48 protein-coding genes and 1 tRNA gene are annotated in these 53,617 nt (G+C 65.9%); 26 read left to right on the forward strand and 23 right to left on the reverse strand.

Annotated features, from left to right (window positions below):
* The 6 genes from ON44_RS27780 to ON44_RS27805 all read left to right on the forward strand — a co-directional run.
* Positions 1-638 (forward strand): TauD/TfdA family dioxygenase (locus ON44_RS27780; protein ID WP_040695295.1); only part of this gene is annotated, 638 nt, incomplete at its 5' end.
* Positions 610-1,620, forward strand: coding sequence for an ornithine cyclodeaminase family protein (locus ON44_RS27785; protein WP_174415146.1), 1,011 nt, complete (start codon positions 610-612; stop codon positions 1,618-1,620). The genes ON44_RS27780 and ON44_RS27785, both read left to right, overlap by 29 nt.
* A 149-nt stretch (positions 1,621-1,769) precedes the next feature.
* Complete coding sequence (locus ON44_RS27790; protein ID WP_051182533.1) at positions 1,770-3,131, forward strand: type III PLP-dependent enzyme domain-containing protein; 1,362 nt, start codon at positions 1,770-1,772, stop codon at positions 3,129-3,131.
* A gap of 53 nt (positions 3,132-3,184) precedes the next feature.
* Positions 3,185-4,216 carry a PLP-dependent cysteine synthase family protein gene (locus ON44_RS27795; RefSeq protein ID WP_040695299.1) on the forward strand — a complete coding sequence of 344 codons (1,032 nt, stop codon included), beginning with the start codon at positions 3,185-3,187 and terminating at the stop codon, positions 4,214-4,216.
* Positions 4,217-4,367: 151 nt separating this feature from the next.
* Positions 4,368-5,774 carry an MATE family efflux transporter gene (locus ON44_RS27800; RefSeq protein WP_040695300.1) on the forward strand — a complete coding sequence of 469 codons (1,407 nt, stop codon included), beginning with the start codon at positions 4,368-4,370 and terminating at the stop codon, positions 5,772-5,774.
* A 66-nt stretch (positions 5,775-5,840) separates the two neighbouring features.
* On the forward strand, positions 5,841-6,755 hold the full coding sequence (locus ON44_RS27805; protein ID WP_083898188.1) for a putative PEP-binding protein: 915 nt from the start codon (positions 5,841-5,843) through the stop codon (positions 6,753-6,755).
* Here the strand turns inward: ON44_RS27805 and ON44_RS27810 are convergent.
* Positions 6,737-7,312, reverse strand: a complete 576-nt coding sequence (locus tag ON44_RS27810) for a TerD family protein (protein ID WP_040695304.1) — start codon at positions 7,310-7,312, stop codon at positions 6,737-6,739. The two genes, ON44_RS27805 and ON44_RS27810, sit on opposite strands and share 19 nt — an antisense overlap.
* A 189-nt stretch (positions 7,313-7,501) precedes the next feature.
* The gene (locus ON44_RS27815; protein WP_040695306.1) at positions 7,502-7,978 is read right to left on the reverse strand and encodes a hypothetical protein; all 477 of its coding nucleotides are present in this window, start codon (positions 7,976-7,978) and stop codon (positions 7,502-7,504) included.
* Between the two features lie 676 nt (positions 7,979-8,654).
* Here ON44_RS27815 and ON44_RS27820 point away from each other — a divergent pair.
* Positions 8,655-10,106, forward strand: a complete 1,452-nt coding sequence (locus ON44_RS27820) for a stealth family protein (RefSeq protein WP_373283216.1) — start codon at positions 8,655-8,657, stop codon at positions 10,104-10,106.
* Here ON44_RS27820 and ON44_RS27825 read toward each other — a convergent pair.
* From ON44_RS27825 to ON44_RS27850, 6 genes are all read right to left on the reverse strand, one after another.
* A complete protein-coding gene (locus ON44_RS27825; RefSeq protein ID WP_040695310.1) occupies positions 10,057-11,007 on the reverse strand; it encodes a phosphodiesterase in 951 nt (316 codons plus the stop codon). The two genes, ON44_RS27820 and ON44_RS27825, sit on opposite strands and share 50 nt — an antisense overlap.
* A gap of 251 nt (positions 11,008-11,258) precedes the next feature.
* Positions 11,259-12,350 carry a glycerol dehydrogenase gene (locus ON44_RS27830; RefSeq protein ID WP_040695312.1) on the reverse strand — a complete coding sequence of 364 codons (1,092 nt, stop codon included), beginning with the start codon at positions 12,348-12,350 and terminating at the stop codon, positions 11,259-11,261.
* 131 nt (positions 12,351-12,481) lie between these two features.
* Positions 12,482-13,114 carry a nucleoside triphosphate pyrophosphohydrolase gene (locus ON44_RS27835; RefSeq protein ID WP_169338105.1) on the reverse strand — a complete coding sequence of 211 codons (633 nt, stop codon included), beginning with the start codon at positions 13,112-13,114 and terminating at the stop codon, positions 12,482-12,484.
* 188 nt (positions 13,115-13,302) lie between these two features.
* Positions 13,303-16,968, reverse strand: a complete 3,666-nt coding sequence (gene mfd, locus ON44_RS27840) for a transcription-repair coupling factor (protein WP_040695314.1) — start codon at positions 16,966-16,968, stop codon at positions 13,303-13,305.
* 205 nt (positions 16,969-17,173) lie between these two features.
* The gene (locus ON44_RS27845; protein WP_040695316.1) at positions 17,174-17,821 is read right to left on the reverse strand and encodes a TetR family transcriptional regulator; all 648 of its coding nucleotides are present in this window, start codon (positions 17,819-17,821) and stop codon (positions 17,174-17,176) included.
* Between the two features lie 181 nt (positions 17,822-18,002).
* On the reverse strand, positions 18,003-18,617 hold the full coding sequence (locus ON44_RS27850) for a TetR/AcrR family transcriptional regulator (protein WP_040695318.1): 615 nt from the start codon (positions 18,615-18,617) through the stop codon (positions 18,003-18,005).
* Between the two features lie 305 nt (positions 18,618-18,922).
* On the opposite strand from ON44_RS27850, the gene ON44_RS27855 reads away from it, so the two are divergent.
* The 7 genes from ON44_RS27855 to ON44_RS27885 all read left to right on the forward strand — a co-directional run bounded on the left by ON44_RS27855 (position 18,923) and on the right by ON44_RS27885 (position 23,937).
* Positions 18,923-18,993, forward strand: a tRNA-Gln gene (locus tag ON44_RS27855).
* Between the two features lie 94 nt (positions 18,994-19,087).
* The gene (gene glmU, locus ON44_RS27860; protein WP_040695320.1) at positions 19,088-20,578 is read left to right on the forward strand and encodes a bifunctional UDP-N-acetylglucosamine diphosphorylase/glucosamine-1-phosphate N-acetyltransferase GlmU; all 1,491 of its coding nucleotides are present in this window, start codon (positions 19,088-19,090) and stop codon (positions 20,576-20,578) included.
* Complete coding sequence (locus tag ON44_RS27865; protein ID WP_040695322.1) at positions 20,575-21,555, forward strand: ribose-phosphate diphosphokinase; 981 nt, start codon at positions 20,575-20,577, stop codon at positions 21,553-21,555. The genes glmU and ON44_RS27865 overlap by 4 nt, the downstream gene beginning before the upstream one ends.
* Positions 21,556-21,669: 114 nt before the next feature.
* Positions 21,670-22,245 (forward strand): hypothetical protein, encoded by a 576-nt coding sequence (locus ON44_RS47125; RefSeq protein WP_051182529.1) that lies wholly within the window; start codon positions 21,670-21,672, stop codon positions 22,243-22,245.
* Between the two features lie 57 nt (positions 22,246-22,302).
* A complete protein-coding gene (locus tag ON44_RS27875; protein WP_040695325.1) occupies positions 22,303-22,563 on the forward strand; it encodes a hypothetical protein in 261 nt (86 codons plus the stop codon).
* Between the two features lie 27 nt (positions 22,564-22,590).
* Complete coding sequence (locus ON44_RS48650; protein ID WP_051182530.1) at positions 22,591-23,193, forward strand: hypothetical protein; 603 nt, start codon at positions 22,591-22,593, stop codon at positions 23,191-23,193.
* Between the two features lie 93 nt (positions 23,194-23,286).
* Positions 23,287-23,937, forward strand: coding sequence for a DUF2461 domain-containing protein (locus tag ON44_RS27885; RefSeq protein ID WP_040695326.1), 651 nt, complete (start codon positions 23,287-23,289; stop codon positions 23,935-23,937).
* Here the strand turns inward: ON44_RS27885 and egtD are convergent.
* The 4 genes from egtD to egtA are packed head-to-tail and all read right to left on the reverse strand — an operon-like array spanning position 23,934 to position 28,491.
* Positions 23,934-24,905 (reverse strand): L-histidine N(alpha)-methyltransferase, encoded by a 972-nt coding sequence (egtD, locus tag ON44_RS27890; RefSeq protein WP_040695327.1) that lies wholly within the window; start codon positions 24,903-24,905, stop codon positions 23,934-23,936. The two genes, ON44_RS27885 and egtD, sit on opposite strands and share 4 nt — an antisense overlap.
* Entirely contained in the window at positions 24,902-25,735 is an 834-nt protein-coding gene (gene egtC, locus ON44_RS27895) for an ergothioneine biosynthesis protein EgtC (protein ID WP_040695329.1), read from the reverse strand. Before egtC ends, egtD begins: the two co-directional genes overlap by 4 nt.
* A gap of 28 nt (positions 25,736-25,763) precedes the next feature.
* Positions 25,764-27,104, reverse strand: coding sequence for an ergothioneine biosynthesis protein EgtB (gene egtB, locus ON44_RS27900; RefSeq protein WP_040695331.1), 1,341 nt, complete (start codon positions 27,102-27,104; stop codon positions 25,764-25,766).
* Positions 27,105-27,159: 55 nt separating this feature from the next.
* Positions 27,160-28,491, reverse strand: a complete 1,332-nt coding sequence (egtA, locus tag ON44_RS27905) for an ergothioneine biosynthesis glutamate--cysteine ligase EgtA (protein ID WP_051182531.1) — start codon at positions 28,489-28,491, stop codon at positions 27,160-27,162.
* Between the two features lie 268 nt (positions 28,492-28,759).
* Here egtA and ON44_RS27910 point away from each other — a divergent pair, with 268 nt between their 5' ends.
* Positions 28,760-29,938: an aminotransferase class V-fold PLP-dependent enzyme gene (locus tag ON44_RS27910; protein WP_040695334.1), complete on the forward strand. Its 1,179-nt coding sequence runs from the start codon at positions 28,760-28,762 to the stop codon at positions 29,936-29,938.
* The gene (locus ON44_RS27915) at positions 29,938-30,855 is read left to right on the forward strand and encodes a ribonuclease Z (protein WP_040695335.1); all 918 of its coding nucleotides are present in this window, start codon (positions 29,938-29,940) and stop codon (positions 30,853-30,855) included. The genes ON44_RS27910 and ON44_RS27915 overlap by 1 nt, the downstream gene beginning before the upstream one ends.
* Positions 30,856-30,876: 21 nt before the next feature.
* Here the strand turns inward: ON44_RS27915 and ON44_RS27920 are convergent, their stop codons facing one another.
* The gene (locus tag ON44_RS27920; RefSeq protein ID WP_245567359.1) at positions 30,877-31,464 is read right to left on the reverse strand and encodes a TetR/AcrR family transcriptional regulator; all 588 of its coding nucleotides are present in this window, start codon (positions 31,462-31,464) and stop codon (positions 30,877-30,879) included.
* A gap of 113 nt (positions 31,465-31,577) precedes the next feature.
* Between ON44_RS27920 and ON44_RS27925 the strand changes: the two genes are divergently transcribed.
* Both ON44_RS27925 and ON44_RS27930 read left to right on the forward strand, forming a co-directional pair.
* On the forward strand, positions 31,578-32,258 hold the full coding sequence (locus tag ON44_RS27925) for a lysophospholipid acyltransferase family protein (protein WP_040695339.1): 681 nt from the start codon (positions 31,578-31,580) through the stop codon (positions 32,256-32,258).
* Positions 32,259-32,381: 123 nt separating this feature from the next.
* A complete protein-coding gene (locus tag ON44_RS27930; protein WP_040695340.1) occupies positions 32,382-34,019 on the forward strand; it encodes a fatty acyl-AMP ligase in 1,638 nt (545 codons plus the stop codon).
* Positions 34,020-34,037: 18 nt separating this feature from the next.
* Here ON44_RS27930 and pth read toward each other — a convergent pair whose 3' ends face one another.
* A complete protein-coding gene (pth, locus tag ON44_RS27935) occupies positions 34,038-34,619 on the reverse strand; it encodes an aminoacyl-tRNA hydrolase (RefSeq protein WP_040695341.1) in 582 nt (193 codons plus the stop codon).
* A gap of 24 nt (positions 34,620-34,643) precedes the next feature.
* Positions 34,644-35,249 (reverse strand): 50S ribosomal protein L25/general stress protein Ctc, encoded by a 606-nt coding sequence (locus ON44_RS27940; protein ID WP_040695342.1) that lies wholly within the window; start codon positions 35,247-35,249, stop codon positions 34,644-34,646.
* Between the two features lie 301 nt (positions 35,250-35,550).
* Between ON44_RS27940 and ON44_RS27945 the strand changes: the two genes are divergently transcribed.
* Positions 35,551-37,194 (forward strand): peptide chain release factor 3, encoded by a 1,644-nt coding sequence (locus ON44_RS27945; RefSeq protein ID WP_040695364.1) that lies wholly within the window; start codon positions 35,551-35,553, stop codon positions 37,192-37,194.
* 10 nt (positions 37,195-37,204) lie between these two features.
* On the opposite strand, the gene ON44_RS27950 is transcribed toward ON44_RS27945, so the two are convergent.
* A complete protein-coding gene (locus ON44_RS27950; protein WP_051182532.1) occupies positions 37,205-37,756 on the reverse strand; it encodes a nuclear transport factor 2 family protein in 552 nt (183 codons plus the stop codon).
* 100 nt (positions 37,757-37,856) lie between these two features.
* Complete coding sequence (locus ON44_RS52825; protein WP_083898191.1) at positions 37,857-38,735, reverse strand: Abi-alpha family protein; 879 nt, start codon at positions 38,733-38,735, stop codon at positions 37,857-37,859.
* Positions 38,736-39,066: 331 nt separating this feature from the next.
* Between ON44_RS52825 and ON44_RS27960 the strand changes: the two genes are divergently transcribed.
* Positions 39,067-40,389 (forward strand): DUF445 domain-containing protein, encoded by a 1,323-nt coding sequence (locus ON44_RS27960; protein ID WP_083898192.1) that lies wholly within the window; start codon positions 39,067-39,069, stop codon positions 40,387-40,389.
* On the forward strand, positions 40,386-41,309 hold the full coding sequence (locus ON44_RS47135; protein ID WP_083898193.1) for an Abi-alpha family protein: 924 nt from the start codon (positions 40,386-40,388) through the stop codon (positions 41,307-41,309). The genes ON44_RS27960 and ON44_RS47135 overlap by 4 nt, the downstream gene beginning before the upstream one ends.
* Positions 41,310-41,416: 107 nt before the next feature.
* On the opposite strand, the gene ON44_RS27970 is transcribed toward ON44_RS47135, so the two are convergent.
* Positions 41,417-43,279 (reverse strand): ABC-F family ATP-binding cassette domain-containing protein, encoded by a 1,863-nt coding sequence (locus tag ON44_RS27970; protein ID WP_040695343.1) that lies wholly within the window; start codon positions 43,277-43,279, stop codon positions 41,417-41,419.
* A gap of 400 nt (positions 43,280-43,679) precedes the next feature.
* Between ON44_RS27970 and ON44_RS27975 the strand changes: the two genes are divergently transcribed.
* A complete protein-coding gene (locus ON44_RS27975) occupies positions 43,680-44,528 on the forward strand; it encodes an LLM class flavin-dependent oxidoreductase (RefSeq protein ID WP_040695345.1) in 849 nt (282 codons plus the stop codon).
* 11 nt (positions 44,529-44,539) lie between these two features.
* On the opposite strand, the gene ON44_RS27980 is transcribed toward ON44_RS27975, so the two are convergent.
* A complete protein-coding gene (locus ON44_RS27980; protein WP_040695374.1) occupies positions 44,540-45,475 on the reverse strand; it encodes a 4-(cytidine 5'-diphospho)-2-C-methyl-D-erythritol kinase in 936 nt (311 codons plus the stop codon).
* A 76-nt stretch (positions 45,476-45,551) separates the two neighbouring features.
* Positions 45,552-46,319 carry an SDR family oxidoreductase gene (locus ON44_RS27985; RefSeq protein ID WP_040695346.1) on the reverse strand — a complete coding sequence of 256 codons (768 nt, stop codon included), beginning with the start codon at positions 46,317-46,319 and terminating at the stop codon, positions 45,552-45,554.
* 75 nt (positions 46,320-46,394) lie between these two features.
* Here ON44_RS27985 and ON44_RS27990 point away from each other — a divergent pair, with 75 nt between their 5' ends.
* The 3 genes from ON44_RS27990 (at position 46,395) to ON44_RS28000 (ending at position 48,250) form a co-directional block, all read left to right on the forward strand.
* Positions 46,395-47,000 (forward strand): TetR/AcrR family transcriptional regulator, encoded by a 606-nt coding sequence (locus tag ON44_RS27990; RefSeq protein ID WP_040695348.1) that lies wholly within the window; start codon positions 46,395-46,397, stop codon positions 46,998-47,000.
* A 147-nt stretch (positions 47,001-47,147) separates the two neighbouring features.
* Positions 47,148-47,354, forward strand: coding sequence for a heavy-metal-associated domain-containing protein (locus ON44_RS27995; protein ID WP_040695349.1), 207 nt, complete (start codon positions 47,148-47,150; stop codon positions 47,352-47,354).
* The gene (locus ON44_RS28000; protein WP_040695351.1) at positions 47,354-48,250 is read left to right on the forward strand and encodes a DUF8832 domain-containing protein; all 897 of its coding nucleotides are present in this window, start codon (positions 47,354-47,356) and stop codon (positions 48,248-48,250) included. The genes ON44_RS27995 and ON44_RS28000 overlap by 1 nt, the downstream gene beginning before the upstream one ends.
* A gap of 433 nt (positions 48,251-48,683) precedes the next feature.
* Here the strand turns inward: ON44_RS28000 and rsmA are convergent, their stop codons facing one another.
* The 3 genes from rsmA to ON44_RS28015 form a co-directional block, all read right to left on the reverse strand.
* A complete protein-coding gene (gene rsmA / locus ON44_RS28005) occupies positions 48,684-49,565 on the reverse strand; it encodes a 16S rRNA (adenine(1518)-N(6)/adenine(1519)-N(6))-dimethyltransferase RsmA (protein ID WP_040695377.1) in 882 nt (293 codons plus the stop codon).
* 133 nt (positions 49,566-49,698) lie between these two features.
* The gene (locus ON44_RS28010) at positions 49,699-50,826 is read right to left on the reverse strand and encodes a resuscitation-promoting factor (RefSeq protein WP_040695352.1); all 1,128 of its coding nucleotides are present in this window, start codon (positions 50,824-50,826) and stop codon (positions 49,699-49,701) included.
* A 205-nt stretch (positions 50,827-51,031) separates the two neighbouring features.
* Positions 51,032-51,859, reverse strand: coding sequence for a TatD family hydrolase (locus tag ON44_RS28015; RefSeq protein WP_040695354.1), 828 nt, complete (start codon positions 51,857-51,859; stop codon positions 51,032-51,034).
* Between the two features lie 77 nt (positions 51,860-51,936).
* Here ON44_RS28015 and metG point away from each other — a divergent pair, with 77 nt between their 5' ends.
* Positions 51,937-53,523, forward strand: a complete 1,587-nt coding sequence (gene metG / locus ON44_RS28020; protein WP_281005300.1) for a methionine--tRNA ligase — start codon at positions 51,937-51,939, stop codon at positions 53,521-53,523.
* Positions 53,524-53,617: the final 94 nt, after the last annotated feature.

Raw genomic sequence — 53,617 nt, forward strand, 5'->3', positions numbered from 1 at the left:
GGGCAAACCTGTTGATGTTGGCGTGTCTGCGCAATCCGGACGGCGTCGGCACCACCGTGTCCTCGGTGCGTCGGACCGAGCTCTCCGATGACGAGCGCCGACTGCTGGGCACGCCGACCCTGCCGATCCTGCCCGACGTCTCCTACGGCACCGGTCACGAGCGCTATTCAGCACTACCGTTGCCGACACTGTGGAGCGCCGAATCAGCCGTCGACACAGCAGATTTGACGCTTCGCTACGATCCGGCATACACCCCGCTCGACGATGCCGATACCGAATTCCGGCTGGCATACGCGCGCCTCACCGCGGAGCTCGAACGCGTCTGCACCACCGCCGCACTGGCCCCCGGCGAGCTATTGCTGGTGGACAATGACGTGGCCGTACACGGTCGGGTACCGTTCACCGCGCGCTACGACGGCACCGACCGCTGGCTCAAGCGCGTCAATATCCGCCTGCCCGAACGCCGACGGCGGGCCGCCGAGGCCGACGAAAATGGTTATGGGCAACGGATCGTCGCCCCGTTCCGAGCGGCAAGCAACCCGCTCGCGATCGACGGTGTACCGGCCCGGGCTACCACCCGGACCGCAGTAAGGCTGGATACGAAACAACATGATCGAGGAACCGTTGAGTACTCGTGACCGGAGCACACCACTGCGTGTGCTGAGCCGCAGCGATCTCGCCGACGTGCCCATCACGCCCGCCGATGTGGTGCGCGCGGTAGAGGAAGCGTATCTCGCCTTCGCCGCGAGTGATTCGGATAATCCGCGCAAACTCAGCGTCGCGAATCCGGACGGCTGGTCGGTGGCTTACGCCATGCTCGGGCGTGACGGCCGTCGCCGGGTGGTCGCGATGAAGACCTCCTACAAATTCGATCCCGGCCACGACCGCAGCACCAAGCGCTACTACACGACCATCACGCTCTACGACGACAGCACCGGCGCGCCGATCGCCATGATGGACTGCGCCAGGGTCGGCGCGCTGCGCACCCCGGCGGTGTCGGCGCTGCTGGTGCGCGAGACCGCACGGCGCGGCGCGGAGAGCGTGCTGCTGATCGGCACCGGCACCCAGGGCCGAAATGCCCTGCCGCACTTGCTCGCCGCCAATCCGCAGCTGCGCAAGTTGATGCTGTACGGCACCCATCCGGAGGGTCTGGCGGCGGTGCGCGATTACCTCGCCGAATACAACCCGCACGCATTGCTGGAGACCGTCGCGGATCCGCGCGCGGCCGCCGGTACCGCCGATGTGGTGTTGGCGACGGCCGGCCCGGGTACCGAGGTCGGGATCGAATCCGAGGATCTCGCACCGGGATCCACCGTGGTGCTCGTCGGCTACGGTTTGGCGCCGTCCACGCTGGTCGACGCCGATCGCGTAATCGCCACCAGCGCCGAGCAAATGGCGCTGACCGGCATCGATATGGCCGGTCCCGATGGCAGATTGCGGACCGTCGATGCCGAACTGCCACAGATCCTGAGCCGTCGCGCGATCGCCCGGCGCTCCGACGACGAGCGGATCTTCGTCTACAACAGTGGGTTGGTGCTGACCGATATCGCCGTCGCGCACGCACTCGCCGAACGAGCCATCGCCGAGGGCCGCGGCACGGAGGTGCCCCTGTGGGACTAGACATCGGCGCCGTCGAGTTCGACAAGAAGGTGCGCGTCCCCGGCACCGCCGAACCCGACGGCACGCTGCAGTTCGACGACGGCTCGACCCGCGACAAGGTCGAACTCGGCGATCATCCGTCGAGTACCGAAGCTACCCCCGATCCCGCTGTGCTGGCGGCAGTGCGGGGGCTGCTGAGCATCTGCGCGCCTGCGCTGCCCGCACACACCGATGACTGGGAACGCAGGCTCCTCACCGATCCGAATCTGCTCGGCGATATCGCCTTTGCGATCGGTGGGCCGTTCCATGTGATGTATCCGTCACGGGTCGCGGTGAATATCAACGGGTTTCAGCAGGCATTCGAGCAGGCCGATGTGGATGGGGTTGTCTACTTCGGCAAGAAGGCCAACAAGGCGGCCTGTGTTGCTCGTGCCTGCGCCGAAAATGGTGCGGGCGTAGACGTTTCCAGTGATGGCGAGCTGAATGCCGCACTGTCACAGGGTGTCCGCGGTGACGAGCTGATGGTCACGGGTCCCGCCAAATCCGACGATCTCCTTTGGCTTGCCGTGCGCCACCGCGCATTGATCGCCGTGGACAGTCTCGACGAGCTCGACCGATTGGCCGCATTCACCACCCCGGCCGCCGCGGCCCGCGTACTACTTCGCGTGCTGCCCAACGGATCCGCGAGCCGATTCGGCATGACCGCCGAGGAATTGGACCGCGCGATTTCGGTGATCGGCGCATCCGGCACGGTCGGTCACGAATCGATTCGCTTGCAGGGCTTCAGCTTCCACCTGTCCGGCTACGATGCGGTCGCACGCGCCGAACAGGCCGATGAATTGATCACCCGCTGCCTGGATGCGCGCACACTGGGCCATCCGGCCGACACCATCTCCATCGGCGGTGGATTCGGCGTCGACTATGTGCCCGCGAGCGCCTGGTCGGAGTTCAGCGATCACGCGAACGGTCAGTGGTTCCACGCGGGGAAGTCCTTCGATTCGTACTACCCCTACCACTTTCCGGCGCCCGGCCCGGCCATGCTCATGACCGTCCTCGAGCACAACGCCCTAGCGGAACGGTTGCGCGACAACGATATCCGGCTCGCCGTCGAACCCGGCCGGGCACTGCTCGACCGCGCCGGATCCAGCGTCTTCCGGGTGCAGGGCAGCAAGACCCGCCATATCGACGGTCACCCCTACCGACTGCTCACCGTCGACGGCACCAGCCTGAGCCTGTCCGAGCAGTGGTTCGACAGTGAATACCTCCCCGATCCCATACTGTGGCCGCCGCGCCCCGGCGAGCTCACCCCGACCTGCGTCGGTGCGGCCAGCTGTCTGGAGTCCGACATGCTCAGCTGGCGGCGCATCCCGTTACCCAGACGGGCCGAGGTCGGCGATCTGCTGATCTATCCGAATACCGCCGGTTACCAAATGGATTCGAACGAATCAGCCTTTCACGAACTGCCGATTCCGCCGAAGGTAGTCCTGCACGACACCGGTGATCGACTCCGCTGGACGCTCGACGCCGGATGATCCGGCACCCCTTTCGACCAATACCCCTTACGGCCCCGAACGAGGAGACCTCCATGCCGCTCGTCACGCGCGTGACGGATCTGATCGGTCGCACCCCGCTATTCGAACTGGCGACCACCGCGACCGGCACCCGGCTGCTGCTCAAACTCGAGCAGTTCAATCCGACGGGTGCGGCCAAGATCAGGATGGCACGCGCGATGATCGACGATGCGGAGCGTCGGGGTTTGCTGCGAGATGGCGGGCATATTATCGAGTCGACATCCGGGAATACCGGGCTCGGCCTCGCGGTAGTAGCTGCCGAACGTGGGTATCGCTTCACCGCAGTGGTCGATCACCACGCATGTAAGGACAAGCTGCGCGCGATGCGAGCAATGGGTGCGGAATTGGTATTCGTCGCCGATGACGGTGACGACAACCTGGCCACCTCGGCGCGGGAAGACCTGGCCGAGGCGATGGCGGCCGGACAGTCGGACGCGTACTTCACCGAACAGCACAACAACGACGCGAACGCGGTCGGCTACTACGCCGTGGCCGAAGAATTGCTGGAGGACGTGGAGCGCGTCGATATCCTGCTCTCCGCGGTGGGCACCGGCGGTTCGCTGTTCGGCACCGCGACCCGACTGCGCCAACTCGGCTGCACGCCACGGGTCATCGGCGTGGAGCCCGTCGGATCGATCGCCTTCGGCGGGCCGGGCGGGCCGTACTGGCAGTCCGGTACCGGCACCCCGCCCGGCGCCACCATCGGCACCGCCGTGGACTATTCGCTGCTCGATGAGGGCGTCAAGGTTTCCGATGTCGCGGCCTTCGCCACTGCTCGCGCGGTCGCGGCCAAGCTGGGCCTGATGATCGGCGGCTCCGCGGGCGGCTCGGTACACGCCGCCCTCACCCGCCTCGAGGAGTTCCCACCCGGCTCGACCGTGGTCACCCTCGTCTGCGATGGCGGCGAGAAGTATCTCGACACGGTCTTCGACGACGAGTGGATGCGCGAACGTGATCTTCTCGACGCCGCCACCGAAGGCGATGTGCACGCCATGCTCGACCGCTACGCTCCCACTCGACGCGACCAACTCGTGGAAGCGCGATGAAGCACACGCGCGCTTTCGATCACCGTTGCGTGACACCTGATACGTCTGAAATGATCACCTCGTTAGGGTTGCCTAACCCAAATGAAGCTCAGCGACGAGTTGGGACGAGGCTCATGGCGATCGATTTCGGGATTCGACCGGTGGAGGTGCGATGGTGACTCTGTCCACCTTCCGTGCCGATGGGCGACAGCTCACCGCGCTGGCGGCACCGATCGCACTCACCCAACTCGCACAGATCGCGGTATCCACTACCAATATCGCACTGATGGGCACGCTCGGTGTGCGCGAGGTCGCCGCGGGCGGGCTGGCGATGGTGCTGTTCAACCAGATTCGCACCATGTGCGTCGGGCTGATCACCGGGACCGGGAATCAGATCGCGTCATCGGTGAGTGCGGCGGATAAGCGTGGTGAGTCCGCGGACGGGGAGGTCCGCGATATCGTCCGCTCGAGTTTCCTGATCGCCACCTTCGCCGGAATCATCGGCGGCGCAGTGCTGATCGGACTCGGCTGGGCGCTGCAATGGCTCGGCCAGGACGCGGGTGTACTCGCCGACGCGCGACCGCTCATGCTCGCACTCGCGCCCGGACTGCTGCCCTGCCTGTGGTTCCAAGTACTGCGGCAGTACACCGTCGGCATGCAGCGTCCGCAGGCCCTGCTGCTGGTCACCCTCGGCTCGGTGGCGCTGAATCTCGTACTGGCCCTTACCTTTATGCACGGCTGGGTCGGACTGCCCGTTCTGGGACTGACCGGTATCGGCGTCGCGACCTCACTGGTCTTCCTGATCACCTTCGGCGTCTTCTTCGCGATGGTGCGCGCCGATGCGGCACTCGGCGCCACCCTGCCGCTGCGTCCGTGGCCGGTGCACATGCCGACCATCCGAGCCGAGATCGAACTCGGTGCGCCGATCGCGCTCACCTACGGTTCGGAAGCGGGCATGTTTTCCGTGCTCGCCCTGGTGATGGGCAGTATCGGACCGGCCGCGCTGGCCGCGCACAATGTGGTGTACCAGATCATCTACATCGTCTTCCAGGTCGCGATCGGCCTGTCGCACGGCGCATCCATCCTGGTCAGCCATACCGTCGCGCGTGACGAATACGGCCACGCCCGTGCGCTGGCCTGGTTGGCGCTGCAGCATGCGGGCATCGTTGCCGCGGTCACCGGCGTGGTCTATATCGCCGCGCCGAAACTCGTGCTGAGCCCCTTCCTCGAACCGAGCGACACCGCGACGATCGAACTGGCCCGCTCGCTGCTGCTCATCGGCATCGTGCTCCAATTCTTCGATGCCGCACAGAACATCGGCACCGGCCTGCTGCGCGGCCTGAAGGAAACCAAGGCGGGCTTCCGCCTGTCCCTGGTCGGGTACTGGCTCGTCGGCCTGCCCACGGCCTTGCTGCTGGCCTTCCCGCTCGGGCTGGGCGCCGCGGGCGTCTGGTGGGGTCTTACCGCGGGTCTGGCCAGCACGGCCGTTCTCATGCTCCGCCGCTACTTCGCCCTGCTCGACGCCGCCGCCTCCGCCCACCCCCGTCCCCTCCCACAATCCCTACCCACCCCTTCCTGACCTCGTAGAATCCGGACCTAATGGGCGGCGGAAAGTGTTGTGCAGCAACCTGATAGCGTGCGGGGAATGCGGCAGAGCCTGGCATTGAGTTGTGAGCGGATCTCCGCTGAACTGCTCGACCACTTCGACGGGGTCGGGATGGTGCGCGGCGAGTACGTGTTCCGCGCGGCCGGGAAATATCCGACACCCGAATCGGTTTCGGGTTATCTCGTGCCATATCTGCGCCATATTGCGAAGCGGGCCGGCGGAACGATCTGGTATCGCACCATGGAAGCCGATACCGCCGAATGCAATATCCTCGACGGCGTCGAAGAGATCATCGACGAGCCGCATAAACTGCTCGGCCTGCGCGGTATTCGCCGAGCGCGTCGCTTTCCCGACGCATTCGTCGCCGAACTCGAGGGCATTGCGCAGGTGCGTGACGAGGGCGCGGATATCGGCGTGCTTTTCCCGTTCGTCACCTATGTCGACGAATTGCAGTGGGCCATCGAGCAAACCAGGGCCGTGATCGGCGACTGCCCGGTCGCCACCATGATCGAGATCCCGTCGCTGCTGCTCGAGGTCGACCGGGTCGTGACCACCGGGGTGTCACGGGTGGTAATCGGCTGCAACGATCTGTCCTCGCTGCTGCTCGGCCAGGCGCGCGCCAGCCTACGACCGGTTCGGCCGGTTCCGCCGCTGCTGCGTGCGATCGAGCGCGTCACCATGGTGGCCGCCGCCGCGGGCGTGCGGACCGCGGTCGCGGGTTATCTGCATCCGGACCTGCTCGCGGCCTGCGCGAACCTCGGCGTCGACGAATGCGTGCTGCACTACTCCGATCTGCCCGAAGTGCTGGGTGAGCAGTTCGCGGACCTGCCGGATCTCGATGTGCTGCAAGCGATCAAGCGCAAGACGCGTGCCGCGATCGCGGTATACGAGGCAGAGCGGGCGGCCGGGTCCGATCCCGACCACCCGCACGCCCATCAGACGTTGACGCCGTAATCGCGGGCGATACCCGCGAGCCCGGAGGCATAGCCCTGACCGATGGCACGGAACTTCCATTCGTTGCCGTACCGGTACAACTCCCCGAACACCATGGCGGTCTCGGTAGACGCATCCTCGGTGAGGTCATACCGGGCCAGCTCGGCGCCCGTGGTCGCGTCGACCACGCGGATGTAGGCGTTGCGGATCTGGCCGAACGACTGTCCGCGCGCATCGGCATCGTGAATGGAGACCGGGAAGAAGATATTGGTGATCGTCGGCGGCGTCGCCGCCAGATCGACATTGATCACCTCGTCGTCGCCTTCGCCCTCACCGGTGAGATTGTCACCGGTATGTTCGATCGTGCCCTCGGGCGAGCGCAGATTGTTGTAGAACACGAAGTGCTGATCGGACAGCACGCGCTGATTCGGCCCGGTGGCGAGCGCACTCGCATCGAGGTCGTAATCGGCCCCGGTGGTCGTTCGCACATCCCAACCGAGCCCCACCGCAACCTTGGTGAGGTTGGCGGCCTGCTTCGACAGCGAGACATTTCCGCCTTTGGCCAATGTGACGCTCATGATCCCCTTCCATTCGACGCGTTCGCGCCGCCTTTCATCACGATTATTACTCTGTACCGGACACCTTGTGCCGGTTCAGTTCTGGATGCCGATCTTTTCGAGCGACCTGCAAGCAGTCGCTAGCGGCCCTTTTCGAGCGACCTGCAAGCAGTCGCTAGCGGCCCTTTTCGAGCGACCTGCAAGCAGTCGCTAGCGGCCCCACCCGCGCAGAGTCTGCACGCGCCCTTCGAGCGCATGCAATTCGCTGGCGTCGAGGACGGTGCGCTCGATTCCGTGCGCCACCGCGAAGGCCGACTGCCGGTGGTCATCGATGACTTCGACATCGATCTGGACCGCGACATAGTCTGTCGCACCGGGCATTTCCTCGGCGATAACCCTCGCCTGCCCGCGCGCGCACAGCGCGACATTGCCACCGCCGAGAATCAGCAGTGCGACATCGGGCCGTTCGCGCAAGCGCGCCAGCGAACCGCGATCGAATTTCAGGCTGAGCAGAATCCGCCGATCATCCGCGCGCACCGGCCAGGACACCGGAATCGCGTGCGGCGCTGGGTCGGTGGTGACCAGCACCGCGATCGTCTCCTGGGGCCATTCCGGGAGTACGTCCAGTTCGGGATGATCGGCCGTAGAGTGGTCTTGACGTTGCACGGGGCTCGCTCCGGCTGCCATGTTCGTCACCTCTTGATCGCTGCAACGCGGCGGGCTGTGCCACGTTGCCTGCAAGTCTAAGGTGCTGTGGCGCTTGTTCGCTGGCGCTGCGACCTTTGTCCGAAGTGCTCACAGGCACCTCTCAGGACACCGATACGGCATCGCTGGTGCCGGGCGACGGCCGGGCCCAGTCGCGGGCCATCTCCTCGCTCGGGTATTATGCGGTGAGGCTACCCTAATTTCAATCGGACAAGTTGGCCAGCCTCCTGTCCGGGACACCTCTTGGGTGTCCGGATTGACGGGTCGGCACACTCGATGCATCATTGCTGATAGCACCCTGTTCAGCAGGGCTTCTCCATTCGCCGGCCGATGACTGTCCGGCCCGCGTGCTGCTCTCGGTCCGCTCGGCCGCCGCGCCTTGCCCGCGCCGACAGCACTACCCCAAAAGAAGACGCATTTGCGTCCGGCCGTGAGTGAGGTGAGAACGACATGGTGTACCGATCGTCTGAGACCCGGCTGATCACTTCGTTCCTGCACTACGGCATCGTCCCGAATTTCTGAATTCAGCCGCGCCGGGCACGGCAACCGCAGGCGACGTCCATCGACGTCGTCCGCGGCGGTGCCCGGGTTGTAGCGCGGCGGCACCACGGGACATTTCGGCACACATACGGACGTGGGGAGCAGACACATGGTTGATATGCGGGCAAGGAATTCCGGCGCGGTCGATATGGTGGCGTGGCCGACGGCAGGCAATCTTGTCGTCTCGGCCGCGATACTGGACGACCTGGGCTATCTGCGCGGCGAGTTGGCGGCCGCGGAGGTGCCGTTCCTGCTGATTCGCGATAGTGGACATCGGCTGGCACTGGCCGCGGATGCCGCGCACCAGACGATGGTGCGTCGGGTGACGACCACCGCGATTGCCGCGGGTTTCGCGTGTGCCGAGGTGCAGCACAATGTTTTTCGGCTGAGTCGCGATGCCGATCCGGCGCATTACGTGGATCTGGAGCTGTGGGAGTATCACGGCGACATCGTCGAATGCCCGCGGCCGAATGCGTTCACCCGCAATGTCTTCGACCTAGCCGATGTCGAGCACACGGAAATTCGCCTGTTCGACCGCAATTGGCCGACATTGGCGGATATGTTCGCACCACAGCCGACCGATGTCGGCTTCGATATCGATCTGGTGTTCTCCTGGGTCGATGGCACCGATCCTGAATTCCGGGCCCGCCGTGCGGGAATGCTGGCCCAGGTCGTAGTCGGCGAGGGCGATGACGCGGATGCTCGGATCCGCCAGATCGACGAACTGAAGTACGCACTGCGCTCGGTGTACAAGAACGCGCCGTGGATTCGGCGGATCTTCATCGCGACCGATTCCGCGGTGCCGGAATGGCTCGACGAACATCCGCGGGTGACGGTGGTGCGCGCGATCGATCACTTCAGCGATACCAGCGGGCTGCCCACCTTCAATTCCCATGCGGTGGAATGCCAACTGCAGCATATCGATGGGCTCAGCGAGCATTTCCTGTACTCGAACGACGATATGTTCTTCGCCCGGCCGGTGCGTCCGTCGATGTTCTTCAGCCCGGCCGGGGTGAGCCGGTTCATCGAGGCAGGCACCCGGATCGGACCGGGGCGAAATAACGAGCGGCGCAGTGGTTTCGAGAATGCGGCGCGGGTGAACCGGCAATTGCTGGCCGGGCGGTTCGGACATGTCATCACCCGGCATCTGGAACACACCCCGGTTCCGTTGCGGCGCAGCGTATTACTGGAGATGGAGCAGGAGTTCGCCACCGACTTCGCGCGGACCAGGGCGAGCAGATTCCGTGCGGCCACCGATATTTCGGTGACGAATTCGCTGTACCACTACTACGCCATGCTCACCGGGCGCGCGGTGCCGCAGGAGATGGCGCGGATGCGCTATGTCGACACCACGAGTCAACGCGGGCTCGCACTGCTCGACACACTCGCCGTAAACCGTGATGTCGACTTCTTCTGCCTCAACGACGGCAGTTTCCCCGAAGTCACGGAGGCCGACCGGGTGCGCGCGGTGTCGGAGTTCCTGTCCGCCTACTTCCCGGAGCGCGCGCCATGGGAACGGGTCAGTGCACGGCCTCATCGTCTTCCGGAGTCTGCGCCTGGCGCCGCATGACCCGCGGGATGCGCGCGGCGGGCGGGATCACGATGCCCTCCTCGGCCAGCTTTCGCGCCGCATCTTCCGGGGTGGACGGGGAGCCGACGGTCGGGCCGCGATCGATCGGGACCACCGAGTGGACGATGGTGTCCGGATAGATGTGCACGTAGTTGAAGGCCTGCGCGCCGTCGCGGCCGCGCAGGCCGCCGTCGGCGACGGCCAGATCCTGGCTGTAGCAGGTCGCCGAGGCGACCGAGACCGGGATGCCCGCGAAGGTGGCGCTGGTCGAAAAGTGCAGGTGCCCGGCAAGAATCGCGCGCACATCGGTGCCGTCGAGCACATCGGCCAGCCTGCGCTGATCACGCAGTTCGACGGTCACCGCGAGATCGAGCACGCACGGCACCGGCGGGTGGTGCATCGCCAGAATCGTGCCGAACGGGGCGGGTTCGGCGAGTACCGATCGCAGCCAGGCCAGCTGTTCGTCGCGGATTTCGCCGTAGTGGTGGCCGGGGACGCTGGTGTCCAGGGCGATGATGCGCAGGCCGTCGATCATGTGCACCCGATCCAGCGGCTTCGTCGACGGGCGCTCGCCGAGCAGAGTCCGGCGCAGTTCGCCGCGATCGTCGTGATTGCCGGTGACCCATACGATCGGTGCGCGCAATCGGCGCGCGAACGGCTCCACCATGGCGCGGAGCTTCTCGTACGCGTCCGGCTCGCCCCTATCGGTGAGGTCACCGGTGAAGACGATCGCCGTCGGGCGGATGCCGCTGGCCGCGGCCTGGTCGAGCAACTGTCGAAGACGCAGATCCGCGTCCACGTCGCCGTACAACTCGCCGTCGCCGGCGATCAAATGGGTATCGCTGAAATGGAACAGCACATGATTCGGTCGCGGGTGCTCCGCGACTCTGCTGATGGGCACCGGACCGAACGTCCTCCCCGGCGGATTCGCCCGCCATTGGCTTCGGGTTCCATCGCCAGGATAGCGAAGCCGTATTGACAGACTGCCAGCCCCACGGTGACGAACTGCTTGCGGGTAGGTGAGAGTTCGGTGTCATCGGAGCCTCGTCGTCGATCACCGGGATTCAGCGGCACGCTCGAGGCCGAACCGCGTCTAGCCGAGAAGTCCCTGCTCCCGCGAGCCTGGACCGTCGCCGCCAGGAGACTTCGCGCTCATTTCGTACCCAGGGCGTCGGCGGTGCGGAGGGCGTCGAGGACCATGGGGGTGTCGACGGTGAAGGGCTCGTTGTGGATTGTTTCGCCGGGGGCGGTGGCGCGCTCGGCGATGGCGGTCAGGGTTCGGTTGTCGGGGTCGGTCAGGCCGAGTGCGGCGAAGGTGGTCGGTAGGCCGACCGACGTGCAGAACTCGAGGACCGTTGAAATCTCTTCGGTGGGAGCGCCTTCCAGTACCAGCTGGGTGAGGACGCCGAAGGCTACCTTTTCGCCGTGCAGGTATGGGTGGGTTCGGGGGGCGGCGGTCAGGCCGTTGTGGATGGCGTGGGCGGCGGCGAGACCGGAGGATTCGAAGCCCAAACCGGAGAGCAGGGTGTTGGCTTCGACGATGCGTTCGAGGGCCGGGGTGACGGTGTGGTTGCGGACCGCGGCGAGGGCGTGGGTTCCGTCGGCAAGCAGGGTATTGTAGCAGAGTTCGGCCAATGCGGTGGCACTGCGGGTGGAGGCGCCGCCGCGCATATTCCGGACCCGCGCGGCACTACAGGTCCGAGCCTCGAACCAGGTCGCGAGCGCATCGCCCATCCCCGCGGTGAGCAGCCGCGCCGGAGCCTGCGCGATAGCTGACGTATCGACCAGCACCAACGCCGGATTCCGCCGAACCAGCTGATAGGCCTCGAATTCCCCGGCGTCCGTATAGATCACCGACAACGCACTGCACGGCGCGTCACTGGACGCTGTCGTAGGACAACTGATCATCGGCAGTTCCAGATCATCGGCCACCGCCCGAGCCGTATCGAGCACCTTTCCCCCACCGGCCCCCAACACCACCATGCTCCCGCTCTCCTGCACGGCCGCGGTCACCCGCGCGATCTCCGCCCGACTGCACTCACCTCCGGACCGATGCACCGAATACTCGATCTTCGCCTCGGTAAGCGACTCCTGCCACGTCTGCGCCAACAACCGATGCGCACTGGCCCCCGCCACAATCATCACCGGCCCCGCGATCCCCAACCGCGTCATCTCCGCCCCGAGAGCCCCCGTCGCATCCCGCCCCTGCACATAATGCCCCGGCGAAGAAAACACACTCAGCATCTGCCACCTCCCGATCGCGGACACCGCCGATGCGCCCGAACCAGCGCTGCCCGACCGCCGACTCCGTATCGCAAACGCTACGCGCCCCCGAGTGAGCCATCAGGTGTATTCCATCCTTGCCGACCGCCGGGCTACTGCGACCAGTACTTGCGCCAATCGGCGGCCGATAACGGGATACGTTCGCCGCGGGCGGCTTCGGCGGCGTCTTCGGTGGCGCGGATTTCCGATGCGAAGGACAAGGTGGCCTTGCGGAGGCTTTCTTCGGCGCTGTCTTCGCCGCCCAGGTGGACAGTGCGGAGGGTGTCGGGGATCAGGTCTTCGGGCAGGCCTGCTTTGAGGCTGCGGGAGCGGATCTTCTCGGCCAGGGCCAGGGCGGGTTGGGCCATGGCTATGCCGTCGAGGCAGGAGCGGCGGGACTTTTCGGCGGATTTGCGTTCCTCCCAGGCTTTTTCCTGGGCGGCGATCTTTTCCGCGACGGTGGCCGACGGATCGATGGGTTCGTCGGCGAGGTGCGGGCTGCGGTTGACGAGTTTGGCGACCAGTGCGGCGGCTACATCGTCGACGGTGAATTCGCCTGCGGCCTGGGCGATTCGGGAGTGGAACAGAACCTGCAGCAGCAGATCGCCGAGTTCTTCCTTGATGGTTTCGGCGTCGTTGTGCTGGATGGCGTCGAGGAGTTCGTAGGTTTCCTCGAGCAGATAGGGGCGCAGCGAGTCGTGGGTTTGCGTCACCTCCCAGCCGCCGAAGTTCCACAGCCGGTCCATCACCTCGACGGCGTCGCCTAACCCCGCCGCCACCAGGGCGGCATCGGTTCGGCTCGATTCGCCCGCGGCCCGCCCGAGATCATCGGCGATCGCTTCGGGCACCGCGTGATCGTGGGCACCATTGGCCCGCCCGGCCTCCGCTGCCGCATGCCTGGCGGCCCGCAGAACGGCTTCGTCGCGGTCCGAACTCATCGAGCCGCCGTGGCTTCGGTGGCGACTCGCAGCTCGACGAAGCCCTTCGGCTTGCCATCCAACTGCAGCAACAGGTCGGCAACGAACTGCAACAGGACGACGTCGCGCACCCGGTCGGCGCCGACACTGTCCTCCACCCGGGGCAGCGGCAATTGCACCACCCCACTCGCCGCGCGATAGCCCGCGCTCGGGTACAGGCGCTTCAACCGCATCTGCTTGGAATCGGGCAAGCTCATCGGCGAAACCTTCAATGTGGTTCCAGTGACCGCGATTTCGGTGACATCGTATTCGCGAGCCAGCAGCCGCAGTTTCGCCACCGACACCAACCTGCCGACCTCGACGGGCAGCGGCCCGTACCGGTCGACGAGCTCCTCGACAACCGATTCCAGCCCCGGAGCATCTTGCGCCGCAGCAAGTTTGCGGTACGCCTCCAACCGGAGCCGATCGCTGGTGATGTAGTCGGGCGGAATGTGCGCGTCCACCGGGAGGTCGATGCGGACCTCCTTGACCTCCTCGGTCGTAATCGGCTTACCGTCGGCGGCGGCCCGATACGCCTCCACCGCCTCACCGACCAGCCGCACATACAGGTCGAAGCCGACACCGGCCACATGCCCGGACTGCTCGGCGCCCAGCACATTTCCGGCACCACGGATCTCGAGGTCCTTCATGGCCACCGCCATACCCGCGCCGAGATCCGAGTTCTGCGAAATGGTGGCGAGCCGGTCGTAGGCCGTCTCGGTGAGCGGCTTCTCCGGCGGGTAGAGGAAGTACGCGTACCCGCGTTCACGACTACGGCCGACGCGCCCACGCAACTGGTGCAGCTGCGAAAGGCCGAGAGCGTCCGCGCGTTCCACGATCAACGTATTCGCATTGGAAATGTCGAGCCCGGTCTCGATGATGGTGGTACAGACCAGCACATCGAATTCACGCTCCCAGAATCCCTGCACGGTCCGCTCGAGCATGTCCTCGTTCATCTGACCGTGGGCGACCACCACCCGTGCCTCGGGCACCAGATCCCGAATCCGCTTGGCGGCCTTGTCGATCGACGACACCCGGTTGTGCACGTAGAAGACCTGGCCGTCGCGCAGCAGCTCACGCCGAATGGCGGCGGTGACCTGCTTGTCGTTGTACCCGCCGACATAGGTGAGCACCGGATGCCGCTCCTCCGGCGGCGTGAGGATGGTGGACATCTCGCGAATGCCCGCCAGACTCATCTCCAAGGTGCGCGGAATCGGCGTCGCGGACATGGTCAACACGTCGACGTGCGTGCGCAGCGCCTTGATGTGCTCCTTGTGCTCGACACCGAAACGCTGTTCCTCGTCCACGACGACCAGGCCGAGATCCTTCCACCGCACGCCGGTCTGCAGCAGCCGGTGCGTACCGACCACGATGTCGACGGCACCGTCCGCCATCCCCTCCAGCACGGCGCGCGACTCGGCCGGATCGGTGAAGCGGGACAGCCCCTTCACGGTCACCGGGAATCCGCCGACACGCTCGGTGAAGGTCTGCAGATGCTGTTGCGCCAGCAGGGTTGTCGGCACCAGCACAACGACCTGTTTACCGTCCTGCACCGCCTTGAATGCGGCGCGCACGGCGATCTCGGTCTTGCCGTAGCCGACATCACCACAGACCACGCGGTCCATCGGGACCGCCTTCTCCATATCGGCCTTCACCTCGGCGATGGCGGTCATCTGGTCGACGGTCTCGGTGAACGCGAACGCGTCCTCCATCTCCTTCTGCCACGGACTGTCCGGACCGAACGCATGTCCGGGCGCGGCCTGGCGCGCCGCGTACAGCTGTACCAGCTCACCGGCGATCTCGCGAACCGCCTTGCGCGCCTTGCGTTTCGTATTCGCCCAGTCGGATCCGCCGAGCTTGGACAGACTCGGCATCTCACCGCCGACATAGCGCGAGAGCTGATCCAGCGATTCCATCGGCACGAACAGCCGGTCACCGGGCTGACCGCGCTTACCGGGCGCGTATTCGATGACCAGGTATTCCCGCCGCGCCCCACCAACGGTGCGTTCGATCATCTCGACGAACCGGCCGATGCCGTGCTGATCGTGCACCACCATATCGCCGGCGTTCAGCGCAAGCGGGTCGACTTGGTTGCGGCGCTTGGCCGGTAGCCGCTTTCCCTCCGCCGGTGCGGTGACCCGGTTGCCGGTGAGGTCGGATTCGGCGACGACCACCAGACCGGCGTCATCGAAGACCAACCCGTCGTGCAGCGAACCGCACAGCACACCGACCAGTCCGGGTGTCGGCTCGGCACCGGCTGTCAAGGCAGCTGCGGGTACGTCGGCATCCGAGAGCCGTTCCAGAATGCGTTGCGCCGTACCGTGTCCCGCCACGACCACGACCGCACGCCCACCGGTCAGCACATGCGCGCGCAACGACGCGAAGATCGTCGCCACCAGCTCATCGGATCCGCGCGCGGCAGGACCGGCCAGCACCGGCAGCACGACCTCGGCGGGATCGCCGGAGGTCAGCGGGCTCAGACTCCACCACGGCAGACCGTGCGCATTTGCGCTGTTATGGATTTCGGGCAGCGCGCGGTAACCGGAGGCGGCCAGATCGAGTCCGTGTCCGCCCAGCGGCGCGGCGCCGCCGAATGACGCGGCGGTCCACGATGCCTCCAGGAACTCCTCGCCGGTGCGCACCAGATCGGCTGCGCGCGTGCGGATCTTCTCCGGATCGCACAACAGCAGATGGGTGCCCTCCGGCAAAATCTCGGTGAGCAGCCGCAATTCGCCGGGCTGCAGCACCGGCAGCAGCGCCTCCATCCCGTCGACCGGAATGCCCTCGGCGAGCTTCTCCAACATCTCGACCAGCGCCGCATCGGCGGCATTCGCCACCGCGACCTCGGCGGCGCGCTCGCGAACAGCCTGGGTGAGCAACAGTTCTCGACACGGCGGCGCGATGACAACATCCACCGTCAGATCGGTCAGCGAGCGCTGGTCGGCGACCGCGAAGGGCCGCAGCTCGGTCACCTCGTCGCCCCAGAACTCCACGCGCACCGGATGATCGGCGGTCGGCGGGAACAGATCGAGGATGCCGCCGCGCACCGCGAACTCACCGCGCTTGCCGACCATATCGACCCGGGTGTAGGCGAATTCGATCAGGCGCAAGAGCAATTCGTCGAAATCGAACTCCGCGCCGACGCGCAGCACGATCGGTTCGATATCGCCGAGGCTCGCAGCCATCGGCTGCATCAGGGAGCGAACGGTCGTCACCACGACCCGCAGCGGTTCCGGGAATACCAGATCCGCCCGCCCGTCGCCCGACCACCGCCCCTCATCGAATCGCTTCGCGATGCCGTAATCCTGCGCCAGCCGCCGCAGCACCTCGAGCCTGCGCCCCACGGTGTCGGCACCCGGCGACAGCCGCTCGTGCGGCAGCGTCTCCCAGGACGGGAACTGTGCGATCGCCGCGCCGAGGATTTCCTCCAGCTCGACCGTCAGATCGTCGGCTTCGCGCCCGGTCGCCGTCACCACCACCAGCGGCCGCTGGGCCGCAATCGTCGCCGCGACGAACGGCCGCACCGCCGACGGCCCGACCAACTCGACCGGCGACTTCCCGACCAGGTCAGCGACGGTCCGCAAGGCCGAATCGGCCCCGGCCACCGCGGCCAGTCCGGCAAGAGGTGGACGGTGGGTGGACATCGAACACTCCTGAGCTCAGGCGAGGTTTTAGGACGGCCAACCGAGTCTAGGCTTCCCCGTCTCCCCGAGTCTTTTGCCGGTCGTCAGGTGTCACCACGCAGTCGTGGCGGGCCGGCGGCCGAGCGGGAGGTCGAGTTCTGGGCGTACCCATGTGCTCACGAAATCAGTCGACACGTCACAACCTACCAACGCGCTGTGACACGTTTTACGGCACGTAGCGGCGTAGGCGACGGGCGGCGAATTCCCGGAAGTACGAGAGTTTCTCCGGGGGCACGATCGCCGGAAGCAGGAAGTACCAGGCCCGTTCCATCCGGGTCGCCATCTGATCGATCGAATCGGTGCCGACCGCCGTGATATGCACGCCCGCGGTCATTTCCTGCAGTAGCAGGCCGATCACCTCGGCGTCCAGATCGGCCTCGAGGTCGCCCTGGGCGATGGCCCGCTCGGATAGTACTCGGTAGGTATCGCCCCAGGTCTTGGCGATATTGTCGCCCTGGGCGCCGCGGTAGTCGCCGATCTGATGGGTCAGCTTGAGCATCGCGCCGACCATCGGATCGTTCATGGATAGGTCCGCGACGACATAGGTGATCCCGATACATGCCTCGAGCGCGGGCACTCTCGGATCGAAGAAACCCTGGCACGAACTGACCAGACGCTCATTGCCCTGGTCGACCACGGCGCGCGCTAGCTCTTCCTTCGAACCGAAGTGAAAGTACAAGGCGCCCTTGGTCACGTTCGACTGCGCGATGATCTCGCTCAGGCTCGCATTCGCATATCCCAAGCGCAGAAAGACATCGGCAGCGCCCGCCAGGACGGAATCGCGGGTGATCTCCGCGCGCGCTTGCCTAGCCATCAGATCCGCCTGTCATCCTTAAAACCAGCCATCCTGAAGTAGACCGACATCCCGAAGTAGACCGACTTACCGCTCGAACAGCACCCTGAGGATGGGTGAACCGTACCACCAGGTGAGCGCGCGCCAGCGAATTCGAGCATTCGGACGGGCACACTGCGCAATTTGCTGGCTACCAACGCGGTCAATCCCCCGTACCGGCGCGCCATTCCGAGCTCAGCTGCGGTTGGGCTTCCAAATGACTGAGGCCGTTCCAGCACAGGTTCACCAGATGCGCCGCCACAACCTCTTTCGACGGTTTGCGCTCGTCCAGCCACCAGGTCGCGGCGGTCGAGACCATGCCCACCAATGCCTGCGCGTACAAACCGGTCAGACTGGTATCGAAGCCGCGGCGCTCGAAATCGCCGCCGAGAATATGCGCGACCTGGTTGGTGGCCTCGTTGAGCAGGCTCGAGTAGCGGCCCTCCGCGGTAGCTGCGGGCTGGTCGCGCACCAGGATTCGGAATCCGTCGGTGCGTTCCTCGATATAGGTCAGCAGTGCGAGCGCGACCTGTTCGAGCCGAATTCTGGACCGATTCTGGGTGAGCGAGGAGGTGATCATGTCCAGCAGCATCGACATCTCGCGGTCCACGACCACGGCGTACAGCCCCTCCTTGCCGCCGAAGTGTTCGTACACCACGGGTTTGGAGACCTGGGCCCGCTGTGCGATCTCCTCGATCGAGGTCGCGTCGTAGCCGCGCTCGGCGAATAGTGCGCGACCGATCTCGATCAACTGCTGCCGCCGCTGAGTACCCGTCATCCGCGGCCGGGACACTCGTTGCGGTTCACCCGAAGACAATGCCCCGCCTCCCTGCGCATGACCCGAACTTTTGCCGACAACTGTTCCAGACAGCTCCGCCCGCGCGCGCGTCGCCCCGCCGAACACGGCGATCGAAGGGCCGATTTCGACATTTGCCCAGATAACGCGAACGGTGCGGAAAGATCGGGGCGATGGGTACCCCCTAATTCGGCGAAGCAGTTCGACGAACGGGAGGTCTTCATGCGAGGATTCATGCCGTGCCGCTGGCGCAGCGGCGGGTTTCGCGGATCCCGCCGGTGTGACAATCCGCCGTAGTGTAATGGCAGCACCTCTGATTTTGGTTCAGATAGTTCAGGTTCGAGTCCTGGCGGCGGAGCACACCGGCACGATGGCTTATCGTTGGCCGCGCACATCGCTGACCAAGCACGACGACAGCCCCAAGCACGATGACAGGCAGCCGAGGGAGATCCATGCCACAGCAGACCGCCGTCGTCGTTCTCGCAGCCGGTGCCGGGACGCGAATGCGGTCGAAGACTCCTAAGGTGCTGCATTCGCTGGCCGGTCGAAGCATGCTCGCGCACGCGCTGCATGCGGCCAACGAGATCGACCCCGCGTTCCTCATCACGGTGGTAGGACACGATCGGGAACAAGTCGGCGCCGCGGTCGCCGCCGTCGCCGCCGACCTCGGCCGCGACATCACCACCGCCATTCAGGAAGAACAGCTCGGAACCGGCCACGCGGTGCAATGCGCGCTCGCGGCGGTTCCCGAGGATTTCACCGGTGACCTGCTGGTCACCTCCGCAGATGTGCCGCTGCTGGACGGGCACACCCTGTCCGCACTGCTCGACGAACACCGCAGCTACACCGAACGTTCCGCGGTCACGGTGCTGACCTTCGAACCGGACGACCCGAACGGCTACGGCCGCATCGTCCGCAATGCCGACGGCCAGGTCACCGAAATCGTCGAACATGCCGACGCCACCCCGGCGCAATCGGCGATCACCGAGGTCAACTCGGGTGTCTACGCCTTCGACGCGGCCGTGCTGCGCACCATGATCGGACGCCTGTCCACCGCCAACGCCCAGCACGAGCTGTACCTGACCGATGTGCTGCGGCTGGCTCGCGAGGCCGGACATCCGGTGCACGGCGCACGGCTGCTCGACTCGGCCAAGGTCACCGGCGTCAACGACCGGGTGCAGATGTCCGAGGCCGCGCGCACCCTCAACCGCTACATCCTCGAGCGGCATATGCGCGCCGGGGTCACGATCATCGATCCCGCGACCACCTGGGTGGACGCGAACGTGAAAATCGCCAGGGACGCCGAAATCCGGCCGGGTGTGCAGTTACTCGGTGGCACCGTCATCGGTGAGGATGCCGTGATCGGACCGGATTCCACGCTCACCGATGTCATCGTCGGCAACGGCGCGCACGTCGTTCGCACCCACGGTGATCAGGCCGTGATCGGTCCCGGTGCGAATATCGGACCGTTCAGCTATCTGCGCCCCGGCACCGTTGTCGGCGATTCCGGAAAGCTCGGCGCATTCGTCGAAACCAAGAACGCATCGATCGGCGCGCACTCCAAAGTGCCGCACCTCACTTATGTCGGCGATGCCACCATCGGTGAGCACAGCAACATCGGCGCCTCCAGCGTTTTCGTCAATTACGACGGTGTGAAAAAGCACCACACCGTGGTCGGCTCGCATGTGCGGACCGGCAGCGACACCATGTTCGTCGCACCGGTGACGGTGGGTGACGGCGCTTATACGGCGGCGGGTACTGTGCTGCGTAGAAGCGTTCCGCCGGGGGCACTCGCGGTTTCAGGTGGACCACAGAAAAACATTGAGGGCTGGGTGCAGCGCAACCGTCCGGGGACGGACGCGGCACAGGCGGCGGCGGAAGCCATCGCGACCAAAGAGATGTCGGGTCAGGCAATCGAGCAAAAGGATGGCAAACAGCAGTGACCGCGTCATGGATCGACAACCAGAAGAACCTGATGCTCTTCTCGGGACGCGCTCATCCTGAGCTGGCCGAGCAGGTGGCCAAGGAACTCGACGTCCACGTCACCCCGCAGACCGCGCGCGACTTCGCCAACGGCGAGATCTTCGTCCGGTTCGAGGAGTCCGTGCGCGGCTCGGATGCCTTTGTGCTGCAGAGCTTTCCGGCTCCGCTGAACCAGTGGCTGATGGAACAGCTCATCATGATCGACGCGCTCAAGCGCGGTTCGGCCAAGCGGATCACCGCGGTGCTGCCGTTCTACCCGTACGCCCGTCAGGACAAGAAGCACCGCGGCCGCGAGCCCATCTCCGCCCGCCTGGTCGCCGACCTGCTCAAGACCGCGGGCGCGGACCGCATCATCACCGTCGACCTGCACACCGATCAGATCCAGGGCTTCTTCGACGGCCCGGTCGATCACATGCACGCCCAGCTGCAGCTGGCCGAGTACGTGCGCAACAACTACAGCCTCGAGCACATCACCGTGGTCTCCCCCGATTCCGGTCGCGTGCGCGTCGCTGAGAAGTGGGCCGACTCGCTGGGCGGCTCGCCGCTGGCGTTCATCCACAAGACCCGCGACCCGCTGGTGCCGAACCAGATCAAGGCCAACCGCGTGGTCGGTGAGGTCGAGGGCCGCACCTGCATCCTGATCGACGACATGATCGACACCGGTGGCACCATCGCGGGCGCGGTCAAGGTGCTCAAGGAGGCCGGTGCCGGTGACGTGGTCATCGCCGCGACGCACGGCGTGCTCAGCGATCCGGCTGCCGAGCGCCTGGCCAGTTGTGGCGCCAAGGAGGTCGTGGTCACCAATACACTGCCGCTCAGCGAGGAAAAGAAGTTCCCGCAGCTGACCGTGCTGTCGATCGCGCCACTGCTGGCTCGCACGATTCGCGAGGTCTTCGAGAACGGTTCGGTCACCGGACTTTTCAACGGCAACGCGTAGCGCTGACACTTCGTCGCGGCTCGGACCAGGGTCCGGGCCGCGACATTTCTGTTTGTAAGGCTTGCTTCGGCGTGGTACCCATGGCGGGTAGGGATGACAAACAGGGGGCGTGCCATGTCGGATTCGGAACCGAATATCAATCTCGGGAAGTCGCAGGACCCACCGCCTGCCGAGCCGCCGCAGGACAACGTGGACGCGACCAAGGTCTGGTCACCGGAGCCGGGTGTCGATCCGACGATGGCTTATCAACCGGGACAACAGTTTTCGCCGGAAACCGCTCCACCGTACACCCCGCCCGCAGGTTATCAGCAGCCCACCGCCTATCCGCCACCGCCGTATCCGCCGAGCTACCCGCAAGCCGGTCCGTACGTCGGACAATCCGGCTATCCGCAAGCGCCCGGTGCTTATCCCGGTTACCCGTACCAGCCCTATACGCCACCTCGGCAATCCGATGTCCCGATCTTCTCGATCATCAGCTTCTCCTGCCTGGCGGCGACCGCACTGTCGGTGGTGATCTTCTGTGGCCTGCCCATCGTGATCACCGGACCGGCGGGCATCGTCCTCGGCATCATCGGCCACAACAAGGGCGAATCGCTCGGCAAATGGGCGGCCATCGCCAACGGCGCGGTACTGGCGATCGCGGTCATCCTGGTCATCGCCTTCGTCGGGTTCCTCGGGGCCTTCAGCTGACGGATTCGCGCGCGTCGGATCCCGTTTGCCCCCGATGCCGAGGGGGATACTGGGGGTATGGACCGTGACCCGCTTGATATGGACATGGGGGACGACAAGCAGGAAGACGAGATCCGCGCATACCGGCGAAATGTCGAGGATCCGCCAGCTGACCTGCGTATTCGCTATCACGAAAATGAGGATGACGGCCGACTCGGCATCGGCGAAGAACTCGAACAGGAGTGGACCCGTCATCGTAAGGCCGCCGAACTCGCCGAGGAGGACGAGCGCCCCGCCGAGGTCGCCGCGATGGAGATTGTCAACGATACCGACCTATAGCCCGCTCCCCGCCGACAGGAGAGTTCGATGAGCACGCCGCAGCAGGGACCCGAGCGAGGCGATACGTCGCCCGAGAAACCGGCCGGCGAATCCGAGCCGCTCGAATCCTCGGATACGGCTCGGGACACTCCGGCGACCGGCGGACCGCGGGAGTCGCAGCCCGCCGAACCCGCCGCGCAGACACCGGCCCAGCGAGCGGCCGCAGAAACGGCACCGGATCTCGTCGCACAACCGCAGCCTTCGCCGGAGTCCGCGCAACCGTGGCATGACGCCGCCGCGGCACGCTACGACCAGGACCGGCCCGGCACCGTATATCCGCCGATCACCGACGCCACCCCGGAAACCCCATACGATGGCTCTCCCGGCTACACCTCACGGCCGTACACCACGCCGGGACCGCGGTCGGGTTCGCAGACCCTGTCGATCATCGGCTTCGTCTGTGCGGGCATCTCATTGCTGTTCTGCCCCTACCTATTCGGCCCGGTCGGCATCATTCTCGGCATCATCGGGCACAAAAAGGGCGAATCCCTCGGCAAATGGGCCGCCCTCGTATCCGCCATTTCCCTGGTCATCGGGCTCATCCTGGTCTATGCCGTCTTCAGCGGCAGCATGATCCCGGACTCCAACTGACCGTGCGCTGGAGACGCGTCCCGGGGGATGGCAGCCGACGGGGTGGGTAAGGCCAGGGGACGGCAGTCGGCGGGTAAGGCTAGCGTGGTCAGCATGAGTCGATTCGGTGGGTTCCCACTCGCGGGGCTGGACTTTTACGAGGATTTGGAAGCCGATAACTCGAAGGCCTTCTGGACCGCGCACAAGGATGTCTACGAGGAGTCGGTCAAGGCGCCGATGGTCGCGCTGACCGCGGAGTTGGAGGCGGACTTCGGGACCGCCAAGATTTTCCGGCCGTACCGGGACGTGCGTTTCTCCAAGGACAAGGTGCCCTACAAGACGGCGCAGGGCGCGGTGGTCAGCGTTGCGCCGGGTACGGGCTGGTATGTGCAGATCAGCGCGGCCGGACTCTTCGTCGGCGGCGGATTCTATGCGGGCTCCCCCGCACAGATCGCCCAGTTGCGCACAACCATCGATGACGAGGTCCGCGGCCCGGAGCTGGAGGCCATCCTGGCGAAGCTCACCAAGGCCGGATTCACCATCGGCGGCGAGCAGCTCAAGACCAAGCCGAAGGGGTACGACGCCGACCATCCGCGCATCGATCTGCTGCGGCACAAATCGCTGACCTGCAGTAAGGAATACGGCGCACCGGCCTGGCTGGACAAACCCCGCGCCGCGAAGGAGGTCCGCACCGCCTGGGAGACGATGCGGCCCTTCATCGAGTGGCTGGGCGCGGTGGTCAGTGGTGCGCCGGCTCGGACCTAACGGCGAGCGGCGAGGACCAGGGCGAAGCGGTCGTCCGGATCGGTCCAGACCTGTTCGGTCTCGAATCCCGCTGCGGTCAGTTCGGCGTCCAATCCGTCGATACGGAATTTGGCCGAGATTTCGGTGCGCATCTGCTCGCCGCGCGTGAACTGGAGGGTGAGGTCCAGTTCACGGACCGTCACGGTCATATCTTCGGTGGCCTCCAGCCGCATTTCGATCCACTCGTCTTCGGTTTCCCAAGTGGCGACGTGGGCGAACTTATCCGGCTCGAAGTCGGCGTCGAGGCGACTGTTCAAGACATGCAAGACATTTCGGTTGAATTCGGCGGTGACACCGGCCGCGTCGTCATAGGCGGGGACAAGTACGGCGGGGTCGATCACCAGGCCCGCGCCGAGTAGCAGCTGCTCACCCGGCTCCAGCACCTCGTGGATGCTCGACAGGAATTCGGCCCGTTCGGCGGGGACCAGGTTGCCGATGGTGCCGCCGAGGAAGGCGATCATGCGGCGGCCGCCGCCCGGCAGATTGTGCAGAGTGTCGGTGAAATCGCTGACCACGCCGTGCACCGCGAGGCCCGGGAACTCGGTAGCGATCTCCGCGGCGGCGGCCCGCAGCGCCGAGGACGAGACATCCTGCGGAACATAGGTTTTCAGCGGTCCCTCGGCGGTCAGTGCGGATAGCAGCAGCCTGGTCTTCGCGGCCGATCCCGCGCCGAGTTCGACCAGGACCTCGGCCTGCGCGGTGCGGGCGATCTCGCCGACTACCCGCTCCAGCAGCGCGCGTTCGGTGCGGGTCGGGTAGTACTCGGGGAGTTCGGTGATCTGCTCGAACAGTTCACTGCCGCGGGCGTCGTAGAACCACTTGGGTGGCAACCACTTCGGGTCCGCGGTGAGGCCGAGCCTGGCATCCGCGCGCAACGCCGAGGTGAGGTCGTCATCGGATAGGTAGATCTCCAGCGTGGGTGCGGTCATAGGAGCGAGCCTTTCGTGCTTGGAACGTCTAGTAGCGGTGTGACGGACAGCGCGCCTGGGCGGGCGCTGACCAGCTGGCGATCCGGAATCGACTGCCAGCGCGGGTCGTCGTCGAAGGGCTCCGAGGACAGGATGGCGAAATCATCGGTCACCAGGGCGGATAGCGAGTGGTAGACGGTGGTCGCCCACAGCTGCCTGCCATCACCGAGCAGGAAATTCAGTCGGGCGCCCGGGGATTGGGCCAGTACGGCCGACACCAGTAGACTCAATGCCGCCGGCGCCGCCGCCCATGAACCGTCGGGAGTATCGGTCGAGAGCAGACTGCGCAGGATCACCCAGAGCGTCGCCGCATCGGTCGCGGATTCGGCCTCCAGCAACTGCACCGGCTCGAACAGCGGGCCCGCACCCAGTTCGGTTGCGGTGGAGCCGAATTCTTCGGCGACCGCGCTGAGGGCCCGCCGCCAATCGGGCACCATGCCGTTATGGCTGAACGCCCACCGACCATGTGTGAACGGTGCACAGGCATTCCGCTCGACCGGCATACCCACGGTCGCCGAGCGAACCGCCGCCAATACCGCCCACGACTCCAGTTGCGGCAGAACCTCTTCCACCGCCGGATCGGTCCAGATGGGCGCTGAGTTGCGATACCGGCTGACGGTCACGCCGTCGTCGTCACGCCACCAGGCCACCCCGAACCCATCCGCATTGATCGTCCCGCCCCCGCGCATATCCTTGGGCGCCCACGCCTGGGTCCGCAGGGAATGCGAACCGAGCGTCAACATATCGCCCACGCGTACCGACGGACCGACGTAACCGAGTTGACGACACATCAGCGCCGCCCTTCCGCCGTCGAGACCCTCACTCGCCCTCGCCTTTTCGCAGGTCGCGGGCCAGGCGGAAGCCAGCGAAGATCTGGCGGCGGACGGGGTGGTCCCAGTTGCGGAAGGTGCCGCGGCAAGCGACCGGATCGGTGCCGAAGGAGCCGCCGCGCAGGACTCGGTAGTCGCCGCCGAAGAACACATCGGAGTATTCGGCGTAAGGAAAGGCGCGGAAGCCCGGATAAGCCTCGAAACCCGAGGCGGTCCACTCCCATACGTCGCCGATGAGCTGATGCACACCGGCCGGGGAGACACCGGCCGGATACGCGCCGACCTCGGCGGGTTCCAGGTGCCGCTGGCCGAGATTCGCGGTGGCGGAATCGGGTTCGGCATCACCCCACGGGTAGCGGCGGGACGTGCCGGTCTCCGGATCGAAACGCGCCGCCTTCTCCCATTCGGCCTCGGTGGGCAGACGCTTACCAGCCCAGGCGGCATACGCCTCGGCCTCGAACCAGCAGACGTGCACCACCGGCTGCTGCGGACGCACGGGCGTCATCACGCCGAATCCCCGGCGCCACCAGTGCCCGGCCGGATCGCACTCCCAGAACTGCGGCGCCACCAGACCCGCCTCCTGCCGGTGCGCCCAACCGCGTTCGGACCACAGCTCGGGCCGCTCGTAGCCGCCGTCGGCAATGAAGGCCTGGTACTGCGCATTGGTGATCGGTGCGACGTCGATGGCGAAGGCGGCCACGTGCACCGGATGCGCCGGACGCTCATTGTCCAGTGCCCATGGGTCGGTCGACGTGCCCATGACGAATTCGCCTGCGGGAATGACGACTTCACCACCGACAGCAGCAGCCGCCGCCGGTGCGGCGGGTGCGGACAGCACCGCGGGGCCGGTGCGCAATTGATGGGTGGCGAGCATGGTTTCGTCGTGCTGCTGCTCGTGCTGGGCGATCATGCCGAATGCGAAGCCGCCGTCGACCAGCGGATCACCATGTAAAGCGCTGGTTTCCAACACATCCCACACCTTGTCGCGCACGGTGCCGACATAGCCGCGAGCCTGGGTGGGGTCGAGCAGCGGCAGTTCAGGGCGATTGGCGCGAGCGTGTTTGAAGGCGTCGTACAGCTCGTCGATATCGGCGCGCACCGCGTCGCGTCGGCCGACATCGCGCACCAGCCAGAGCTCTTCCTGATTGCCGATATGGGCGAGATCCCAGACGAGCGGGCTCATCAGTCGGGAATGCTGGGCGACCAGCTCCGCTTCATCGAGGGTGGTGAGGCCGGTGGTGCGATCCCTTGCGCGGGTGAGCACTTCGGCGATCCGGTCACGCAATTGTTCGGTGCCGGAATTATCCGTTGCGGGGTACTGAATGGTCACGATGGGTATCTCCCGAACTCGTTCTGGTCGGCGACTCGAGGCAGCGGCGCCGCGGTCACGAATGCTCCTCGGGCTGATCCGCACTGCGCGAAACGAGTTCATCGGTCGGGGTGCGACCGCTGCGACATCGTTCGGCGGCGGATTCGATCTCGCGCACCGCCGCCGGACTCGCCGCATGTGCTGCGGCCAGGGTCAGCAACTCGACCGCGACGCCACGGATCTCCGGATCGGCCAACCCGCAGCGCGCCGCGTCGAGCCAGCGGCCCGCGAGTGGCGCGGCGAGCGCCGTCGCCTCGGCAACCACCGACGGAGAAGAAAGCAGGGCGTCGAAAATATGGATCGGGACGGTCCAGTCGTTATCGGGCTGGGCGTCCAGATAGCGGACCTCGAGGTGTCCGGAGGCCCGTACCGGTGGGAACAGCGTGGTCAGGTGATAGTCGAGATCGCCGACATCGGGACGCCGGCCGATCTCGTCGTCCAGCGCACCGGACAACCAGTCCGCAAAGGTCGCCTCTGGCGGCGCTGACCAGCCGATATCGCCGCCGTTGCCGGATACGCCATCGGGGCGGCGAACGCACAGCAGCGGGACATCCAGGGCCCAACGCGCATAGCCGGCGATCGGATCCGGCCAGGACTCCACCGCGGGACGGGTACGAGCGTGGTCGAGACGCAACCAGGTCCGCATGCGCTGAGATGCCCACACGCCCACCGGTGCACTGTGCAATTCGGGCGAGCAGGCGAAGGCGGCGAGTAGCGCGGGACCGATCGTGTACAGCGCGTTCCACCGTGCGGTGACCTCGGCGCGGTCCGCACCGGCATCGACGCTGACCTGCGTCGCGGCGGTATTGCACATCATCAATTTGCCGAAGGGGCCGATACCGCTGAAGGACTCTTCCATGGCGCGATAGCGCGGTAACCGCAGGACCCGTTTCGGGCGGCGGTCCGCATCGGCGGCGGCGGAGACGGTGCGGATGGATCGGGACTCGAGTAGATCCCGCAGCATCCGAGCATCGGCGTGCAAACCCTCGCACAACTGCGCGGCAGCGGCGAACGGGGCACTGGAGAGTTCGATCTGACCGCCGGGTTCGATGGTGACCCGGCTGCCCCCTGGCAACGGAAGTGCCGGTGAATCGGGGGCGATGGACCGCGGTGCATAGGGTCCGAGTGCATCTGCGAATGCAGCCAGTTGCGGGCGGGGGGCGGCCGATGGGCCGGACGACGAACACTCACCCTGCACGGTGAGCCACTCCAGTTCGGCGCCGATGAGCGTCGGTGGCCCCAGCTTGAAACAGATTTTTTCGAGATAGGCCTCGGCCGCGGCCCGCGAGGAGAGCTCGCCGTTTTCCAGCGCGATGACCCGCTTCGGATGCTCGAGCGTGACCGCCATACCAACCTCCACCATGTGAAACCGGGTAACCGTGGCTGTGCTGCGTGTGTGCTGCCGACAGTTGTTCAGGTAGTTCTGTATCGCCTCGGGCGCCGGTCGTATTCCGGTGCGCCGACCCAAACCAGCGTAGCGAGGGGCACCGACAAGAAATGTGACAAGAATCTGAATTCGTGGTCATGCACAGCGGGGGACTCGCGCACGGTGGCCCGGACCTGCGTCGACTCGTGCGACGGCCCAATGCCCCGATTTCGGCGATACTCTCGAGGCCATGCTCGACGAGAATCGCGTACGCGCCGACATACCGGCCTACGGCGCCGGATCCGATCTGGTCTTCCTCGACAGCGCGGGCTCCTCGTTACCACCCCGAGTCGTAGTCGATACCGTTGTAGCGCATCTGCGACGCGAGGCCGAAATCGGCGGCTATCGCGCGGCGAACGAGCGGCTCGACGATCTCGCCGCGGTGAAAACCGATATCGGCCGGCTCATCAACGCCGATCCGACCGGCATCGCGCTCAGCGATAGCGCGACCCGTGCGTGGGCCGACTTCTTCTATTCGGTCCCACTCGCGCCCGGCGACCGTATCCTCATCTCCGGCGCCGACTATGCGAGCAATGCCATTGCGGCGCTGCAGCGGGCCAAGGCGACCGGCGCGGTGGTCGAACAGATTCCCAGCGACGGCAGCGGCCAGATCGACCTCGACGCGCTCGCCGACATGGTCGACGAACGGGTCCGGCTCGTGTCGGTGCTCCACGCCCCGACCAATGGCGGTCTGGTCAACCCGGCCGCCGACGCCACCCGGATCGCGCATTCGGTCGGCGCGCTGGTACTGCTCGATGCCTGCCAGTCGGCCGGACAGCTGCCGATCGATGTGGCCGAACTCGATGTCGACGCGCTCTCGGTCACCGGGCGCAAATGGCTGCGCGGACCGCGTGGCACCGGATTCCTTTATGTGCGACCGGAATTGGCCGCGTCGATGGAGCCGCAGCGGCTGGATCTGCACAGCGCGCAGTGGACCGGCCCGCAGGTGTACGCCATGGTGCCCGATGCGAGTCGCTTCGAATTCTGGGAATGCGATGTCGCGGCCCGACTCGGTCTCGGTGCGGCTGTGCGGTATCTGCTCGAGCTGGGCCCCGATGACGTCTACGACGCGATCGCGGTCCGCGCGGAGCATCTGCGCAAATCGCTGCCGGAAATCGACGGAATCACGGTGCGCGACATCGGGATTCGGCACAGCGGCATCGTTTCGTTCACCGTCGAAGGGAAATCCGCCGTCGAGGTGCGCGATCGTCTTGCGGCGCAGAATATTACGGTGACGGCGAGCCATGCCAGCTCTACCCTGCTGGATATGACCGCCCGTGGCCTGGATTCGGTGGTGCGTGCCTCGCCGCACTGCTTCGTGAGTTTCGAGGAGCTGGACCGGTTCGTCGGCGCGGTCGCGACGCTCTGATGTCACCTCGCGAACTGGTCGTACTCGGCACCGCGAGTCAGGTTCCGACCAAGCAGCGCAACCACAATGGGTATCTGCTGCGCTGGGGCGATGAGGGCATCCTCTTCGATCCGGGCGAGGGCACCCAGCGGCAGATGACGTACGCCGGCGTATCGGTCACCGATATCACCCGGATCGCCGTGACGCATTTCCACGGCGACCACTGCCTCGGACTACCCGGGATCATCCAGCGGATCAATCTGGACAAGGTCGCCCATCCGGTCGATGTGTACTACCCCGCCTCGGGTGCGGCGTTCTTCGATCGCCTGAGCAATGCCAGCTCGTTCTATCGCACCGTCGAGCTCCGGGCGCATCCGATCGCCGATCCGGGTGCGCTGGACGCGCCTGGTGCACCGTTCGCCCTCGAGGCGGTCGCGCTATCGCATCCGGTCGACACCTTCGGCTACCGCCTCACCGAACCGAGCGGTGTGCGCATCCTGCCGGAGCGGCTAGCCGTATTCGGCCTGCACGGCCCGTCGGTCGGACAACTGCAGCGCACGGGCAGTATCGAATTCGACGGGCGCACAATCACGCTGGCCGATGTCAGCGAGCCGAGGCCGGGCCAGAGCTTCGCATTCGTGATGGACACCCGCCTGTGCCCGGGCGTGCTGTCCCTCGCCTCGGGCGTGGACATGCTGGTGATCGAGGCGACCTTCCTGGACGTCGATGCGCAGCTCGCCGAGGAATACGGCCACCTGACCGCGGGCCAAGCCGCCCGAGTCGCCGCCGAAGCCGGTGTGCGCACCCTGGTCCTGACCCATTTCTCCCAGCGCTACCGCGACCTCGACGCCCACCTCGCCGAGGCAGCCCTGCACTTCACGGGCGAGATCGTCATCGCAACGGACCTGGCGAGAATCCCACTCCCACCCCGACACTGAGCACCGACCGCCCGCGGTGGGTCAGCCGATGTGTAGGTCGATTGCGTGGGTTGCGAGGGTGCGGACGTTGGCGGTGGGGGCCACCAGGCGGAGGCTGCGGTTGGCCTGGAGGGCGGCGATGCCGTGGAGGCTGGTCCACAGGGCGATCGCGCGCTTGTCCGGGCCGGCCGATAGTGGGGCGGCTTCGCGAACCAGCGCGGCGAAACGCTCGAAGAGCGGCAGGGTGATCGCCCGAAGGTTCTCGCCGGAGCCCTCCAGCAGGTCGTGGCGGAACATCAGCGTGAACATCTCCGGGCGCTCGCCGGCGAATTCGACGTACTCGGCGGCCATCCGTTCCAGCTGTTCCCTCGGCGTCCTCGCGCCTACCTCCACCTTCGCGAACCGCTCGATGAGATCGGCGAAACCGCGCGCGGCGATGGCGGCCAAGAGTGCGCGGTGCGTCGGAAAGTGCCTGCGCGGCGCACCGTGGGAAACCCCGGCCGCGCGGGTGATCGCACGCAGACCCAACTGGGCCGCGCCGACCTCCTCGAGTATGTCGACCCCGGCGCCGACCAATCGTTCCCGCAACGGTTCGCTTCCGACCATGGAGACATTGTCTACGGCGCTCATCGAATCACTCCCTCCGACTGCGTCACATAAGTAGAAATCCTCTACCGATGATCGTAGACAGTGTCTACGATCATCGGTAGACATTGTCTACGACAACTTTCTCGGAGGCTCATGTGTGGTACCGGTTGTTCAAGTACGTCCTGCTCGGCCCCCTGCTGCGGCTGCTCGGCCGCCCCGAGGTGGAAGGGCTGCGGCACGTACCCCGCACCGGACCGGTGATCATCGCGGCCAACCATCTCGCGATGCTCGACTCGATGTATCTCGCGCTGGCCCTGCCGCGCCGGGTCACCTTCCTGGCCAAGCAGGAGTACTTCACCGGGACCGGATTCAAGGGCCGGTTCCAACGCTGGTTCTTCACCGTCGCGGGTCAGGTACCGGTGAACCGCACCGGCGGCACCGCCGCCGCGGACGCACTGACCGCCGCGGCGAAAATCCTCGAATCCGGTGACGTCTGGGCCATCCATCCGGAGGGCACCCGCTCCCCGGACGGCCGCATCTATCGCGGCCGCACCGGCGCACTGCGCGTCGCCATGGCCACCGGCGCTCCGGTCATCCCGGTCGTGCTGGCGGGCACCGACAAGGTGAATCCGCGCGGCCACCGGCTGCCGCGCTTCGGCAAGGTGCACATCAGCTTCGGCACGCCGCGCTACTATCCGCAGCTCACTCCGACCCACCCGGCACCGGACACCTGCCAGGTCCGCGCCGCGACCGACGAACTGATGCGGGAATTGGCCGCCCGATCCGGACGGCACTACGTCGATCGCTACGCGGCAACTTTCTCGAATCGCCCATAACGCCACCGCGACACGGGCATGTCCTCGGAATGGTTAACGCGGGGACGAATTGGCGGGATAGTTGGGGAGCAGGCCGTTCACCCATGTCCGGCCACCGCATCGGGGTGACAAGGGAGTTGGACTTTGAGCAGGTTCACCGACGAGATGTACGCAACGGCACAAACCTCGAGTCGCGGATTGGTGACCGGGGAGCCCAACGCGCCGTTTCGGCAAACCTGGGGTGAGATCCATCGAATCGCACGACAGATGGCGGGCGGACTCGCCGAAGCCGGCATCAGACACGGTGACGCGGTCGGCGTGCTGGCCGGGATGCCGGTCGATATCGCACCGGCCTGTCAGGGCATCTGGATGCGCGGCGCGTCGATCACCATGTTGCACCAGCCGACGCCGCGCACGGATCTGGTGGTCTGGGCCCGCGATACCGAGACCGTGCTGTCGATGATCGACGCGCGCGCGGTGGTACTCGGCGCGCCCTTCGAGGCCGCCGAACCACTGCTGCGCGAGCGCGGCATCACCGTAGTGCGCATCGATCAGCTGCGCGAGAGCCCGGAGACCGATCCGGTGCCGACCGTCGAGACCGATATCGCGTTGCAGCAGTTGACATCCGGTTCGACCGGATCGCCGAAGGCGGTGCGGATCACGCACGGGAACTTCTATACCAACGCCTACGCCATGTTCGACCGGGTGAAGTTCCAGCTCGACGACGATGTGATGATCAGCTGGCTGCCCCTGTTCCACGATATGGGGATGGTCGGATTCCTCAGCGTTCCCATGCAATTCGGCGCCGAAGTCGTCTGCGTGACGCCGATCGACTTCCTGATGCGTCCACTGCTGTGGGCCGAGCTGATCGACAAGTACCGTGGCACCGTCACGGCGGCACCGAATTTCGCGTACTCACTGCTGGCTCGCCGGCTCAAGCAGGCCGAGGACGGCGCCTACGATCTCAGCAGCGTCCGCTACATGTGGAACGGCGCCGAACCCGTCGATCCGGACACCATGGAGAACCTCGCCGCGGCCGGCAAACGCTTCCGGCTCAATCCGATGGCGCTCACCCCGGTCTACGGCATGGCCGAAACCACACTGGCCGTATCGGTTCCGGATCCCGGACACGGACAGGTCCTCGACATCATCGATGCCGATCTGCTCGAAGCGCTGGGCAAGGCCGTGCCTGCCCACGATCACCACGGCAATGTCCGCCGCATGCCCACGCTCGGCTATCTGGTCGACAATCTCGAGGGTCGGGTCGTCGACGCGGAGCGCCAGCCGCTGCCGACCCGTTCCGTCGGCGTGATCGAACTCCGCGGTCCCGCGGTCACTTCCGGCTATGTCACGGTCAACGGGTTCCGTCCGGCGCAGGATGCGGACGGCTGGCTCGATACCGGCGATATCGGCTACTTCACCGATGAGGGCCTGATCGTGGTGTGCGGCCGGATCAAGGACGTCATCATCATGGGCGGTCGCAATATCTACCCGACCGATATCGAGCGTGCCGCCATGCGCGTGGCGGGGGTGCGTCCCGGCAATGCCGTCGCGGTCCGCCTGGACGCGGGCGAGAAACGCGAAAGCTTCGCCGTTGTGGTGGAAAGCAACGACCATCAGAATGCCGACGAGGTCAAGCGCATCGAACGCGAAATCGTGCACGCGGTGTTCTCCGAAGTCGGCGCTCGCCCGCGCACCGTCGCCGTGCTCGGCCCCGGCGCCCTCCCGAAAACCTCCTCGGGCAAGCTGCGCCGCTCCGCCACCGCGATCCACCTGCGCTGAGCCGCGGTCGAACTCGGCCTAGTGCAGTTGGTTCTGGGCCGGTTCGAGCCCGACGCGCAGTAGCAGTTCGACCGCGTCCGCGGCCTGTTCGACGATCACCGGCACTTCCTTGCGCTCCACCGACGAAAACGGTTTGAGCACGTAGTCCGCCGGGTCCTGGCGACCCGGCGGGCGGCCGATGCCGATGCGGGCGCGCAGATAGTCCTTGGTGGTCAGGGCACTGGAGACCGAACGCAATCCGTTGTGCCCGCCCTCACCGCCGCCGCGCTTGAGCCGGACCTGACCGAACGGCAGATCCAATTCGTCGTGCACGACGATCACCTCGGTCGGCGGCACCGAGAAGAATTTCGCCAACGCCGCGACCGGGCGCCCGGACAGATTCATGAACGAGCGCGGCTTGGCGATCAATACCTGACGCCCGTCCAGCCTGGCCTGCAACAGATCCGCGCCGGACTTCTTGTGCACAGCAAAACGGCCGCCGACGCGCTGCGCGAGCACGTCGGCGACCAGAAAGCCGATATTGTGCCGGGTGCGCTCGTACTCGGAACCTGGGTTGCCAAGTCCGACCACGAGCGCGGGCCCGGTCGAGGATTCGGTCATTCGGATAACCGACCCGGGGAGTTCTTACTCGGCGCTCTCGGACTCCGCGGCGGCCGCGGCAGCCTCTTCGGTCTCCTGCGCGGAAGCCGGCGCCGCGATGATGTTGACGATCAGGGCCTCCGGGTCACCGGCCAGGGTGACACCCTTCGGCAGTTCGATCTCGCCCGCGGTGATCTGGGTGCCCGCCTCGACGCCTTCGATCGAGACCTCGATGGACTCCGGAATGTTCAGCGCGTCGGCCTCGATGGACAGCGTAGTGACGTCCTGGGTGACCAGGGTGGCCGCGCCGGCCTCACCGACCAGCGCGATGTTCACATCGGCGGTGACCTTCTCGCCGCGCTTGACGATCAGCAGATCGGCGTGCTCGATGTAACGGCGAATCGGGTGCACCACAACGGATTTGGTCAGCGCGAGCTGCTTCTTGCCATCGATGACGAGGTTCAGCACCGCATTGGTGCCGTGCTCGCGCAGGATGGCGGCGAAGGCTTGGGCGTTGAGCGAGAGGTGCTGCGGGTCGGCGGCGTGGCCGTACAGCACGGCGGGAACGTTGCCCGCGCGACGGGTGCGGCGGGCGGCGCCCTTGCCGAACTCCGTACGGACGGCGGCTTCGAGAAGGTTGGCGTCAGACATGACTGGATCTACTCCCTACGGCTCTTCCGGGCTGTCAACAGTGCGCCAGGGACTGTCATCCCCCCTGGCAAAGGTTGGTCTACTCGTCGGGCGAAGACCGAACGAGGACGGCCGAGAGCCGAGCCGCGTCGATCACGGTGAACGCATTACGTCTGCGGTCACCCTCGCCGAGACAACCCGAACACCATAGCGCAAGTGTTTATGTCCAGCTGAATCGGGTGGTCGGACTGGCCGGATTGTCGTCACCCCGGTCGCGTACGCTGGAGCGGTTGCCGATCGGCCGTCTGAAAGGTTGTTGCAGTTGACCGCCTCCACTGAGGGTGTCGTCACGCCCGCCCCGCGTGGGTTGCCCGCCGAGGTCGCCCGGCGACGCACATTCGCGGTGATCTCCCACCCCGACGCGGGCAAGTCGACGCTCACCGAGGCGCTGGCGTTGCACGCCAGGATGATCTCCGAGGCGGGCGCCATCCACGGCAAGGCCGGACGCAAATCCACCGTATCGGACTGGATGGAGATGGAGAAGGCGCGCGGCATCTCGGTGAGTTCGACCGCGCTGCAGTTCAACTACCGCGCCGCGGGCTCCGATATCGATAACGTCATCAACCTGGTCGATACCCCCGGCCACTCGGATTTCTCCGAGGACACCTACCGCGTGCTCACCGCCGTCGACGCCGCCGTCATGCTCATCGACGCCGCCAAGGGGCTGGAGCCGCAGACACTGAAGTTGTTCCAGGTGTGTCGCCATCGCGGCATCCCGGTCGTCACGGTGATCAACAAGTGGGACCGTCCGGGCCGCGCGCCGCTGGAACTGCTCGACGAGATCAGCGAGCGGATCGGTCTCACCCCGACGCCGCTGTTCCTGCCGGTCGGCATCGCTGGTGACTTCCGCGGTCTGCTGCGTCGCGGTCCCGAGGGCGCGGCCGTCGAATACATCCACTTCACTCGGACCGCGGGTGGCGCGACCATCGCGCCGGAGGAATCGATAGATCCGGAATCGGCCGAGACCCGCGAGGGTGAGGCGTGGACGACCGCCGCCGAGGAGAGCGAACTGCTATCGGCCACCGGGCAGGACCACGATCAGGAAATGTTCCTGGCCGGGCAGACCTCCCCCGTCATCTACGCCTCCGCGATGTTGAATTTCGGTGTGCGGCAACTGCTGGAGACCCTGGTCGCGCTGGCGCCTGCGCCCGGCTCGCGCGCCGATATCGGCGGCACGCCGCGCAACACCACCGATCCGTTCAGTGCGGTCGTATTCAAGGTGCAGGCCGGAATGGATGCGGCACACCGGGATCGGCTCGCATTCATGCGGATCGTGTCCGGCGAATTCGAGCGCGGGATGGTCGTCACGCACGCGCAGACCGGTCGGCCGTTCGCGACCAAATACGCGCTCACCGTTTTCGGGCGGGAGCGCTCGACCGTCGATACGGCCTACCCGGGCGACGTGGTCGGCCTCGTGAATGCCACCGCACTGGCGCCGGGGCACACACTGTTCGTGGACAAGAAGGTCGAGTTCCCGCCGATCCCGTCCTTCGCGCCGGAGCATTTCGCGGTGCTGCGGGCGCAGAGCGCGGGTAAGTACAAGCAGTTCCGCAAGGCCATCGACCAGCTCGATTCCGAAGGCGTGGTGCAGGTCCTGCGCAATGACGCGCGCGGCGATGCCTCACCCGTGCTCGCGGCGGTCGGCCCGATGCAGTTCGAAGTGGTCACGGCGCGGATGCTCGCGGAGTTCAATGTCGAGACGCATATGGAGCACCTGCCCTACACGCTGGCCCGGCGCACCGATGCGGAGTCGATGGCCGAACTCGATCGGCAGCGCGGGGTCGAGGTGTTCACCCGCTCCGACGGGGCGCTGTTGGCGTTGTTCAGCGATAAGTGGCGGTTGCAATACATCGAGAAGGAGCATCCGAAGCTCACGCTCGAGCCGCTGGTCGCGGCCGCGGATTAGGGATTGCCGTTCACCCGGCCTCAGGCTCCGCCTCCGGCGCGGTCTCCCGCCGCAGCGGGGTGGCGCCGGGCTCGCGCTCGACCGGCGCGATGCCGTCCTCACGCGTGATCAGCCCCCATCGACTCGATGTCAGGCGCAGGCTCGGCAGATCACTGAGCGAGAGCACCACCTCATAGGTGCGCTCATATCCGGTATGCGCGATGCGCCAGCGACCGTCATTGCAGCGGACGTAGCGATCGGTGTAGAACGCCGCGCCGCGCAACAGCATGTTGTGCGCCGGTATCAGCACGGTATCGGCGAGATACCAAGTGCCGGTAGCGGTGTCACCGTCGACATCGATCTCCGGATGGTCGCATCGATGCTCGGTGATGACATGCGGACCGAGGGTGTTGCGCATGAACGCCAGGAACGCATCCCGCGACTCGAACTGCAGGTATTCGCTGTAGGTAGCGGTCGCCTCCGGGATCATGGTGTCCGCAAATTCATCCCACGACTTGGTGTCGAGGGTGCGCAGATACCTGAACTTCAGGCGACTGATCGCTGACACAGCATCCTGGTCCATAACTCAACAATCCCATTCGAAGTCGCCGCGCTACGGAGATTGGGAGATTTGTATCAGATTGCTATCAGTTCGAGCCGAAATCGGCGGTCTACCGCACGGATCAATTCCCGATGGTGAAGCAGGTGTTGCAGAAATCGCTGCCGAATTCGGTCAGCCGCAGACTCTTGCGCACGATCTTGGGGGCGCGTCCGGCCTTCTTCAGCGCCGCCTCGACCACCGGCTGCACCTCGAGCACCATGTACCGGCTGAGCACCACCGGGTCATCGGAAACCTGGGTCAGGCCGAGACGGTTGAGGTTGATCAGATAGGTGCGGGCACGGTCCGGATAACGGACACCGGCCTGTTCCGGAACCGAGGTGAGATCACCGGTTACCAACTCCGAGCCGATGCCGAGCGGACGGTTGGTGCGCACATCGACCGACGGCTGCGGACCGTTCAATGCCATGAACCGCAGAATGCGCGCCTCGTCCGGAGCCAACTCGTCGAGGATCCGGTCATAGGCGGGATGTACGTCGTCGGTGAAGTAGACATCGGCCGAGCGGGCGAGCAGCGCATCGCCACGGCGACGCAATTCTTCGCTACTGGCCGAGTGCAGCGGCGCGCCGATGCCGATCGGCGCGGGCTGCGTCGCGCCATTGGAAGTCGGTACGTAGCTGACGATTTCGCGCACCGAGCCCTCGGTGACGCCGAGCGCGCTGCGCGCGATGGAGCGCAACGCATTACCGGTGCGCTCGGCGATATCCGCAGACGACTCACCGTCGAGCGCGGCCTGGGTGATCTCCTTGGTCACCTCATAGGTCGTCTCGACGGCCCACTGGCTGCCGCGCACCACGGTGCCCGCCGCGAGCCCCGCCGCTCGGAACACACCGCGAATCAGCCGCGCCTCATTGCTGATCTGCCGCTGTTCGACATCCGAGCTGCGCTCCACCGAGCGGGAACCGGCCCGGGCTACGTCCTGTCCGGTCCTGTCGTCTGTCACGTTCTCTCCGATGTATTGCCAAGTGAACGAATACGCCCACAGATTATTGCCCGCCAGCCTTCCAGGTATGCCTTACCGCGAGCCGAGTGGGCCAGCAAACACGCCGACCCCTGCTGTCGGACGCGTGATCGTCGCCATTGTCTCCGCCGCCGGTTGACACTACGACATTCTGGACACACAGTGTGACTGATGTCTCAGACAATCTGCTGTGGCTCGGGACACTCGCGATGGACCGGCGTCTCGACCTCACAGTAGGGTCCGTCTGCCGACTGGGTGCTAGTTTGGGTTGCCGGTGAGGCGGCGGTCACCGGTATATCGGCAGGAGGGTGTCGTGTTGGAGAGTGTTTTCGGGGTGCACCCGACGGTCCTCCTGGAGTTAGTGACCATCCCGCTTTTCACTGGCATCATCGGATACATCACCAACTGGACCGGCATCCTGATGTTGTTCAAGCCGGTCGCCTTCCACGGTATTCGTTTACCCGGTTTGCGCGCGTTGTTTCCCTTCCTGCCCAAGCGAATTCAGGTGCTGCCGCTGCTGAGCTACGACGGCCGAATGGGCTGGCAGGGCATTGTGCCCTCGCGCGCGGACAAAATGGCGAGCATCGCGGTCGACAAGGGGTTGGCAAAACTCGGTAGCGTCGCCGACTTCTACCGCGAGCTGGAGCCGGACAAGCTCGCCGAACATCTCGCCACTATCGCCGACGCGCAGATCAAGGACATAGTCGAAGAAATCCTGCGCCGCGAACATCCGCAACTCTGGTACAACCTGCCGACCGGGGTGCGCGACATGATTCACGCGCGGGTCCGCCAGCAGCTGCCCGATATTCTGCGCGAGCTGACCGAGGAATTGGGCGCCAATATCGATCAGCTGCTGGACGTCAAGCAGATGGTCATCCGTTATTTCCAGGCGCGTCCGCATCTGCTCAACACCCTTTTTCAGGTGCTCGGCGCCAAAGAACTGCGCTTCATGCAGAACTTCGGTTTCTACTTCGGCGCGCCGATGGGTGTGGTGCTGGTCGCCGTATTGCATCTGACCGGCTGGTCGTCGCTGGTGGTGCTGCCGATCGGCGGTGTCGTGATCGGCTGGGTGGTCAACTGGATCGGCCTGAATATGATCTTCGCGCCCGCGTACCCGAAGTGGTGGTGCCCGTGGCGGCAGGGTCTGCTGATCAAGCGGCAGCTCGAAATCACCGACGGCTATGCGGAATTGGTCTCCAGTCAGGTGATGACCGTCGCCAACATCGGTGACGAGTTGCTGAACGGCCCGCGCTCGGACCGGACCATGCAGATGCTCGAGGACACGCTGCGCCCAGCCGCGGACCGGGCGCTCGGACCGGCCCGACCGGCGGTGAAGTTCATGCTCGGCAGCCGGGAGTACGACTCGCTGCAGTCGACGCTGACCACCGAGGCGATGTCCATCGCGCCCATCGCCTTCGCGGATCCGGACTTCAACGTCCAGCAGGGTAGACAAATCAACGACTACATCGCCAAACAGATGTCGGCGCTATCGCCTCCCGACTTCGTGGATATGCTGCGATCGGCCATCAAACAGGACGAATGGCTCCTTTTTCTGCATGGCGGCGTGTTGGGGCTCTTCGCCGGATACGCTCACATCCTGATCTTCGGAACGGGAGTGGCGACAACATGGCTATGACGGAAGCTGGCGGCGAGGATCTGCGGGCCGCCGGGCAGGGCTCCGAGCGAACCGAGCAGTCCGAAGTGGCCGAAACCCCAAGAACTTCCGAGTCGTCGACATCCGAGCAATCGACGGAGATCGCGCGGCTGCCGGTCAACGCGGTCGAGCAGAAGCGGCAGCCCGGCTCGGTGCGCAAGACCGTTCGCGCGACCACCGGTGTCGCCAGGGTCGCGGTGAGCGCGGCGGCCGAGGTGACCGCGTGGGGCATCGACACCGCCCTCGGCGTCGGCGCCACCGTGGTGCGCGGCAGTATCGCGGGAACTCCCCCGCGTGAGGTGCTCGCGGAGGCGGAGGCGGAGGTTCGTGACGCGGTGCGGCGCGCGTTGCGTCTGCCCGCTACACCCGAACAGCCCACGTCCGATGCCGTTCCCACTTTGCGTGAGCAGGGGGCCGCGCTGCTGCGGCTGTCGGCGAGCACGCAGGGCGAGCACCACGAAACCCACCCGGCCTTCGCGCGCATGCTCGAGGAGCTGACACCCGATGAGGCGCGGATCCTGCGCTTCCTGCACCTCGACGGCCCGCAGCCCTCGATCGATATCCGCGCCGGACGGCCGCGCGGCATCGGTGTCGAGCGAATCATCTCCGGACTCAACCTGATCGGTGAGCACGCGGGCCTGCGCTTCCCCAACCGGATCCAGCAGTACCTGCCGAACCTGCGCCGCCTCGGACTGATCGAATTCGTCAAGGAGCCGGTGGGCAATCCGAACCGCTACCAACTCCTCGAAGCCCAATCCCCGGTCCGAGAAGTGTTGAAGCGCTCCGGTTTCGGTACCAAGGTCTACTACCGCAGCATCGCACTCACCGGCTTCGGCGCGGACTTCGTGCAAACCTGCCTGCCGGTCGTGGTCCAGGACGGGCGCGTCTCCGGCACCAGCTGAACCACCACCCATCGAGGCGAGTCGAATGGCGGTTGTCGAGGGTAGTCGAATGGCGGTTCTGGACGGGGTGTGGAGCAGCCATTCAACTAACGTCGACGGGGTGGGGATTAGGCGGTGTCGGCCAGTTCCAGCCAGCGTTCTTCGGCGGATTCTTTTTCTGTCACAACTTGTTTCAGTTCGGCGCCCAGGGTGATCAGTTTGTCGGGGTCGGTGGCGGCGTCGGCGAGGGCGGTGTGGAGGCGCTGCTCGCGTTCGGTCAGTTTGTCGATGGTGCGCTCTAGTTTGGCCAGCTCCTTGCGGGCGGCGCGGTAGGCGGCGGAGTCGGTGGCGGGAGCTTCGGCGGACTTGGAGTCGGTGGCTCGCGTTGTGGCGGAGCTCGATGCGGCGCGCTTTTTCAGGTATTCATCGATGCCGCCGGGCAGGTTGGTGAGTTTTCCATCGCCGAACAGGGCCCAGGTGGAGTCGCAGATGCGCTCGATCAGATAGCGGTCGTGGCTGATCACGACCAGCGTGCCCGCCCAATTGTCGAGTAGGTCTTCCAGTTGTTGCAGGGTGTCGATGTCCAGGTCGTTGGTCGGCTCGTCGAGGAGCAGAACATTCGGTTCGGACATCAGGATCCGGGTCAGTTGTAGCCTGCGGCGCTCGCCACCGGATAGGTCGCCGACCGGGGTGCGCTGCCGGGCCGGGGTGAAGCCCAGGCGCTCGGCCAGCTGGCCCGCGGAAATTTCCTTATCGCCCAGCATGATTCGCTGCGCGATCTGCTGTACCGCCTCCAGCACCCGCAGATCGGTCGGCAGGTCGTCGAGTTCCTGACGTAGCCAACCGATCTGAACCGTCTGGCCCTGAATGCGTTTGCCCGCGGCGGGTTCGACGGCACCGGCCAGCGTGCGTAGCAGGGTCGTCTTGCCGGAGCCGTTCACACCGACCAGGCCGACGCGCTCCCCCGGCGCCAGGCGCCAGGTCAAGTCGCGCACCAACTCGCGGCCGTCCGGGGTGGTGAGGGTGGTGTCCTCGAGTTCGATGACGACGCGGCCCAGGCGCTTTCGCGCGAATGCGGCCAGCGAGACGTTGTCGCGCGGCGGCGGCACATCGGCGATCAGCGCCTCGGCCGCCTCCACCCGATAGCGCGGCTTGGAGGTGCGGGCCTTCGCACCGCGCCGCAACCAGGCCAACTCCTTGCGCGCCAGATTCGTGCGCCTGGCCTCGGAGGCATCGGCCTGCCGGGCCCGCTCGGCGCGCGCGAAAATCCAGTCGCCGTAACCGCCTTCATAGCTTTCGACCTTGCCGCCGACGACCTCCCAGGTGTCGGTGGCGACGGTGTCGAGGAACCAGCGATCGTGGGTCACGACCACCAGCGCGCTGCGACGCTCCAGCAGATGTTGAGCCAGCCACTGCACGCCCTCGACATCGAGGTGGTTGGTCGGCTCGTCGAGCACGAGCAGATCGAGGTCGCGAACCAGCGCGGCGGCCAGCGCGACGCGGCGGCGCTCGCCACCGGAGAGATTGTCGACGGAAGTATCCAGACCGAGGCCCTCGATCCCGATCCCCTCCATCACCGACCGGATGCGCGGATTCGAGGCCCATTCGTGTTCGGCCACGCCGTAATCATCTCGGCGCTCCCGGGGCCCCCCGTGGTCACGCAAGCTACCGCCTCCGTGCCCGTCGCTCGCGCCGGGGGGCATCGTGTCATCGGCCAGCCCCGCCAGCACCACGGATCCGACGGTCGCGCCCGCGGGAAGTACACCGCGCTGGGTCACCACCGCCATGCGCAGCCCGCCGACCCGGCTCACCCGGCCGCTGTCGGGCGGCTCGAGACCGGTCAGCACCTCCAACAGGGTGGTCTTGCCGCCGCCGTTGAGGCCGACGACACCGATCCGCTCGCCCGCGTGGATGCCGAGCGAAACATTGTCCAGGAGCGGTTTGATACCGAAGCTCTTGGAGACCTGTTCGAGATTGATCAGGTTGGACATGGATCCTTCCGAGTCATGCGCGGGGCGAGCACTCGCCCCGCGCAAGCGTACCGAGCACCCCGGACGCACCGCCGCCGCACCGAACGCCCGCGCCGTTGCCGCCGCCCGGACCCGCTCCACGCCGCGCACTCGTTCTCATCGCTGCGGCGGAGTCACCCAGGGCGATCGTGATCACCACAGTCGCCCGCGGCGGTGACATCCTCCGGGATAGCGAACCGAAGACCGCGGCGACTTGCGCGACGAACGGCGTTCGTTTAGAGTCATCTCAACGAACATCGTTCGTTACGAACAATGTTAGCAATGGCGCTCCTGAGATACAGCCGCAGAATGGGAGCCCAGCCTCGAGATCGAGGTGAGTGGGGCGGCACGGTTTCAACTACGCCTTTATCTGGAGGTTCTCATGCACGTCGGACTCGGTCTGCCCATTTCCGATCCCGCCGCCCTGCTCGACTGGGCCCGCCGCGCCGATGCGGGTCCGTTCTCCACCCTTGGTCTGCTCGACCGGCTCGTCTACGACAATCCCGAACCACTGGTCGCCCTCGGCATGATCGCCGGTGCCACCAGCCGTATCAAGGTGCAGACCGAGGTGCTCATCGCGCCGCTGCGCGAGCCGACGCTGCTCGCCAAGCAGGCCGCCACCCTCGACCGCATGTCCGGCGGCCGCCTGGTGCTCGGCCTCGGCGTCGGCGGTCGCGAGGACGATCACATCGCCTCCGGCACCGAGCTGCGCTCCCGCGGCCGCCGCCTGGACGAACAACTCGAGATCATGCGCCGCCTGTGGTCCGGCCTGCCGTACGGCACCGACTGCGGACCGATCGGTCCCGCGCCGCTGCGTCCCGAGGGACCCGAACTGCTCTTCGGCGGCTTCCAGCCCGCCGCCATCGATCGCGTCGGCCGTTGGGGCGGTGGCTTTCTCGCCGCCGCCGCACCGTCGTGGGCCGGTGGCATGTTCGACACCGCCCGCCGCTCGTGGAAGGAACACGGCCGCGACGGCGAGCCTCGCATTGTCGCCCAGGTCAATGTCGCGCTCGGCGCACCCGACCTGATCGAAGACGCCCGCACCTCGATGGGCGCCTACTACGAATTCAGCGGTCGCGCCGACTTCATGCTCGCCGGAATGCTCACCACACCCGACGAGATCCGCACGGCCATCAGCCAATTCGAGGATCTCGGCGCAGATGAGGTCATGCTCTACTGCTACGGCCGCGACGCCGACCAGGTGGACCGCCTCGCCGACGTCATCGCATAACGAGCGAAACGTCAGCGCTTGCCTGGCGTGTCGCTGCTGATGACGCGAGCGCCGGGCACCGGCCCGTTGGCCGTGCGCACGCTACGGCATACACCGGCCCCCGCGAGCTCGGCCGCGACCGCCACCGCGCTGTCCTCGCTGTCACACAGGAATGCGCAGGTCGGGCCGGAGCCGGAGACCAGCCCGGCAAGCGCCCCGGCACCGACGCCCGCACGCAACGTCCGTCGCAACTCGGGCTTCAGCGACAGCGCGGCCGCCTGCAGATCGTTACCCAGCAGGGGCGCAAGCTGTTTCGGGTCACCGGAGGCCAAGGCCTGCATCAGCGCCTGCGGCTCGCCCAGCCGGGGCGGGGTGCCGTTCTCGCGTAGTCGATCGAGTTCGGTGAAGACCGCGGGTGTGGACAATCCCCCCTTGGCCAGGGCGAGTACCCAGTGAAAGGTATTGCGGGACAACACCGGAAGCAGCCGCTCGCCTCGACCGGTGCCGAGCGCCGTTCCGCCGTGTAACGCGAACGGCACATCGCTGCCGAGTTCGGTTGCCACCGCGAACAATTCATCGCGAGTCAGCCCGACATCCCAAAGTTCGTTCAGGCCCACCAGCGCCGCAGCCGCATCCGCGCTGCCGCCCGCCATTCCACCCGCCACCGGAATGCCCTTGTTGATGGCGATTTCCACCAGCGGTGCGCGGCCGGCCAGGTGGGCGACGCGCACGGCGGCCTTCCACACAAGATTGGTGCGATCGGTCGGCACATCGTCGGCGCCCTCGCCGCTGACCCGCACGGTCAGCGAGGCGGCGGGTGCGAGTTCCAGATCGTCGCTGAGCGAGAGGGCTTGGAACACAGTGGTCAGATCGTGATAGCCGTCCGCGCGCACGTCACCGACGCCTAGGTGGAGGTTCACCTTGGACGGCGCGCGCACGATGACCGGACTTGGCACAACTGACAACACGGTGCTCAAGCCTATCCCGTGGGTACGACAGGTGCTCAGCTCGAGATGAGACATTCACCGCCCATGTGTCGGACGGTTACAACAGCGCCCCGCCGGTGGCATCGATCCACTGTCCGGTGACCCACCGCGAATCATCCGAGGCGAGGAATGCGGTGATATCCGCGATATCACCGGGCTGGCCGACTCGATTCAACGGCGACCATCCGGCCACCAATGCCTCGGTCTCGGCATTGCGCAACCAGTTCGCGTTCATATCGGTATCGATCACACCCGGCGCGACGGCATTCACCGTGATGCCGCGGGCGCCGAGTTCCTTTGCCAGCGTTTGGGTGAAGGTATCGATCGCACCCTTGGTCATCGTGTAGGCGATCAGCTGCGGCATTCTCGCCCCGTGCGTGAGGCCGGTGGAGACATTGACGATGCGGCCGCCGTCGCGTAGCCGATCCAGCCCTAGCTTGGTGACAAAGAACGGCGCCTTCGCATTGACGGCGAAGACTCGGTCGAAGGCGGCCTCATCGGTGCCGCCGATCGGTTCGCGGATGCCATCGATGCCCGCGTTGTTGACGATGACGTCCACGCCGTCGGCCTGCGCGTCGAATGCGGACCACAGCGCCGCGGCATCTCCGGGTACGCCGAGTTCGGCCTTGATCGCGAAGGCCGAACCGCCCGCCGCCTCGATGGCGACGACGGTTTCCTTCGCCGCCCGCTCATTACCGTTGTAGTGCACGGCGACCCGCGCCCCCTCCCTGCCGAGCCGCTCCGCGATGGCCCGGCCGATGCCGCGGCTCGCGCCGGTGACCAGCGCGGTCTTGCCGTCGAGCCGGCCCGTTTGCAGTACACCCATGACGAGTCCTTTCTCTAGCGGTCACTACAGAAAGGACGTTAGCACATTCTCTAGCGATCGCTATAAAATGCAGACATGAGTGCACCGACCAGGGGACGCCCCCGCTCGTTCGATCGGGACGCCGCACTGGAAAAGGCGTTGCGGCTGTTCTGGGCGCGCGGTTACGAGGCCACCTCGATCGGCGATCTGACCGCGGCGATGGGTATCGGCGCGCCGAGCCTGTACGCCGCATTCGGCGATAAGGCGACGCTGTTCAGCGAGGTGGTGCAGGTCTTCGGCGCACGCTACGGCAGCTTCATCCCGCAAGCCCTCACCGAGGAGCCGACCGCCGAGGCGGTGGTGCGCCGCATCCTGCGCGAGGCGGCGACGGAGTACACCCGACCCGATTGCCCGCACGGCTGCCTGGTGATCAGCGCCGGACTCAATACCACCAGCACCGAGATCGCCGACATGCTGCGCGCGCTTCGCAACCGCAATGTCGAGGCCTTCGCCGCGCGCATCCAGGCGGATATCGATGCGGGCCTATTGCCACCGGAGGCCGATGCGGCCACGCTCGCGCGGTATGTCGGCACCGTTATGCAGGGCATGTCGCAGGCGGCCCGGGATGGCGCGAGCGCCGCGGAACTGGAGCGGGTTGCCGAAATGGCCATGCACGGTTGGCCTTCCGCCGTTCGAGGCTGATTCGGGAACTATCCGGACCTCTGTAGCGACTAATCGACGGAACCTCGGCGTAACTCACCCTTGCGTTCAATACCCTCCGGGGGTATGTTGATTTGCGTCGGGGATACCCCCGCACCGTATGATCGAATGTGAGCGAAGGAGTCGGAGATGGCCACGAGCACCTACACCGTCACGGGGATGACCTGCGGACATTGCGTCAGCTCGGTCAAGACGGAGATCGGCAAGATCGATGGCGTGACCAGCGTGGACATCGACCTCGCCAGCGGTGCGGTCCGGGTGGACAGCACCGCACCGCTCGCCGACGCCGATATCGTCGCCGCCGTTGACGAGGCGGGGTACGAGGTCGCCGTCTGATGCAGGCCCGGCTGAGATTCGCCGCGGTCGGCGGCGGTCTCGTCGCGCTGTTCGGTGTCGCACTCGGTATCGGCGCCCTGGTGGGCGATCCGACCCGGTCGACACCGGACCACGACGCGATGGCGCACACCGAACAGGACACCGGACTGTCGGATTCGCGATCCGGCTACGCCCTGACCGACCTGAGCGCACCCACTGACCCGAATCGAGCCGGGGCCCTGCGTTTTCGGATCACCGGACCGGACGGAGCTCCGGTCACGAGATTCACCACCCAGCACGACAAGAAGCTGCACCTGATCGTGGTCCGCTCGGATACCACCGGATATCGGCACGTGCACCCGACCATGGACGACACGGGCACCTGGTCGATCGATTGGAATTGGACAGCGCCCGGCACGTATCACGTCTTCGCCGATTTCGTTCCCGAGCAGGGGCCCGGCGATCTGGTCCTGAGCCGCACCGTCACGGTCGCGGGACCGGCCGGGCTCGAACCACTTCCACCCGAGGCACGCTCGGCAACGGCGGACGGCTACCAAGTCCGCATGGCGGGCGATCTGAGCACAGCGGGCAGCGAACTTCGTTTCACCGTGACCCACGACGGCGTCCCGGTGACAGACCTCCAGCCGTATCTCGGCGCGTACGCCCATCTAGTGGTCTTGCGCGCCAACGACCTTGCCTACCTGCACGTCCATCCGCAGGGCGAAATCGGCCGCACCCCAGCGGGTCCGGAGGTCGGCTTCCATACCCAGACCCCGAGTGCGGGCGCATTTCGGTTGTATCTAGACTTCTCCCACGGCGGTGCCGTACATACCGCCGAGTTCACCGCGCGCGTCGAATCATCCACAGCGCCATCCACATCCGATGGTGGACACCATTCGGGTAGCGGTCACCCCTGACCGCATGCGCTGACCATCGTGTGCTCGAGCTGACATTCAGCGCGATGACCTGCGCTTTCCGTACGGCACGCGGAGTGCGGCGACACGCGTGAATTGATTGCCGTAGCGCATGAATCCGGTTTCGCGACCAACAAGGCAAAAGTTGGTTATCCACAATCTGTTTCGCTTGCGGCGACGCCCCAGCAAGCGAACCGTATGGATAACGCGGCGCATGATCCCGCCTCACCCGCCACAGAAACCGACCAGTCCGGCATAACAGCAGATCATCCACCGCAGCGGGACAGGCCGATGTCCGATGGCAGCCAGGCGACACCCGCCCGGACGAAGTTACGCCGGGTAGCAAGGCGAGACCCGAGCCGCGGTGCAGAGATCACTGCGCGGGTCGATATCCGGATAACAACCAGGCGAAGTCACGCGGCGCCGCCGACGCGGGTTACGCCTGGGCGGCGAGGCGGACGAAGGCCGCGGTGTCCAGGGTTTCGCCGCGGGCGGTCGGGTTGATACCGGCGGCGACGAGGCGGCGTTCGGCTTCGGCTGGTGAACCGGCCCAGTTGCCCAGGGCGGCGCGGAGGGTTTTGCGGCGCTGGGCAAAGGCGGCGTCGACTACCTCGAAGACGCGGCGTCGGTGTGCTTCGTCCATCGGCCACGGCGGTTCGGCGTAGCGCTCGACGCGGACCAGGCCGGAGTCGACGCGTGGCACCGGCCAGAACACCTGGGTGCCCACCGCGCCCGCGCGGCGCACGGTGCCGAAGAAGCCCGCCTTGACGCTCGGGACGCCGTAGACGCGGCTGCCGGGCTCGGCGGCGAGACGGTCCGCGACCTCGGCCTGCACCATCACCAATGAGGTTGTGATGCTGGGCAATTCGGCGAGCAGGTGCAGCAGCACCGGCACGGCGACGTTGTAGGGCAGATTCGCCACCAGCGCCGATGGTGCCGCAGGCAGTTTGTCCGAGCGGACCCGCAGTGCATCGGCCTCCACGACGGTCAACTGCCCGGCCAGTTCCGGCGCGCGATCCGCGACGGTCACCGGAAGATGTTTCGCCAGTACGGGATCGATCTCGACGGCGATGACCGAATCCACCACATCGAGCAGGGCCAATGTCAGCGAACCGAGACCCGGCCCGACCTCGAGCACCGTATCCCCACGCCCGACCCCGGCCGCCGCGACAATCCGCCGCACCGTATTCGCGTCGTGCACGAAGTTCTGTCCGAGCTGCTTGGTCGGCCGCACGCCGAGTCGCTCGGCCAGCGCCCGCACCTCGGCGGGCCCGAGCAGCGCAGCACTTCCACGAGCGGAAATATCGGGTTCGGACACGTCCGACAACGTATCAACCCACCTGTTCACCACCGAGTGGCGCACCATCGAGCGCCCGCAGTCGGGCTGGCTCTTCTCGCATCGGATGACCGCGCCACACCAGTAATCCCGTGCGGCGCTGTGCCAGTCGAACTCAGCCGATGCCCAGGCGACTGGTGCAGGCGGGCCAGGCGCCCCAACCCTGGCGGGCGCGGGTGACTTCGGCGATGGCGATCTGTTCTTCGCGGGTGGCCAGGTCGGCACGCGGGGCGTACTTGAGACCGCCCTGGCGCTCCCAGGTGCTCTGGTCGAATTGGATGCCGCCGAAGTAGCCGTTGCCGGTATTGATGCCCCAGTTACCGGTGGACTCGCAGCGGGCCAGCGCATCCCAGATATCACCGTCACGCACCGGCGGCACCTCGGTACCGGGCTTGGCCCCCTTGCGGACGGTCTTCGGCTGAGCCGTCACCTTCACATTGGAAGCGATCGGCCGCCGACTGACCTCCTGGCCATTGACCATGGTCACCGCGAACGTCACGTCCTGCACGCCGGGCGCGCCCGCGCTCTCCACCACGGTCCGGCTCATATTCATCGTCGGATCCTCGATGACATTCTCCGGCGGATCCAGCGGCACCGTCTCGACCTTGTTCTCGACGCGCTGCCGGGTCACCACGATCCGCAGCCCATCGGTGAGCGGCGTGGTCGCCGCGGGCTCGACGGTGTCCTGCTCGATCAGTGGAATGCCCGCCGCGGTGAGGAATTCACCAACGGTCGGCGCGGCCAGTCGAACATCGACCGGATTGCCGATGCCGTCGAGCAGCGATACCGAACGCGGGCTGGCGATCTGCAGCGCGGCGCCCTCGAGCGGCAGCTTCTCGTTGCGGGCAGGGGAAACGAATACCTCGCGGGGCAGGTGCAGTTGGTCGACCACATCGCCCGCGGTCAGACCGGTCGACCACACCTTCTCGGCCTTGCCGTCCAGCGACACCGCGACCTCACGCGCCCGGTTGTAGGTGATGGTCGTGCCATCGGTGATCGCCGCGGCCAGCGCGGGCCGGACCAGGTCGCGGTCGTTCACGTCGAACCCCGCGGCCTTCAACACCCCGCTGACGTTGCGCGACATGGTGGTCTGGGTCATCTGCTCACCGTCCACGACGACCGTGACCGTCTTGCGGTTCACGATTGCCATCGCGGCACCGACGATCAGCGTCACCAGCAACGCCGCAACCGCCGCGTACAGCAGCGGCGAGCGGGACTGGTTGATCCTCGTAAATGGAGACATGGTCACAGTACGATAACGAAGGGGTCAGCGGTCTACAACCGTAGTGTTACGAGCGGCGGGTATCAATATCACAAACCAATATCGACGCCGCAGGTAAATCACAAAACGTACCGACCGAAGTGACCTAGGACACACTTACTCGCCCAAATGTGAAACAAGATCAGGTGAAATTGAGCGCCACTGGCGATTCCACCTGATCCCGAATTCAGATGCCGTAGATACGGCGGGCGTTGGCGGTGGTGATTTCGGCGAGGGCCACAGGATCCTGTTCGCGCAATTCCGCCAGGGCGCGCACGGTGTAGGGAAGGCAATACGATTCGTTGGGTGCGCCGCGGAATGGATGTGGCGTGAGATATGGCGCATCGGTTTCGACCAAGATGTGGTCATCGGGCACCACCTTGGCGGCCTCGCGCAATTCATGCGCGTTCTTGAAACTCACCGTGCCGGAGAAGCTGAGGATGTACCCCTCGGCGACACACGACATCGCCATATTGGTGTCCGAGGAAAAGCAATGGAAGATCACGGTTTCCGGAGCACCCTCGTCCAGCAATACCGTCAGCAGATCGTGGTCTGCCTCGCGGTTGTGGATCATCAGCGGTTTACGCAGACGTTTGGCCAGGTCGATATGCCAGCGGAAGCCCTCGACCTGCTCCTCGATATCGGCACAACCCTCCAACTTGCCCGGCCAGTAGTAATCCAGACCGGTTTCACCGATCGCGACCACGCGCGGGTCGGCGGCCAACCGCTCCAGTTCGGCCTTGGTCGCATCGTCGAGCGCATTGGCCCGCGTCGGATGCAGCGCCACGGCGGCGAACACCCTCCGATCCCAGTTCGCGGCCTGTACGGCCCACTGGGCAGCGGCCAGATCATCGGCGACGGTGACCACCTGGCCGACCCCGACCGAGGCCGCGCGGTCCACGATCACCGCCGTCGACTCCGCATCGGTCGCCCCGCAGGCATCCAGATGCGTATGCGCGTCGACCAGCGGCGCGAGCGGTTCCGGCAGCTCGGGCGCGGCCCGTCTAGCTGTCATCGGCAAACTCCGGCACACCAGAACGCCGGCGCGGGACGGCGGCCATCGTCTCGGGGGATATTCACGTGAGCGTCGGAATCCACGCGCATTACAGTAGATGCACCATGACCGCAGCTGACCGCCCCGCCTTCTACATCACAACGGCCATCGCATACCCGAACGGTGCGCCGCACATCGGGCATGCGTACGAGTACATCTCGGCCGACGCCCTCGCCCGCTTCAAGCGGCTCGACGGTTATGACGTCTTCTTCATGACCGGCACCGATGAGCACGGGCAGAAGATGCAGCAGACCGCGGTCGCCGAGGGGGTGCCGGTGGAGGAGCTCGCCGCGCGCAACTCGGATGTGTTCGAGGCGATGGACAAGACGCTCGACATCTCCTACGACCGCTTCATCCGCACCACCGATGACGACCACCAGGTGGCCAGCGCCGCGATCTGGGAGCAGATGCTCGCCAACGGCGATATCTACCTGGACAACTACTCGGGTTGGTACTCGGTGCGCGACGAGGCGTTCTACACCGAGGAAGAAACGACGCTGCTCGAGGACGGCACCCGGATCTCGACCGAATCGAAGACGCCGGTCACCTGGACCGAGGAGTCGAACTACTTCTTCCGGCTGTCCAACTACCAGGACAAGCTGCTCGCGCTCTACGACGAACATCCCGAATTCATCGCGCCCGCAACGGCTCGCAACGAGATGGTGAGTTATGTGAAGGCGGGTCTGAAAGACCTGTCCATTTCGCGCACCACCTTCGACTGGGGTGTGCCGGTGCCCGGACATCCCGATCATGTGATGTACGTGTGGGTGGACGCGCTCACCAACTACATCACCGGCGTCGGCTTCCCGGATACGGAATCCGTTGCGTTCCAGCGGTTCTGGCCCGCCGACGTACACATCATCGGTAAGGACATCACCCGGTTCCACACCGTGTACTGGCCCGCGTTCCTGATGTCGGCCGGGATCGAGTTGCCGAAACGCGTTTTCGTGCACGGGTTCCTGTACAACAAGGGCGAGAAGATGTCCAAGTCGGTCGGCAATGTGGTCGACCCGCTGGCGCTCGTCGACGAGTACGGCGTGGACGCGGTGCGCTTCTTCCTGCTGCGCGAGATCTCCTACGGTCAGGACGGCAGCTACAGCCACGAGGCGATCGTCGGGCGGATCAATACCGATCTGGCCAATGAATTCGGCAATCTGGTGCAGCGCAGCCTGAAGCTGGTCGCCCGCGACTGCGGTGGTGTGGTGCCGACGCCGGGCGAATTCACCGATGCCGATCGCGCCCTGCTCGACCGTGCGAACGAGCTGCTGGAGCGCTGCCGCACCGAATTCGACGGCCAGCAAATGCATCTGGCGCTGGAGGCGATCTGGCTGACCCTCGGTGAGGCCAACCGCTACTTCTCCGCGGAAGCGCCCTGGGCGCTGGCCAAGACCGGCACCGAGGAGTCGCTGGCCCGCGAGGCGACGGTGCTCTACGTGACCATCGAACTGCTGCGCATCGTCGCCATCCTGGTCCAGCCGGTCATGCCCGAATCCGCTGGCAAGATCCTCGATCTGCTGGCCAGCCAGAACCGTACCTTCGCCGATATCGCGACCCCGCTGGTCGCCGGCACCCCATTGCCGGAGCCCGAAGCGATCTACCCCCGCTACGTGGAGCCGAAGAAGTAATCAACAGAAGGCGATACGTAGCACGAGGCGCGCCTGAAGCGCTACCGCTCGATAAAGCGGTAGCGCTTCGGTTCGGCCGAACCGCTGGAAGGGC

The sequence above is a fragment of the Nocardia vinacea NBRC 16497 genome (assembly GCF_000308835.1).
Classification (GTDB): domain Bacteria; phylum Actinomycetota; class Actinomycetes; order Mycobacteriales; family Mycobacteriaceae; genus Nocardia; species Nocardia vinacea.

Excerpts from the sequence above, each read along its gene's own strand:
- ON44_RS27920 (WP_245567359.1), bottom strand. The coding sequence starts at position 31,464 with ATGAGCGCCGTAGACAATGTCTCCATGGTCGGAAGCGAACCGTTGCGG.
- ON44_RS27885 (WP_040695326.1), top strand. The coding sequence starts at position 23,287 with ATGAGTCGATTCGGTGGGTTCCCACTCGCGGGGCTGGACTTTTACGAG.
- ON44_RS27800 (WP_040695300.1), top strand. The coding sequence starts at position 4,368 with ATGGTGACTCTGTCCACCTTCCGTGCCGATGGGCGACAGCTCACCGCG.
- ON44_RS27845 (WP_040695316.1), bottom strand. The coding sequence starts at position 17,821 with ATGGCTAGGCAAGCGCGCGCGGAGATCACCCGCGATTCCGTCCTGGCG.
- mfd (WP_040695314.1), bottom strand. The coding sequence starts at position 16,968 with ATGTCCACCCACCGTCCACCTCTTGCCGGACTGGCCGCGGTGGCCGGG.
- ON44_RS27850 (WP_040695318.1), bottom strand. The coding sequence starts at position 18,617 with ATGACGGGTACTCAGCGGCGGCAGCAGTTGATCGAGATCGGTCGCGCA.
- ON44_RS27815 (WP_040695306.1), bottom strand. The coding sequence starts at position 7,978 with ATGGCAGCCGGAGCGAGCCCCGTGCAACGTCAAGACCACTCTACGGCC.
- ON44_RS27990 (WP_040695348.1), top strand. The coding sequence starts at position 46,395 with ATGAGTGCACCGACCAGGGGACGCCCCCGCTCGTTCGATCGGGACGCC.
- ON44_RS27915 (WP_040695335.1), top strand. The coding sequence starts at position 29,938 with ATGTCACCTCGCGAACTGGTCGTACTCGGCACCGCGAGTCAGGTTCCG.
- ON44_RS27820 (WP_373283216.1), top strand. The coding sequence starts at position 8,655 with ATGCGGGCAAGGAATTCCGGCGCGGTCGATATGGTGGCGTGGCCGACG.
- ON44_RS27805 (WP_083898188.1), top strand. The coding sequence starts at position 5,841 with ATGCGGCAGAGCCTGGCATTGAGTTGTGAGCGGATCTCCGCTGAACTG.
- egtA (WP_051182531.1), bottom strand. The coding sequence starts at position 28,491 with ATGGCGGTCACGCTCGAGCATCCGAAGCGGGTCATCGCGCTGGAAAAC.
- ON44_RS27785 (WP_174415146.1), top strand. The coding sequence starts at position 610 with ATGATCGAGGAACCGTTGAGTACTCGTGACCGGAGCACACCACTGCGT.
- ON44_RS28000 (WP_040695351.1), top strand. The coding sequence starts at position 47,354 with ATGCAGGCCCGGCTGAGATTCGCCGCGGTCGGCGGCGGTCTCGTCGCG.
- ON44_RS27995 (WP_040695349.1), top strand. The coding sequence starts at position 47,148 with ATGGCCACGAGCACCTACACCGTCACGGGGATGACCTGCGGACATTGC.
- ON44_RS27950 (WP_051182532.1), bottom strand. The coding sequence starts at position 37,756 with ATGGACCAGGATGCTGTGTCAGCGATCAGTCGCCTGAAGTTCAGGTAT.
- ON44_RS27940 (WP_040695342.1), bottom strand. The coding sequence starts at position 35,249 with ATGTCTGACGCCAACCTTCTCGAAGCCGCCGTCCGTACGGAGTTCGGC.
- ON44_RS27985 (WP_040695346.1), bottom strand. The coding sequence starts at position 46,319 with ATGGGTGTACTGCAAACGGGCCGGCTCGACGGCAAGACCGCGCTGGTC.
- ON44_RS27875 (WP_040695325.1), top strand. The coding sequence starts at position 22,303 with ATGGACCGTGACCCGCTTGATATGGACATGGGGGACGACAAGCAGGAA.
- ON44_RS27910 (WP_040695334.1), top strand. The coding sequence starts at position 28,760 with ATGCTCGACGAGAATCGCGTACGCGCCGACATACCGGCCTACGGCGCC.
- ON44_RS27795 (WP_040695299.1), top strand. The coding sequence starts at position 3,185 with ATGCCGCTCGTCACGCGCGTGACGGATCTGATCGGTCGCACCCCGCTA.
- ON44_RS27975 (WP_040695345.1), top strand. The coding sequence starts at position 43,680 with ATGCACGTCGGACTCGGTCTGCCCATTTCCGATCCCGCCGCCCTGCTC.
- ON44_RS27970 (WP_040695343.1), bottom strand. The coding sequence starts at position 43,279 with ATGTCCAACCTGATCAATCTCGAACAGGTCTCCAAGAGCTTCGGTATC.
- ON44_RS28015 (WP_040695354.1), bottom strand. The coding sequence starts at position 51,859 with ATGACAGCTAGACGGGCCGCGCCCGAGCTGCCGGAACCGCTCGCGCCG.
- egtD (WP_040695327.1), bottom strand. The coding sequence starts at position 24,905 with ATGACCGCACCCACGCTGGAGATCTACCTATCCGATGACGACCTCACC.
- ON44_RS27835 (WP_169338105.1), bottom strand. The coding sequence starts at position 13,114 with ATGGACCGGCTGTGGAACTTCGGCGGCTGGGAGGTGACGCAAACCCAC.
- ON44_RS27830 (WP_040695312.1), bottom strand. The coding sequence starts at position 12,350 with ATGCTGAGTGTGTTTTCTTCGCCGGGGCATTATGTGCAGGGGCGGGAT.
- ON44_RS28010 (WP_040695352.1), bottom strand. The coding sequence starts at position 50,826 with ATGTCTCCATTTACGAGGATCAACCAGTCCCGCTCGCCGCTGCTGTAC.
- ON44_RS48650 (WP_051182530.1), top strand. The coding sequence starts at position 22,591 with ATGAGCACGCCGCAGCAGGGACCCGAGCGAGGCGATACGTCGCCCGAG.
- ON44_RS47135 (WP_083898193.1), top strand. The coding sequence starts at position 40,386 with ATGACGGAAGCTGGCGGCGAGGATCTGCGGGCCGCCGGGCAGGGCTCC.
- egtC (WP_040695329.1), bottom strand. The coding sequence starts at position 25,735 with ATGTGTCGTCAACTCGGTTACGTCGGTCCGTCGGTACGCGTGGGCGAT.
- glmU (WP_040695320.1), top strand. The coding sequence starts at position 19,088 with ATGCCACAGCAGACCGCCGTCGTCGTTCTCGCAGCCGGTGCCGGGACG.
- ON44_RS27810 (WP_040695304.1), bottom strand. The coding sequence starts at position 7,312 with ATGAGCGTCACATTGGCCAAAGGCGGAAATGTCTCGCTGTCGAAGCAG.
- ON44_RS47125 (WP_051182529.1), top strand. The coding sequence starts at position 21,670 with ATGTCGGATTCGGAACCGAATATCAATCTCGGGAAGTCGCAGGACCCA.
- pth (WP_040695341.1), bottom strand. The coding sequence starts at position 34,619 with ATGACCGAATCCTCGACCGGGCCCGCGCTCGTGGTCGGACTTGGCAAC.